The organism is Pseudomonas sp. Je.1.5.c, assembly GCF_051129895.1.
In the GTDB taxonomy this organism is placed as follows: domain Bacteria; phylum Pseudomonadota; class Gammaproteobacteria; order Pseudomonadales; family Pseudomonadaceae; genus Aquipseudomonas; species Aquipseudomonas urmiensis.
The window spans coordinates 1-55704 of sequence record NZ_JBCPSP010000032.1; the positions used below are offsets into that span (position 1 = coordinate 1).

Below are 55704 nucleotides of genomic sequence, written 5' to 3' on the forward strand. Positions count from 1 at the left end.
GGAGATTCTAGGGTTATGGGCAAGCCAAACTCATAGACCCGTCGATGCGCCTCAGCCTGTGAAATGCATCGCGGGGCAAGCCCGCTCCCACGCGTATACATGACCACGTGGGAGCGGGCTTGCCCCGCGATAGCGCCAGGCCGGCCGCCAATGGCTTTGGCTGACCAGCCCAGCGTTGTGCATCAGATGCCTTAGAACGAAGCGTTAGCCAGCCCGTCCAGGTAACGCTCGACATCCAGTGCCGCCATGCAGCCAGCGCCGGCCGAGGTAATTGCCTGGCGATAAACGTGGTCTGCCACGTCGCCCGCGGCGAACACACCTTCAACGTTGGTCGCGGTAGCGTTGCCTTCACGGCCGCCATTGACCACCAGGTAGCCGTCCTTGAGGGTCAGCTGGCCTTCGAACAGCGAGGTGTTCGGGGTGTGGCCGATGGCGATGAACACGCCGTCAACCTTGATCTCGTCGCTGCTGCCGTCGTTGTTCTTCAGACGCGCACCGGTAACGCCCATGTTGTCGCCGAGTACTTCGTCCAGGGTGGCGTTGAGCTTGAGCTCGATCTTGCCTTCGGCCACACGGGCGTTGAGCTTGTCGACCAGGATCTTCTCGGCGCGGAAGGTTTCGCGGCGGTGCACCAGGGTGACCTTGCTGGCGATGTTGGCCAGGTACAGGGCTTCTTCGACAGCGGTGTTACCACCACCCACCACAGCGACCGGCTTGTTGCGATAGAAGAAGCCATCGCAAGTAGCGCAGGCAGAAACGCCCTTGCCCATGAAGGTTTCTTCCGACGGCAGGCCCAGGTAGCGAGCGCTGGCACCGGTGGCGACGATCAGTGCGTCACAGGTGTAGGTGCCGCTGTCGCCTTGCAGGGTGAACGGCTTGTTGGCGAGGTCTACGGCGTTGATGTGATCGAACACGATCTCGGTCTCGAAACGCTCGGCGTGCTCCTGCATGCGCTGCATCAGGGCTGGGCCCGTCAGGCCATGGGGGTCGCCCGGCCAGTTGTCGACTTCAGTGGTGGTGGTCAGCTGACCGCCAGCCTGCATGCCAGTGATCAGCAGCGGCTTGAGGTTGGCGCGTGCGGCATACACCGCGGCGCTGTAACCGGCAGGGCCGGAACCGAGGATGATCACGCGCGAATGACGTACTTCAGACATGTCGAACTCCTGTCGAGCGGGCCGCACGGGGTCGGCATCGATGTACCGGCGGCGGCAGCTGGAATAAAAAGGACCCACGCAGCACTTGGGGAAGGCTACAACGCGCAGGTCCGAAAACCGAAAGTTGAGCGCACTGTAGCGAGGTCGCAGAGATTAAGGAAATATCCTCCGACAATCCACCTTATAGAGAGGCTCTATCCAAGCGAAAAACCGATAGAAACTATCCACCTGCTTTTGTTACAGCCCGTTTCTCGGCGTCTGCCCGCCTTTCGTCGGCGCGGCAAACTCGGTAAGGTCAGCGCGTTTTTCTCTTTTGCGGAGCGTCTCGATGCAAGCCCCCGTCCTTTCCGGCCCCCAGTACCTGCGCGAAGGCCTGAAACTGGTCCTGAGCCCTAACCTGCGGCTGTTCGTGCTGCTGCCGCTGGCAATCAACCTGTTGCTGTTCGGCGCCTTGGTGTACTTCGCCGGACACCAATTCAGCTTGTGGGTCGATACGCTGATGCCGACCTTGCCGGACTGGCTGAGCTTTCTCACCTACATCCTCTGGCCGCTGTTCGTCGCCTTGCTGGTGTTGATGATTTTCTTCACCTTCACCTTGGTGGCCAACATCATCGCCGCGCCGTTCAACGGTTTTCTCGCTGAGAAGGTCGAGGTGGTGGTGCGCGGTGAGGACACCTTCCCGGCCTTCAGCTGGGGTGAGCTGATGGCCATGGTGCCGCGTACCTTCGGTCGGGAAATGCGCAAACTGGGTTATTTCCTGCCCCGTGCGCTCGGTTTGTTCATCCTCTCGTTCATCCCGGTGGTGAACGTGATCGCCGCGCCGCTGTGGCTGATCTTCGGCGTATGGATGATGGCCATCCAGTACATCGACTACCCGGCCGACAACAACAAGATGAGCTGGCAGGACATGCTCGCCTGGCTGCGCCAAAAGCGCTGGCAGAGCATGGGCTTTGGTGGGATTACCTACCTGGCGTTGCTGATTCCTTTCGTCAACATCGTGATGATGCCCGCGGCGGTGGCCGGGGCCACCCTGTTCTGGGTGCGCGAGCGTAGCTGAAAAGCGTGGGGCTGCCTTGCGCAGCCCCTCGGCACCCGGATCAGTGGCTCAGTTGGCTGGAGAACTGGCCTACCACTTCCACCACCTTCTTCGCCCCATCCTGAATCTCGACGATCACATCCCCGGTCTCACCGGCCAAGCTCAGGCCTTGCTCGGCCTGGCGCTTGCTGGTGTCGATGATATCCACCGCGGCCTGGGCCAACTGCTCGTTCTGCTGCACCACCCGGGCGATCTCCTCGGTAGCGGTGCTGGTACGCGAGGCCAGTTGCCGTACTTCGTCGGCAACCACCGCAAACCCCCTGCCCTGCTCGCCGGCACGCGCAGCCTCGATGGCGGCGTTAAGCGCCAACAGGTTGGTCTGCCCAGCGATGTCGCTGATGGTCTTGATGATCGAGCCGATCACCCGTGACTGGGTGTCCAGCGCCTGGATGCCCTCGGCGGCCTCTTGCATCGAGGCTTCCAGCCCGCGCATCACGCTGACCGTCTGCGTGACCACATCGGTCGCCTTACGCGCACTGGCGTCGGTGCCCACGGAGGTGGTGTAGGCAATGTCTGCGGCCTGCGCTACCGCCAATTCCTGATTGACCTGATCGGTGATGACCGTGGCGAACTTGACCACCTTGTACAGCACATCGTGGGCATCGATGATCGGGTTATAGGACGCTTCGAGCCAAACCACCCGGCCATGGGCATCGATACGCTTGAACCGGTCAGCCACGAATTCGCCACGGCGCAGCTTGTCCCAGAACGCCTGGTAACCGGCCGAGTTGGCTTCTTCCGGCTCGCAGAACAGCCGGTGGTGTTTGCCGCGCACCTGCTCCAGGCGATAACCCATGGTCTGGAGAAAGCGGTCGTTGGCGGTCAGCACCTGGCCGTCGAGGCTGAACTCGATCACCGCTGTGGAGCGCATCAACGCCTTGATCAGGCTTTCGTGTTCGCGGGAGGTTTCGATGGTGCGGGTCAGGTCGCTGGAATGCAGGCTGAAATACTTGATCCGCCCGTCGCTACCTTTGACCGGCTGCAGAATCGAGCGCAACCAGGCCTCCTCGCCATTGCCGCGCAGCAGACGGAAGGCGCCATTGAGGTGCTCGCCACGGGTGATGGCGCTGTTCATGCGCTGATAGAAATCGAGCTTCTTCACATGCGCCGGCACGATCTCTTCGATGTTGCGTCCGATCAGTTGCTCGGCGCGATAGAGCATTTCTTGCTCAAAGTTGCTATTGACCGTTTCGATGCGCCCCTGGGGGTCGAGCTGAAGCACCAGCATCTCGCTGTCGAGGCTGCTTTTGACCTGCTCCATCGACAGCAGCTCTTCACGCAACTGCTGGATTTCTTGCTTGAGTTTGTTGTTGAACATTACCGCACTCCTGGAGCGCCAACGGCCATTCGAATGCATCTGCATCGGCTGGATCGGCAACCTTCTTGAGTGCGCTGCAAGGAAATATTCATACAAGCGAAACAGCCGGAAATCAGCCGTCATCTGCCCGTCACAACGCCGTCACTTAACCGCAACAGCGGGCGCGGAAACTTTTTGTCATGAATACACCGAGCCTGCGCATCACCCTGGTCAGCGAAACCTTTCCACCCGAGATCAACGGCGTGGCCAACACCCTTGGCCGGCTGAGCGACGGCTTGCGCCAACGCGGGCATCAGGTAGAGATCATCCGCCCGCGCCAGGCCGATGACTCCGCTGCACAGGAGGACGACAACCTGCTGCTGTGCAAGGGCTGGCCGCTGCCGGGTTATCCGGGCTTGCAGTGGGGCGGCGTCTCGGTGCACAAGCTGTGGCGGCGTTGGCGCCGACAGCGGCCGGACGTGCTGTACATCGCCACCGAAGGGCCGCTCGGGCTGAGTGCCCTGCGTGCCGCGCGGCGCCTGGGGATCGCTGTAGTCAGCGGCTTTCACACCAACTTTGCGCAATATGCCGGGCAATACGGGTTGGGTCTGCTGGCGCGGCTGCTGACCCACTACCTGCGCTGGTTCCACCGGCGCACGGCAACCACGCTGGTACCGAGCATCAGCCAGCGCCTGGAACTGGAGCGGCGGGGGTTCGTGGGCCTGGCGCTAATGGCGCGCGGCGTCGATGCCTGCCTGTTCAATCCAGCCCGGCGCAGTCAGGCGCTGCGCGAGCAGTGGGGCTTGGCGCCGGACGACCTCGCCGTGCTACATGTCGGGCGGCTGGCGGCAGAGAAAAACCTCTCCCTGTTGCGCCCGTGCATGGAGGCGCTACAGCGCACTTATCCACAAAGGCGCCTGCGCTTGATCATGGTTGGCGACGGCCCACAACGGGCCAGCCTGGAGCAGCAGTTGCCCGATGCGGTGTTTTGCGGGGCTCAACGGGGTGAGGTGCTGGCCGAGCACTATGCCAGCGGCGACTTGTTTCTGTTCCCGAGCCTCACTGAAACCTTCGGCAATGTGGTCCTCGAAGCGCTCGCCTCAGGCTTGGCCGTGGTCGCCTACGACGAAGCCGCTGCCGCCCAGCACATCCGCCACGGCCACAGCGGTGCGCTGGCCATGCCGGGTGACCAGGCAGCGTTCATCGATGCCGCCTGCTGGCTGCTGGAAGAAGGCGAGACCCTGCGCCGGGTCCGCCTCAATGCCCGCCAGCACGCTAGCCGCCAGGGCTGGCCGGCGATTGTCGAGCAGTTCGAGGGGTACCTGAGTAGCGCCTCTCGTCAGCCCGCTCACCCTGCCAACACCGGCACTGCCTCTGCCATGGCCATCAAACCAGGCTCGACAGCGCCTCGCGGCTGAACGGCAGCACCTCCTGCTCACGCCCCTCGCGGACTTTCTGCGCCCACTGCGGATCGACCAACAGCGCTCGCCCAACCGCGACCAGGTCGAACTCCTGATCATCCAAGCGGCGCAGCAGCCCTTCCAGGCTGGCGGGCTTGGCCACCTTGTCGGTGTCGACCATGAACTGCAGGAACTCGCCATCCAGGCCAACACTGCCAACGGTGATGGTGGGCTTACCGGTGAGCTTACGGGTCCAGCCGGCCAGGTTCAGCTCCGAGCCTGGGAACTCTGGTTCCCAGAAGCGGCGGGTCGAGCAATGGAAGATATCCACGCCGGCGTCGGCCAGGGGCTTGAGGAAGGCGGCCAGGGCCTCAGGCGTTTCTACCAGGCGGGCGCTGTAGTCCTGCTGTTTCCACTGCGAGAAACGCAGGATGATCGGGAAGTGCGGCCCTACCGCCGCGCGCACGGCCTGGATCAGTTCAATGGCAAAGCGCGAACGCGCGGCCAGATCACCGCCATATTCATCATCACGCTGATTGCTGGCCTGCCAGAAGAACTGGTCGATCAGGTAGCCATGGGCGCCATGGATCTCGACCCCATCCATGCCGATGGCCTGGGCATCCCGCGCAGCCTGGGCGAACGCAGCGATCACCTCCTGGATATCGGCGTGACTCATCTCATGCACCACGACCTTGTCGTCCTTGCGCTTGCCGCTGGGCCCATAGCCTGGCACCGCCGCATCTGGCTCAGTGCCGAGGCGGCGCACGCTGCCCACATGCCATAGCTGCGGCACGATGCGCCCGCCTTCAGCGTGGACGGCGTCGACCACCCGCTTCCAGCCGGCCAGGGCATCCTCACCATGAAAGCGCGGCACGTTGGGGTATCCGTTGGCCGCCTTGTGATCGACCGTGGTGCCTTCGGTGATGATCAGGCCAACCCCAGCTGCGGCGCGGCGACGGTAGTACTCGACCACGCCGTCATGCGGCACACCACCGGGGCTGAAGGTGCGGGTCATAGGAGCCATGACCACCCGGCTCGGCAGCTCGAGGGCGCCCAGGGTAAAGGGTTGGAACAGCGGGTTGGTGGACATCGGGCGCTCCCATAGGTGAGAAATTCACCTGAGCTTAGGGGGCGCCAGATGGCCGGCACAGCACTATTGATTGGAGTGATCGGGGGCTATCGAAGTGTCTGTGATGGCTGTTGTAGCCACTAGTCACTCTAATGGCGCCCCAGGGCAATTAGCCCAAGGCTTTTTCGATCGCCTGCACCACCGTCGGATCATCCGGTGCAGTGCGCGGGGCGAATCGGGCCAGCACGCGGCCGTCCTTGCCCACCAGGAATTTCTCGAAATTCCAGGTGATATCCCCCGGGTACTCAGCACCCTCGCCCGCCAGCAGGCGGTACAACGAATGGCGCTGCGGGCCATTGACCTCAAGCTTGCCACTCAGAGGAAAGCTCACGCCGTAGTTGAGGCTGCAGAAGTCCTGAATCTCTTTCTCGCTGCCAGGCTCCTGGCCGGCGAACTGGTTACAGGGCAGGCCCAAGACACTGAAGCCCTTGCCCTTGAACTGCTGGTGCAACGTCTCCAGCGAAGCGTACTGCGGCGTCAGACCACACTTGGAGGCGACATTGACCACCAGCACCACCTGGCCCTTGAACGGTGCAAGGGGCAGGTCCTTGCCGTCCAACGCCTTCAACGTCAGGTCGTGAAATGCACTCATGATGTAATCCCCTCTCGGTTCCCGGTTGTCGCTGGGGGCGAATTGCGCCCACTAAAAAGGCGCGCGGGCAAACCGTCAACCCTCCCATGGAGGGCAAGTACGGCTTGCCCGAGCGCCTGGCGACTCTCTGAGCTTAGCGCAGAAAATCAGTGGTGATGGCCACCTTCGCCGTGGATGTGGCGATGAGCGATTTCTTCTTCGCTGGCATCACGCACATCGACAACCTTGACCTTGAAGTTCAGGCGCTGGCCAGCCAGCGGGTGGTTGCCGTCGACAGTGACGTCATCGCCGTCCAGGTCGCGGATGGTGACGATCTGCATCTGGCCGTCCGGAGCGGAAGCGTGGAACTGCATGCCCACTTCCAGCTCGTCGACGCCTTCGAACATGCTGCGGTTCAGGGTGCTGACCAGCTCGGCCAGGTATTCGCCGTAAGCCTCTTCTGGCTCGACGGCAACTTCCAGTTCGTCACCGACGTTCTTGCCTTCCAGGGCTTTTTCCAGGCCTGGGATGATGTTGCCAGCACCGTGCAGGTAAACCAGCGGCGCGCCGCCGGCGGAGCTGTCAATGACCTCCCCGGCGTCGTTGGTCAGGGTATAGTCGATGGAGACAGCCTTGTTGGCGGCGATCGGCATGGGGGCGAGACCTTTTGCAAAAGAATGTAGAGCGGACAAGTGTAACCAAGGCATCGCCCGATTGCGAACGCACCGCCCACGATGGGCGACCCGTCAGTCGGGTCACAGGCTTTCATCAGGACGAAGAAGGCCATTGGGTAGTCGATCTGTCCTGCGGCCACACCCAGCACCTGCGCCACCAACCGCCGTGGCAGGCCCGGCCCTGGGTGCTCGATGCAGCGCTGCGCGAACAGCGCATCGGCCAGCTATTCGATTGTGGCTGGTGCGCTCAAGGGGCCGATAGCGATACCCTTGGCGATTGATCCCTTGCACCGCTTATCTCGAGAAGCACGCATGCAAACATTTTTCATTGCGCCGACCGACTTTGGCGTCGGCCTGACCTCCATCAGCCTAGGCCTGGTTCGCGCCCTGGAGCGCGGCGGGCTGAAGGTTGGTTTTTTCAAGCCGATCGCCCAGCCCCATCCCGGTGATACCGGCCCGGAACGCTCCACCGAACTGATCGCCCGCACCCATGGCCTGAGGCCGCCGACGCCGCTGAGCCTGGCGCATGTCGAGCGCATGCTCGGCGACGGCCAGCTGGACGAGCTGCTCGAAGAAATCATCCGCCTCTATCAACAGGCCTGCGTCGGTAACGATGTGGTGGTGGTGGAAGGCATGGTGCCGACTCGCCACGCCAGCTACGCGGCGCGGGTCAACTTGCACCTGGCCAAGAGCCTGGACGCCGAGGTCATTCTGGTCTCGGCGCCAGAAAACGAGGTGCTCAGCGAATTGTCTGGCCGGGTGGAATTGCAAGCCCAGCTGTTCGGCGGCCCCCGCGACCCGAAAGTGCTGGGGGTGATCCTCAACAAGGTGCGCACCGAGGAAAGCATGGCCGAGTTCGCCAGCCGCCTGCGCGAGCACTCGCCGCTGTTGCGCGGTAACGACTTCCGCCTGCTGGGCTGTATCCCCTACCAGCCTGAGCTCAATGCCCCACGCACCCGTGATCTGGCCGAGCTGCTCGGCGCACAAGTACTCAATGCCGGCGATTACGAACAACGGCGGATGAACACCATCATCATCTGCGCCCGCACCGTGGCCAACACTGTGCCGCTGCTCAAACCCGGCACTTTGGTGGTGACGCCTGGCGATCGCGACGACATCATCCTTGCCGTGAGCCTGGCAGCGATCAATGGCGTGCCCCTGGCTGGCCTGTTGCTGACCAGCGACAGCAAGCCAGACCCACGGATCCTCGGCTTGTGTCGCGGGGCGTTGCAGGCAGGCTTGCCGATCTTGTCGGTGAGCACCGGCTCCTATGACACTGCCAACCAGCTCAATTCGCTGAACCGCGAAATCCCGGTAGATGACCGCGAACGCGCCGAATTCATCACCGACTTCGTCGCCAGCCAGTTGGATGCGGCCTGGCTGCATCAGCGTTGCGGCACGCCGCGCGAACTGCGCCTGTCTCCGGCAGTATTCCGTTATCAGTTGATCGAGCGGGCCCAGCAAGCCAACAAACGCATCGTCCTGCCCGAGGGTGCCGAACCGCTGCTGGTACAGGCCGCGGCCATCTGCCAAACGCGAGGCATTGCCCGCTGCGTGCTGCTGGCTAAGCCTGAAGACGTCGAAGCAGTGGCCCGCGCCCAGGGCATCACTCTGCCGCCAGACCTGGAAGTGCTCGACCCCGACCTGATTCGTGGGCGTTATGTCGAACCGATGGTCGACCTGCGCAAGAGCAAGAACCTTAACGCGCCGATGGCCGAGCAGCAGCTCGAAGACCCGGTGGTGATCGGCACCATGATGCTGGCCCTGGATGAGGTCGATGGCCTGGTGTCGGGCCTGGTCCACTCCACGGCCAATACCATTCGCCCAGCCTTGCAGCTGATCAAGACCGCGCCAGGCAGCAGCCTGGTGTCGTCGGTGTTCTTCATGCTGTTCCCCGAGCAGGTGCTGGTGTACGGCGATTGCGTGATGAATCCGCACCCCAGTGCCGCGGAGCTGGCCGAGATCGCCCGGCAGAGCGCCGAGTCGGCCGAGGCCTTTGGCATTGCGCCACGGGTGGCGATGATCAGCTATTCCAGCGATTCGGCCAGTGACGAGGAAGTAGAGAAAGTGCGCGAGGCCACTCGCCTGGCGCAGCAGGCAGAGCATGACCTGCTGATCGACGGCCCGTTGCAGTACGACGCCGCTGCCAACCCCGAGATCGCCCGCCAACTGGCGCCACATAGCCCAGTGGCCGGGCGTGCCACGGTGTTCGTGTTCCCGGACTTGAACACCGGCAACACCACCCACAAAGCGGTGCAGCGCAGTACTGACGGGGTCAGCCTTGGACCGATGCTGCAAGGCCTGCGCAAGCCGGTCAATGACTTGCCGCGCGGGGCGCAGGTCGACGATATCGTACACACCATCGCGCTCACCGCCATTCAGGCGAGCAGAACGCCCTGAAAAGAAAAAGGGCAAGCCGACTGGCTTGCCCTTCTCTTCACCGCGTACAGCTTACGGGTACTGTTGTACCTGGCCTTGCTGCTCGTATTGCTGGCCAGGAATCGGCTTGAGGTTGACTTCAACCCGGCGATTCTGCGCACGGCCATTGGCATCGGCGTTGCTGGCGATTGGCTGGTCTGGACCCAGTCCACGCACCGAAACCCGCGATGGATCGACACCTTGGGACGTCAGGTAGGTGCTGACCGCCTGGGCGCGACGCTGGGACAGGTCCATGTTGTGCTGGCGGCTGCCGGTGCTGTCGGTGAAGCCGACAACTTCAATCGTGTTCTGGTTGAACTGCTTGAACGAGCCGGCCAGGTTGTTCAGCGGCGAGTAGAAGCTTGGCGAGATGTTCGCCGAGTCGGTGGCGAAGGTGATGTTGCCTGGCATGATCAGTTTGATCTGGTCACCCTGACGCTGCACTTCGACGCCGGTATTGGCCATGCTCGCGCGCAGCGCGGCTTCCTGCTTGTCGGCGTAGTAGCCGTAGCCCGCTGCGGCAGCGCCAACCGCAGCAGCGCCGATCAGTGCGCCCTTGCCACGGTTGTTGTGGTCGATGGCGGCGCCAGCCACGGCGCCGGCCAGTGCGCCCAGGCCGCCGTACTTGGCGGTCTTGCTCATGCCCGAGGAGCCCTGCGCCTGACCCTGGTTGTCGTAAGGGTTCTGGCTTACGCAGCCCGACATCAGGGCAGCGGCGGTAGCGACGATAATCAGACGACGCATGGTGAACATGGAAAGCTCCTACTGAAATTCAAGTGTGCAGTGATCTTGAATGGATCTATGCCAGCCTTGGATTACAGCGAAGCGGAAAAATTCCATGAAATTTCAAGCGCGCACGAACGGGTTCTCGCGCATCTCATCGCCGAGGCGGGTGTCAGGGCCATGCCCGGTCACCACCACAGCCTCTTCATCCAGGCGGTACAAGCGATCCTTGATCGAACGAACGATAGCCCGCTGATCGCCGCCCCACAAATCGGTGCGACCGATACCCCGACGGAACAGGGTGTCGCCGGCGATCAGCAGCTTGGCATCGGCAAACCAGAAACTCATCGAACCAGGCGTGTGCCCTGGGGTGTGCAGGGCGACGCCGCAGCCGCAGGCCAGCTCTTGGTCATCGGCCAACCAGTGATCGGGCGGCGGCACCGGGGTATAGGGCACGCCGAACATCTGGCACTGCATGGGCAGGTTGTCCCACAGTGGCTGGTCGTCCTTGTGCAGGTGCAGGGTCGCGCCGGTCAGCTCCTTGAGCTTACCGGACGCCAGGAAGTGATCGAAGTGGGCATGGGTGTGGATGATGCTCACCAAGGTCAGGCCGTGGGCTTGCAGGCGTGCCAGAATTTTATCCGGGTCACCGCCCGGGTCGACGACGATGGCCTTCTTGCTAACTGGATCGCCGATCAGGGTGCAGTTACATTGCAAGGGACCGACGGGGAAGGTTTCGCGGATGAGGGCGGTGGGGGCGTCATTCATCTAGGTCTACCAAATTGCCTTCATTCAAGAGTAATCGAACAGCGTTTGCACTCGCGCCAAGGCCTCTTCGATTATCGCCTCGGGCACGGTTTCTATCCGCTTTGCACTTCTGGCTTCAAGGTCCACGACACGCAGCTGGTTACATAGGACCACACCCTGTGTCTGTGTTCCTGCGCCACTGAGCGTGACGGCAAATCCAGCGTGTCGTGCGTATTGGCCGCCTTGAGTGATCGGAACAATCACCGCCAGGCCTGAAGTATTGAACGCCCCAGGCGTCAGGATCAGGGCCGGCCGGGCCGCGCCCTGCTGCTCACGGCCAACGGTAGGGTCGAGGTTGATCCGCACGATATCGCCTCTGGCGAACTTACCTCGCCTCACACTTCTTTCCCCACTGGCCGCATGGCATTCCATGCTGCCAACTCCTCGGTCTCGGGTGCCTCAAGGTCACATTGGGCCATCAACTCTTCAAGCTTGTACCTGGGTTTGGACCTGACAGGTTTGAGTACCATCGACTCGCCCGCGGTATCGAGGCTCATCTTGGAGCCGATACCCAAGCGCATCTGCTTTAGCACAGCCGCTGGCAAGCGGATGGCTGCACTGTTACCCCACTGTAGTATCTTGACTTCCATAAGTATCTCCAAAGGTAGATACATAGTAGAAACCCTCCGAATGATTGCAAGCTGTTTGTAGAAACACCGTATCTACATTGTCATTCGCAAGGCTTTCTTTGAAGCCCAAAAAGCTTGAACCAGACCGATCCTACAAAACGCTGAGAAGCGCTGTCAGATTCAAGGCAGGTACAAGCGGAACAACCCGCCGCCCAACGCCCCGCCATTGGCAATCTCGATCCGCCCACTGAGCCCATCGCGCTCATGCAACGCCGCGATCCGCGCAGCGAAGTACAAGCCCAAGCCGGTGCTGCCCGTGCTCGAATCAATCCCTTGTACGTAGTCCTGTTGGCGCTCGAGCATGCGCTCGGGATAACCCGGCCCGTCATCGTTGACACTGATGATCAACTGCTCGCCCTCTTCCTCGATGCTGATCAGCAAGGCGTGGCCGGCATAGCGGATGGCGTTGGTCAGCACATTGCCCACCACCGAGGCGACCAGCTCGCGGTCGAAGAAACCCAGCGGGTTGTCCGTTTCGATGCGCCAGGTGGCGAGGATGTCGCGCTGCTTGAGCACCTCTTGCTGAGCGGCGAGCTGGGCTTCGATGAAGTCTTCCAGCTCGTGGTAGTCCGGGCAGATCGGCAACTGGTTGACGCCCAGTTTGTACAGCCCAAGCATTTGCACCAGCATGCCGTTGAGGTGACGTAACTCATGTTCTATCACCCCCTGCTCACTGCCCTCGCGCTGCGCCTCGGGCAGACGCGCCAGCCATTGCGAGTGGGCCTGGATCAGGGCCGACAGCGAGTTCTTCATGTCATGCACGGTGGAGGCGATCACCGTGGAAAAATCCAGCCCCTGATTGTCCTGGTTCATGCGCCAAAGACCCGGATATGCAATTTGCGGTAACGATCATAACGGCTATCACTGGCGGGAATGCCAGCCACCCGCTGCAGGCAGTCGCGACATTCCTGCATCAGCGTTGGCGACGGGCTTTCACCGGCGATACGCAACAACGCCTGGGCGGTGTTGAGGGCAATGCTGATGTTCTTCGGCTGCAGCGACAGGGCTCGGCGGAACATCTCCAGCGCCTCGTTGAGCTGGCCGCCCTGGTAGCTGCGCACGCCCTGGCGGTTGAGGTCGACCGCCTCGGTGACCGCGCCGAGCACCGCGGGGTCGTCGGTGAGCTTGGCAACGCTCTGCATGACCTTGGGGTCGTCGCCGTAGGTTTCCACGCAGCCCTTGAGAATACCGCTGCCCGCCGACTCCTGGCCAAGCTGTTGCAGTTGTTTGGCCACCGTTAGCGCCGCTTCCACCGAGAAGAACTGATCCATCTTGTCCAGGCGTTGCATGGCCTGCTCGGTAAGTTTCGCCGCAGTTTCGGCATCACCGGCCTGTTGCAGACTGGCCGCCTTCATCAGCCGGGCCCGTACTTGCAGCCCTTGGTCGTCGCCATTTTCCTTGGCCACTTCGCTCAACACCGTGTTGATCTCGACCCGGGTGCGCGCATCCAGGCCAAAGCCTGCGTTCTTGCTCATCAAGGCCTGGGCCAGGCCAAGGTTGGTTTCGGCGTCTTTGTAGCGCGAGCTCTGCCCCTGGTTGACCGCATGCCGGTAGGCCTTGGAGGCACTTTCGAAATCTTCGTTATCCAGCGCCAGCTTGCCCAATGCGGCCTGTCGGCGCACGGCCAGGGGCGAGAGGCGCACGGCCTCTTCGAGCATGTGCTGGGCGCGCTTGGTTTCGCCCTGGGCCACCAGCACCTCGGCCATGCCATCGTAGAGGCTGGGCATGATCGGGAAGGCCTTGAGCGCCTGCTCGTACACCCCTTGCGCCTGGGCATGCTGGCCGCGCTTGTGCAGCACGCTGCCGAGCATCGAATAGACCCATGGCTGAGGTCGGCTGGCGAGGATCGACTTGAGGAATTTTTCCAGTTCGTCAAAACGCCCCAGATCGCGCAGGGCATCGGCCCGGTAGCGCAAGCACAGCGGTGCAAAGCGTGGATCTTGCTTGCACAGCGCGGCGCAAGCCGCCAATACCTCGGCCGGTCGGGCGCGGTCGAGCGCCTGCAGGATGGGCTTGAGCAAGGTCTTGCGCTGCACCAGCTTTTCCAAGCGCTGGGCCAGGCCGACGCGGTTGAATGGCTTGGTCAGGTAGGCATCGGGCTCATGCTCGAGGGCACTGAGGACGATGGCCTGGCTACTCTCGGCGGTGACCATGATGAACACGCATTCATGGCTGATCAGCTTGTCGAGGATCAGGTCCTCGAGCACCTGCTGGCCGTTCTTCTTGCCATCCCCCAGATGGAAATCCTGAAGCACGAAGTCGTAGCGCTTCTGCGCACACATGCGCAGCGCCTGCTCGCCGCTGTCGGCGGTGTCCACGTCACGCACGCCCAGCTCACGGAGCATGGAGCGGGTAGAGGTGCGAAAGTCGGTGAAGTCGTCGACGATCAGAAAGCTTTTTTGCCCGTACTGCAGCATCAACACGACCTGTCTTGGGAGTAGTTGGAAAATGGCGTGCGGCGATGCATGCCGCCGATTCGGTTATCGGCAGCAGGGCAAGAAAGATGAGCCCGGAAACAGCGGCGCCAGCAATAATGGCTTTGAGCCACTATTGTAGCCAGCAATCCCCCCCAGCAGCCACTACGCCAGCAGGCCTAGCGACTTGGCCTTGGCCACCGCCTGGGTGCGCCGCTCGACGCCGAGCTTGCTGTTGATATGGCTGGCGTGGGTCTTGACCGTGTGCAGCGAAATGAACAAGCGCTCGCTGATCTGCTGATTGGAGCAGCCTTGGGCGATCAGCTCCAGCACCGCCAGCTCACGCCCGCTTAGCGCTTCATTGCTGGAATTGCTGACTGGCAGCTGCGGCAAGCGCGCCAGCAAGGCGACTTGAGTGGCGCAGGCGGCGCGCACCGACAGGTGTTCGCGTAACCAGTGGGGGTGCGCTTCGATCAGCTTCTGGAAAGGCTGCAAGGCGCCCCCTTGAGCCGCCTCCAGGGCTTTGGGCAGCAGGCTGACGGCCTGCTGGTCGCGCCCTTGCGTCAGCAGTAACGCGATCCACTGGCACAAGGCACTGACCAGCAACATGTGCCCGCCGCTGGCCTGCCCCCGCTCAACCAAGCCGCGCAGGCGCGCGGCGGCGTCTTCGGGGCGCCCAAGCACCCGTTCAAGCAGGGCCTGCTGCAATTCGATGTGCAGCGGCAATAGCGGATGAAACTCTGGCGCAGCCGCTGGCTGCTCGCCGCCGTAGGTCTGGCCCAGGCGCAGCAACCAGGATTCGGCAAGGTCGGTACGGCCCTGGGCCAACCACAGCTCGCACTTCACCAGGGTGATCATGGCCAGGTAGAAAATCGGTGGCACATCCCAGATGTGCATCAAGCGCTCGGCCTCAGCCAGTTCCGCGAAGGCCTCGGCGAAGTGGCCCTCGCGACCTTCCAGCGAGGCGATCGCGCAGTGGCCGATCAGCACACTGATGTCGCGGCAGGCACGTGCTTCGCTAAGCCCTGCGCGCAGGCGGGCGCGACCTTGGGCCGGCTGTAGGTGGGTGGCCAGCAGGTAGCCTTCGTACAGGGTCAGCCGGGCACGCACGGCGTACAGTCGCTGCGCTGACAGCCCTTGCAAGCGCTGCAAGCCTTGACGCACCTCGTCCAGGGCTCGCTCTACTTCGCCACGGGCATGCAGCACGCGCGCCCGGTCGTAATGGGCCAAGGCTTCGAACAATGGGTTGCCGACCCGTTGCGCCAACTCCAGGGCCTCGCGATTCCAGCCGCGCGCACGCCAGAAGTCGGCGTCGGCAATGGCCAGGTTGGACAAGGTCGAAAGGCACACCAAGCGTTGTCCATAGCGCTTGTTCGGCAGGCTGTGCAGGGCTTCGCCGCAGTAGGCCAGGGTGCGCTCGCGATCGCCGCGACCGCGAGCGATCACCCCGCTCAAGGCCAGCCACTGGGCCAGCATGGACTTTTGCGCAGTCGCCGACGGCGCTGGCAGGAAGCGGCTCAAGTGCGCGGCCAGCTCCTCGGCGGCGTCCAGCTGACAAGCCAGGCCCAAGGCCCAGCTGTAGAGCACGATCAAGCGTGGCGTGCTGATCAGCAGGCTGTCGGGCAGGTCCATTTTCCAGCGCAGCAACATGCCGACATTCTGCTCGGCCAGCAGCTGCTCCTCAGACAGGCTCTGTACCAGGTCGGCGGCCACATTCAGATGGCCAGCACGCAAAGCCTGCTCTACCGCTTCATCGAGCAAGCCCTGGCGCTCGAACCAGCGACAGGCACGCAGGTGCAGATCCGCTAGGGGCTCGCGGGCCTCGCGGCTGCGCAGCAGGTCGGAAAACAGATGGTGGTAGCGATACCAGTGGCCGTGTTCGTCCAGTGGCACCAGAAACACCTGATGGGCTTGCAGATACCGCAGGATGTCCGCGCTGTCCTGGCGCTCGCGCAGGGCATCGCACAGTTCGGCGCAGAAGCGCTCCTGGCAGGCCGTCTCGTAGAGAAACGCCTGCACGTCGGCTGGCAGGATATCGATGACTTCTTCAAGCAGGTAATCGCGAATCAGCCCTTCGCCCCCGTGCAGGGCCTGGGGCAAGGCATGCTCGTCCCCCGACTCGCTGGCCGCCAGTTGCCAGAACCGCAAGCCTGCCACCCAGCCATCGCTGCGCTGGATCAGGTTGTCCAGCGCCTGGCCACGCAGGCCGGTGGGTTGTCGACCAATAACCGCCAGTGCTTCCTCGGGGGTCAGGCGCAGGTCCTGCTCGTTCAGCTCGGTCAGCTGGCGCGACAGGCGCAAACGCGCCAGGTGCCAGTCGGGGCGCTGGCGACTGGTGATCATCAGCACCAGGCCACCTGGCAGGTGGTTGAGGAGGAATTGCAGACAGCGGTCCAGAACCGGACCCTGGGCCAGGTGATAGTCGTCCAGTACCAGCAGCAATGGGCTATCGGCTTGCAGGTAGAGTGCAAGCTCATCGAGCAAACCATCGAGCCACTCTTCGAACGCGAACGGTTGATGGCGCTGACGCATCTTCAACAGCCCCATGGCCTGGCCACCGAGTGCCGGGCAGAACTGCTGCAGGCCTTCGAGCAAGCGCTCGAGGAAGCGGCCAGGATCGGCATCACGCTGGCTCAGCCCCAACCAGAGACTGCGCCAGTGCTCGGGCAGGCCCTGGCAGAATTCGATGGCCAGCGAGCTTTTGCCAAAACCTGCCGGGGCGTTGACCAGCAACAGGCGTCCGCCCAGCCCGGCTTGCAGGCGCTGACACAGGCGATCACGCGGGACGTGGCCGTCCGGCAACGGTGGCCGGAAGAAACGCCCGTCCAGCAGGCCTATGGCCTGACTGGCGAATCCATGCATACGGGACAAATCTGTCATGGCCGGCTCGTTCTAATTGGAAGACTTCGGCGGTACGGATTGTTGCGAGACTAGCGGGTATCGCAGCGTATTTGAAGATGATGGGGACGGATGTCGTGAAAAAGACTACGACAAAAAGAAACAGTACGGATTGGTTGGGATGACGTGCCTGGGGTATTTGGGCTGGTTCTGCCGGCCTCATCGCGGGGCAAGCCCGCTCCCACGCAGCCCAAGAAGACTCGTGGGAGCGGGCTTGCCCCGCGATGCGACCGGCACAGACACCGCAGGAAATCAAAACGCCCCGGCAAGCCGGGGCGTTCTGGGAGTCACACGGAGTTGCTCGCTTTCAGCTTAGCGCACACCGTCCTGGCGTAGCGCTGCGGGCTGGAAGTCGCTCTTGCTGGCAGTAAAGCCGAAGTCGTAAGCCCTCTTCTCTTCGTTCTTCATGCCCAGCGCCAGGTAGCGACCCGACTGCAGGTCATAGATCGCTTCCAGCGTGTACCACGGCACTTCGACGTTGTAGTAGTCCTGCGAGTGCGCCTCGGAGACGCGCCACAGCTGATTACGGCCGTCGTACTGGTCGATCACCGCAGCTTGCCAGGTGTCTTCGTCGATGTAGAAATCACGCTTGGCGTAGATGTGGCGCTGGCCCGGCTTGAGGGTTGCCACCACATGCCACACACGACGCAGCTCGTACCGGGTCAGGTCCTGGTTGATGTGACCGGCCTTGAGGATATCGGCGTACTTGAGCGTCGGCGAATCGAGCTTGTAGCTGTTGGAGGCAATGTACAGTTCCTTCTTGCCTTCCAGCTTCCAGTCGTAGCGGTCTGGCGCGCCGTTGTACATGTCGAGGTTATCGGAGGTGCGCAGACCATCGGCAGCGGTACCTGGACCGTCGTAGGAGACCTGCGGCGCCTGGCGTACCCGGCGTTGACCGGCGTTGTAGATCCACGCCTTGCGTGGCTCCTTGACCTGGTCAAGCGTCTCGTGGACCAGCAGCACAGTACCGGCCAGGCGCGCCGGCGCGGTTACCTTCTGCTTGAAGTAGAACAGGATGTTGCCTGGGTTGGCTGGGTCGAAATCCTTCATCCGATCACGGAAGACAAACTGATCCTGGAAGTACACCAAGCTGTAGGAACCGTTCTGCTGCGGGGTTGCCTGGGTCACCAGGCGTGTCACGCTACCGCCACGATAACGGGTGATGTGGTTCCAGATGACCTCGACACCGCTCTTGGGAATCGGGAAGGGTACCGCAGTCTGGAAATCGTTCAGGCCGTTGCCGCCTTCGACCAGGGTAGTCTTGGTGGCGTTCTGCTTGATGGCGGCGAACACCTCAGCAGGCACGGTAGAACCCCGATGGGTCGGGTAGACCGGAATCTTGTAGGTCTCGGGATAGCGCTTGAACATCGCCACCTGGCCAGGCGAGAGCTTGTCCTTGTATTGATCGACGTTCTGCGCGGTGATGGTGAACTTGGGTTGCTCACTGCCATATGGATCGGACAGGAAACCTTTGCTATCTACGCTACCGGCAGTTTTCGACAGCGGTTGCCAAGCGGTGATAGAGCCGTCGGCATTGCCGGCCTTTTCTGCGCCCATCGGCGTCAGGGTGGTGCCCAGCTTGGCCGCCTCGTCGGCGGAAACCGCAGCCATGACGCTGGTCGCCAGCAGGGACATGCCCAGCACACCGGCTTTCAGCAGACTTCTGGTCTTGTTCATTGTCGTGTCGTCCTGGATCAATGTTCTTAGAAGTTCACACCGAAGCTGAGCGCGATGAAGTCGCGGTCATCCACAGTGGTGTACTTGCCGTCGAAGAAGTTGGTGTACGACAGGTTCGCCGTGTAGGTGTTCTGGTACTCGGCTTCCAAGCCCAGACTGACCGCCTTGCGGCCTTCCTCGAAGTTGCCGCCAGGGCCTGGCGAGTAACCGTCGACGTCATGCGACCAGGCCACGCTTGGGCGCAGGTTGACCCCGGCGAAGACGTTGTTGTAGTCCCAGATTGCGCGGATGCGATAGCCCCACGAATCGCTGGTGGTGTAGCCGTCGTTTTCGCAGTAACGCGAAACGTTGTTGGCATCGGCAGTACCCAGGGTGCTGGTGTTCAGCGCCTGGCACTGGCCATTTGGCAGCGGGCCTGGGCCGTAGACCGGGTCTCGGCCATAACGCGCCTTGGAGGTGCTCTCCAGACCGCCGACGTGAGTCCAGCCGACCTCACCCACCATGGTCAAGCGTTCTGCACCCATGACCTGGTCGAAGAAGTGGGTGAAGGTGGTCTGCAGCTGGGTGATTTCCTTACGGCGATAGCCTGGCTGATCCTGACCTGGGGTGCCTGGGAGCACGGACACATCCGGGTTGAGTGGGGTCAGGCCCGAGAACAGGATATCGGTGGTGTTCAACTGCACGGGCGCGTTCGGCCGGTAGCTGATCTCACCACTCCACGCGGTGCCGGTTGGCAACGTGGTGGAGAAGCTCAGGCCGTACAGACGGATGTCCTCTGGATACTCCACGTAGTAGCTGGAGTTACCCGCGACCACCAGCGGCATCAGGCCCGGCAGCAGGCCCGGCAGCAGCCCAGGCGGTACACCAGCACCGATCAGTGCTCCGGCCAGCCTGTTCGGGTCATAGAACTGCGCATCGGCACCGCGGCCACTGAAGATCGGCGCACGGCTGTGGTAGTTCATGAAGTAGCCACCAAACTCGGTATTGAGCGGCTCGAACATGTAGCGCATGGCCACGCCGAACTGGCCGCTGTCACGTGCATCGCGGTCAGGGCCACGACGTACGATCACACCTTCGTCAGGCGAGCCATAGCTCACGCCCTGGGCGGCCAGGGTAGCGCCGATGGGGCCGGCCAGCGGGCCGAGGCGGCCAGCCAGCGAGTTCTGCGTAGCCAGTACGGCCAGGTTGTTGTCACAGCCGTCGGCGATCACGTCGGGTTGCGAGAAGAAGGTGCCGCAGTTGTCGACGACCGTCTGGTCCCATTCGATCTGGTAGAAGCCTTCCACCGACAGGTTGTCGGTGACGCTCTGCGACAGATAGAACATGTTGACCGGAATCAGGCCTTCCTTGATTTCGGCACCTGGACGGCGAAATGCCGAGACATCGATCGGGTTGATGCTGTTGATGCCACCACCGATGAAGGTGCTTTCACCCCAGCTGACCACCTGCTTGCCCAAACGCACGGTGCCCGGCAGGTCGGCAATGTTGTAGTTGTGGTAGATGAAGGCGTCGAGCAGTTCAGCGCCAGAGGACTGGGCGCCTTCCTTGCGGTTGGAGTCGCTGATGTCTTTGAACTGGCGGTGTTCGTCCTTGAGTTCGAAGTCATACCAGTACTTGCCACGCACGAATACACCAGTGTCGCCGTACTTCAGCTCAAGGTCATGGATACCCTTGAAGATCTTGGAGAAGGTCTCGCCTTTCTTGAAGTTCAGGTGGCCGTCGTCGGAAGTCTGCGACAAGCCTTTGCCGCCGTTGTTGGAACCAATGAGGTTCTTGTTGGGACTGGCCGTCGACCAACTGGCGCCGACAGAGAGCGACGAATCGAACTGACCTTCGATTTCCCCGATGTTGAAACTAACGGCAAACGCGGGACTTGCGAGCGTTGAAGCGAGGCTGACGGCCAGGGGCAGTTTTGCCCGGCGCCAGAACTGGTTTGCAGATTTCATCGACGCTACTCCATGTACTTTTTTGTTATGGCAGTGAGTCCTTTCAAGAACGGTCCGAGCGACCGGTGTGCAGGCTGTTGCCTGCGACGATGCGAGTTGCACGCATCGCCCTCCCCCATTCCTGAAAATCCCCTGGCCCCGACTATAGCCAGCAGGCACAGGCGCTTGATCCCTCTAAAGTGTGATTTGCGTTCCGTGCCTGCCGCTCGCTCCATGACTGTCCGGTGTGCGAGCTGACAGTGCTCAAGCATGGCGCAATTTCTTCATTTGACAAGCCGCCGCGCTCTCTGCAATGCGGGTCACGCCCATTGAGGGGTAACCCGCATGGCCAATCAGAGGGTCGACAGGAAGGCGCTGTTGCTCGCCTGCCACTCGACGATATCCACACGGATGCGCTTTTTGTCGAGCTTGCCGACGCTGGTCTTGGGAATTTCAGTAACAACGGCGATCTGGCTGGGAATCGCCCACTTGTTGATGTGACCCTGCTCGACAAAAGGCTTGAGGTGGTCCTTGAGCGTGCGGGCGTCGATGCTCTGCCCTTCTCGGATCACCAGCAAGGCGAACGGCCGCTCGCCCCACTGCGGGTCGGCTACCCCGACCACTGCCACTTCACGCACAGCGGGGTGACGGCTGATCAAGTCTTCAAGGTCGAGCGAGGAAATCCACTCGCCGCCCGTCTTGATCACATCCTTGATCCGGTCGCGAATGTCGATGTAACCCATGCCGTCGAGGGTGGCGACATCGCCGGTGTGCAGCCAGCCGCCGGCCCACAGCTCGGCGCTTTTTTCCGGTTCCTTGAAATACCCCATCGACAGCCAAGGTGCGCGCAACACCAGCTCGCCTTGGGTCTCGCCATCGGCGGGGAGGAAGTTACCCGCGCCATCGACGATTGCCGCCTCCACCAGTGGCACCGGCACTCCGGCCTTGATCCGATAGGTCACCCGCTCGTCCTCGCTGCCGGCCTGCAGCTCGTCATTGAGGTGCGCTGCGGAGATCAGCGGGCAGGTTTCCGACATGCCGTAGGCGGCAGTCAGCTGGATGCCGCGAGCCAGCGCAGCCTCGTACAGCGCACGGTTCAAGGCGCTGCCGCCGATGATGATCTTCCAGCCGCCGAAGTCCTGGCCTTGCGAGGAGGGGCAGTTGATCAGCATCTGCAAAATGGTCGGCACACAGTGGGAGAAGGTGACCTTCTCCTCGCGCCACAGCTTGACCAGCATGTCCGGCTCGTAGCGCCCAGGGTAGACCTGCTTCATGCCCAGCATGGTCGCCGCATAGGGAATGCCCCAGGCATGCACATGGAACATCGGCGTGATGGGCATGTAGACGTCATTGCTGCCCAGCAAGCGCACGCTGTCGATACTGCCGGTCACCGACGCCTCGGCCAGCGTGTGCAATACCAACTGGCGGTGGGTGAAGTAGACGCCCTTGGGGTTACCGGTAGTACCGGTGGTGTAGAAGGTGGTGGCCACCGAGTTCTCATCGAAGTCGGGGAAGTCGTACTGCGGGCTGGCAGCGGCCAGCAGTTGCTCATATTCGCCGACCAGGTTCGGCAGCTCGGCGCTCTTGTCCGGGCCGTCAGTCAACAGCAAGGTCTTGTCGACGGTGGTCAATTGCCCGGCAATGCCTTGGTAGAGAGCCACAAAGTCGCTATTGACCAGCACCAGGCGATCTTCAGCGTGGTTCATGGTGTAGAGAATCTGCTCAGGCGACAGGCGCACGTTGATGGTGTGCACCACCGCCCCGATCATCGGGATGGCGAACATGCATTCCAGGTAACGGTGGCTGTCCCAGTCCATCACCGCCACGGTGTCGCCCGCCTTGACCCCAGCCTGGGTCAGCACATTGGCCAGCCGCGCGATGCGCTCGACCAACTGGGGATAAGTCAGCCGCAGCTGGTCGCGATAGACGATTTCGCGGGTTTTCTCATAACGGCTGCCAGACATCAGCAGGCGTTTGATCAACAGTGGGTACTGGTAGGCACCTTCGGCGGGCTTGATGATGCGGGTCTGCAACATGGGTATCCCTTTTGTCGAATACGGGCGGGTCTGGGTATTTACGCTGTCGTTACTCTAGATCGGCGATGTGACAGCCAAATCAGCCGAAGGAATGATTTGCATGTGGCAGGTATGAGTGGCGTTGACGCGATACCTGCACGACCTTGACACTGGGGCACGCCTGGGGCTGTTGCGCAGCCCCCGATCACGCCCCAGCCACCGGAGCCTTTCATGCCCAGCCCGCGCCGCGCCGTCTTTCTTGATCACCAGTCACTGGACCTGGGTGACCTCGACCTGTCACCTCTGGCTAGCCAATTCGACCACCTGCAGCTGTACCCGTCGACCAGTGCCGAGCAGGTCGCCGAGCGCTTGCAGGGCGCAACCGCGGTAATCAGCAACAAGGTCCAGCTCGATGCCGCGACCCTGGCCGCCAACCCGCAGCTCAAGCTGATCCTGGTAGCGGCCACCGGCACCAACAACGTTGACCTGCAAGCGGCCCGCGCCCAAGGCATCACCGTGTGCAACTGCCAAGGCTACGGCACCCCCTCGGTCGCCCAGCACACCATCGCCCTGCTGCTGGCCCTGGCCACGCGCCTGTGCGACTACAACCAGGCGGTGCGCGACGGGCAATGGGCCAAGGCCAGCCAGTTCTGTCTGCTGGACTTCCCGATTGTCGAGCTGGAAGGCAAAACCCTCGGCCTGCTCGGCCATGGCGAGCTGGGCGGCGCCGTGGCGCGTCTGGCCGAAGCGTTCGGCATGCGCGTGCTGAGCGGGCAGATCCCGGGGCGCCCGGAGCGCCCCGAACGCTTGCCTCTGGATGAGCTGCTGCCGCAAGTCGATGCCCTCACCCTGCATTGCCCGCTCAATGACCACACCCGGCACATGATCAGCAGCGCACAACTGGCGTTGCTCAAGCCTGGCGCGTTGGTGGTCAACACTGCCCGCGGCGGCCTGATCGACGAACAGGCCCTGGCCGATGCCCTGCGCAGCGGCCACCTGGGCGGTGCGGCCACCGACGTGCTCAGTGTCGAGCCGCCGATCAATGGCAATCCACTGCTGGCCAGCGACATTCCACGGCTGATCATCACCCCGCACAGCGCCTGGGGTGCGGTGGAATCGCGCCAGCGCATCGTCGGGCAGCTGGGTGAGAACGCCCAGGCGTTCTTTGCTGGTCAGCCGCGCCGCGTGGTCAGCTGAGCCAAGGCGGCCTCTGCTACACTTCGCGACTTTTTTCAGGAGGCGTCGTCCATGGACCCGCGCAGTGAAGTGTTGCTCCGTCAGGCGGAGTTGTTCCAAGGCTCGGTGCTGCTCGCCGGCCTGCCCGCCGACGACCTGCTCGGCCAGTTGCCGCAGGCCCATGGCTGGACCTGGCACGCTGGCGATCAAGCGATGCTCGAGGCACGCTTCGCCGGGCGCAACCAGCATGGCGTCGATGTGCCGGACGTAGCGTTCGACGCCGCCGTGCTGTTTCTGCCCAAGTCACGCGAACTTGCCGCCTACCTGCTCAACGCCCTGGCCTCGCGCCTGGCCGGCCGCGAGTTGTATCTGGTTGGCGAGAAACGCGGTGGTATCGAAGGCGCGGCCAAGCAGCTGCAGGCCTTCGGCAAACCGCGCAAGCTCGACAGCGCCCGGCATTGCCAGCTGTGGCAGGTGACGGTGGAAAACGCCCCGCAAGCAAAACCCCTGGAAAGCCTGGCTGAGCGCTTTGAGCTGGAGCTGGCCGACGGCCCATTGAAGATCGTCAGCCTGCCCGGGGTGTTCAGCCATGGTCGCCTCGATCGCGGCACTGCGCTATTGCTCGAGCACTTGGACGGCTTGCCGGTCGGCCATGTGCTGGACTTTGGCTGCGGCGCCGGGGTGATCGGCTCGATCATCAAGCGACGCTACCCGGACAGCCAGGTCACCTTGCTCGATGTGGATGCTTTTGCCGTTGCCAGCAGCCGGCTGACCTTGGCCGCCAATGGTCTGCAGGGCGAGGTCATCAGCGGTGATGGCATCGATGCGGCGCCGCGCGATCTGCAGGTCATTTTGAGCAATCCTCCGTTTCATACCGGGGTACATACCAACTACCAGGCCTCGGAAAACCTGCTGAAAAAATCAGCAGAACATCTGCGATCCGGTGGCGAACTTCGCCTAGTGGCCAACACCTTCCTGCGCTACCAACCGTTCATCCAGGAGGCCTTGGGCAACTGCCGGACACTGACCGAAGCAGGCGGCTTTCGCATCTACCAGGCCAAGCGCGGTTGAAAAATAGCGCTTGCCCAAACGCATTGGCGTAGGCAGAATCCGCTCCGTCCTAGGGGAGTAGTCTCCCGCAAGCACCCTCGCTTGCCCGGTACGCGTCAACACACTTGGTCCACAGACCATGGCGCGTACGACCCACGGTCCGCGCAGACGGATCCAGGGTTTGACAAGACCTATGACACGCACACCTTACCCGGGGCGGGAAGGCTGTACGTGTCATAGCCGTGTCGACCCGCCCCCGTAGGAACCCTGATGCTGGAATCCCTGCTAGTCCCCACCGCAATCGTTGCGCTCGCTGAAATCGGCGACAAGACGCAATTGCTCGCGCTCATTCTCGCCGCTCGCTTTCGCAAGCCCTGGCCAATCATCGCCGGTATCGTCGCCGCCACCCTGGCCAACCATGCCGCTGCGGGCGCGGTCGGTGCGTGGGTCAGTGGTTTCTTCAGCGAGAGCGTGTTGCACTGGATCCTGGCTGCCAGCTTCACCGCCACCGCGTTGTGGACGTTGGTTCCGGACAAGATGGACGATGACGAAAGCAGCGCTGCGCGCCGGTTCGGGCCTTTCCTGACGACGCTGATCGCGTTCTTCCTGGCAGAGATCGGCGACAAGACGCAGGTCGCCACGGTGATGCTCGCTGCGCAGTATCCGCACCTGATCATGGTCATCATCGGCACCACCCTGGGCATGCTGATTGCCAACGTGCCGGTGGTACTGGCGGGTAATTTTGCTGCCGACAAACTGCCACTGACGCTGATTCGACGCTTGGCGGCTGCGGCATTCGTGGTGCTGGCGATCGTCGCGGTGTATTCGGCGATGAAGACCAGTGGCTGGATAGGCTAAGGGGCTGGATCATGAAATGACTGGGGCCGCACAGCAGCCCCGGTCGTTTCAAGTTACTTCTTGGCCGCTTGATACAACGGCATCACCTTGGGGATGGCCGCTTGCAGCGAAGCGATCCGGCTGCTGGACGCCGGGTGAGTGCTCATGAACTCAGGCGGGGCCCCTTCGGAGGCCTTGCTCATCTTGTTCCACAGGGTGATCGCAGCGTTCGGGTTGTAGCCGGCACGCGCCGACAGCTCCAAACCAATCAAGTCAGCCTCGTTCTCATTGGCGCGGCTGTTGGGCAAGGTCATGGCGTAGTTCACCACGGTGTCGGCCAGCGCCATGCTGTCCTGGCCCAACCCCAGCAGGGCACCGGCACCGGAGCGCGCCATCTGTACGCCATACGCCTTGGACATGGCTTCGCGGCCATGCTCACGCAGGGCGTGGGCGATTTCGTGGCCCATCACGGCGGCGATTTCGTCATCGGTCAATTTGAGCTGATCGATCAGGCCGGTGTAGACGATGATCTTGCCACCAGGCCCGCAGTTGGCGTTGAGCTCGTCGCTCTTGATCACGTTGACTTCCCATTTCCACTGCGCCGCATCCGGGCGGAACTGTGGCGCCTGGGCGATCAGCCGATCGGCGATAGCTTGCACGCGTTTGGCTTCGGCGCTGCTTTTGTCCAACACGCCTTTGCTCGATGCCTCGCTGAGGGTCTGCTGGTACGACTGGGCGTACATCTGGTTGACCTCATCGGTCGAGAGCATGCTGAACATGTACTGCTTGCGCTCCACGCCTACGGCGCCACCACTGGTGGTATTCACCGCCTGGCAGCCGCCGAGCAGGACACTGGCACTCAACATGCTGACAACAAATGACTTACGCATAAAACACTCCCTATTTACGTGCCGCGTATCCTAGGGCCAGACGCTTGAGGCCGCTAGAGCCGCAGGGAAGATTTATCGCGAGGACTTTCTGATAGTCCATCAAGCCGGGGTCAGGCACTCCGGCGCATCGAGCTTCGGATCATTGACGAAGTTGGCCAACGCCCGCTCACGCAAGGCTGCCGGTGGGCTCGCCAACAGCTCCTGCAAACGTGCCACCGGCGTATCCGGATCAAGCCACGCCGCCTGCCCTGCCTCGTCAAGGATCAACGGCCGGCGCTGATTCACCGCCGCCTGGGTGACCACCGCACAACTGAGCCACACCTGCTCCTGAACAGGATACGCCTCCCACACCGCCGCGAAAAACAGCGAAGCACCCTCGCCCGGCGTCAGCCAGTAAGGCCGCTTGCGCACGCTGCCGCGCCACTCATAAAAGCCGTTGGCGGGCATCAGGCAGCGCCGCTGGCGGAACGCCTCACGGAACATCGGCTGTTCGGCGAGGGTCTCGGCGCGGGCTTGGGCCGGAGTCCGGGACAAGTCGGTCAACCAGGGCGGGGTCAGGCCCCAGCGGGCCCTGGCCAGCTGCGGCTGGCCGTCGACCTGGCGCTGGATGATCACCGAGGCGCCAGGTGAGATGTTCCATTGCGCCTGTTGGTCGGCAGGGTATCCCGGCAACGCGGCAAATGCCGGGGACCAGCGAAACAGGGCATAACGTCCACACATGGCAATAAACAACCTAGCAAATCAGGGTTCCGGGAACACTTTCCGGCTCGTCGCCAGCAAGTGGCTGGGCAGCATTGTACGCATCGATCAGCTGACGTGCGTACTCGGCCTGTTCATCGTGCACTGCCAGCCCAAGCAGCCCTTGCATCGGCAGCTCACCTGCGGCGCCAACCAGGTCGCGCCCGACCAGGTGCCCATGGATGCCCTCACTGGCGAGCATGGCAAGCAGCAATTCGGCCTCCAGCAGGCCTTCGGGCTCATAGATTCGTTGCATCAGGCGTCATCCTCGCGCTTCACATCGAGCATCCATTCTTCACCATGCACCTGCAGGATGAACAGAATAGGACGACAGCAGACCTGGCAGTCCTCGATGTAGGTTTGATCACCGCCCGACAAGTCGAGGGTGGTCTCGACCTCTTCACCACAATATGGGCAGTCGTAGATGGCTGATTCCAGCATCGCGGCCTCCGCAGTGACTTGTGCGTATAATTGCCGGTCTATTTACAGGGCCTGCGTGTGTCCGAGCCGTTTTTCGGAACCGATCCCTACCTATTACCCTAGCCGTTTCCAACAAGAGAGCATGATGGGCGAATTCGATGCCATCCGACCGTACGACGACGCTGAGGTCCCTGCCGTTCTGGCACGCCTGCTCAGCGACCCGGCATTCCTCGATATCCTCACCCACTTCCGCTTCCCGCGCGCCGCGGGCGCCCTCGGCTGGCTGCTCAAGCCGCTGATCGCCCGCCGCCTGCGCAAAGAGTTCGCCGGGGTGACCTGCGTGTCGACCCTGCAGGACAAAGTCGAGTACTACGTCGACCAGACCATCGAGCGCGCCACCGATGGCGTGACGTATTCTGGTGTCGAGCAGCTCAAGTCGGGCACCGCGTATCTGTTCCTGGCCAACCACCGCGACATCGTCATGGACCCGGCCTTCGTCAACTACGCGGTGTATCACGCGGGCCTGCCGACCCCGCGCATCGCCATCGGTGACAACCTGCTGCAAAAGCCGTTCGTCAGCGACATGATGCGCCTGAACAAGAGTTTCATCGTCCATCGCTCGCTCAGCGGTCGGCGCGAGAAGCTCGCGGCCTACCAGTTGCTCTCGGCTTATATCAATCATTCGATCCGCAACGATGGCGCCTCGATCTGGATCGCCCAGGCCGAAGGCCGCGCCAAGGACGGTGACGACCGCACCGATTCGGCGATCCTCAAGATGTTCCACATGAGCCGCAAGGACGAGCCATTCGGCGCGGTGATCCAGGGCTTGAACCTGACCCCGGTATCGATCAGCTACGAATACGACCCATGCGATCAGGCCAAGGCCCGGGAGTTGTATATCCGCGCGACCACCGGCACCTACAAGAAGGCGCCTGGCGAGGATGACAACAGCATTGCCTTGGGGATTACCGGCTATAAAGGTCGGGTGCACATCAACTTTGCCCCGCCGGTGACCGAGTTCTTCGAGGACACCAAGCAACTGGCGCAGGAAATCGACCGGCAGATCCTCGGCGGCTACCGCTTGTTCCCGGTGCATTACCTGGCGTATGCCATGTGGAGCGAGGCCGATCCTGCGCTGCAGGTGCCGAGCGCGGACAAGCTGTTCCCTGCTGAAGAATTGGCGCGCGCCAAGCAAGAATGGCAGCGCCGCCTGGATGCCTGCCCGGTCGAGCAGCAACCCTATCTGGTGCTGCAATATGCAACGCCGGTGCGCAACCAATATCAGGTCAAGGCGCAAAGCCCGGTAGCCTGAATGCGCTGGGGCCGCTAGGCGGCCCCCCTGCTTAGATCCAGGTGCTGAACCAGGACAACAGCAGCGCCATCGCCAGGCACGAGAAGCCGAGGATGTAGTAGTAGCGCGGCACGCGACGGTCGAAGGTATCGACCAACCCTTCATCGACCGCCAGGCTCTCGCGGGTCATCACCGCGCGACGCCGGGCACTCTGCAGCAGTAGCCCGCCAGGGCAGGTAATCAACAGGGCAAGCAGGTTGATCAGCTTGCCTGGGTGGGAAGCCAACAGCCCCCAGAGCACTTGCAACGACATTGCACGACCTCGGAATTGCCACAACGAAAGCCCGGCATTCTACTCAAGCCCATCGCGCGCGCCGATTTTTTACGACCAACTGTCACTAAATTTCATCTGTCACATGCTCGTCATCAGAACAGGCCACCCTGTCGGCCTTTTCTTCTCACGGAGCTAGTCATGCTGCATGCCGAAAACCAGGATCGCCTCTACCTCGTTGCCCAGAGCGATGAACAACAGGCGCTGATCGATGGTTTCGCCATCAATGTGCAGGACCGCCAGTGGCTGGTGTATTGCGCCTTGGGTGGGCATGCGCATGAAGATCTACCAGAGGTGGATGGGCAGACCGGGTTGAGCTGGTTGGATTTTCATATTGAAGCAGCCTGAGGCCGAATAGTGGGCATTGTTATGTCTGAACAGGCCTCATCGCGGGGCAAGCCCGCTCCCACGGACCAACGCCCTTTGTAGGAGTGGGCCTGCCCCGCGATGAGGCCGGTCCAGACACAAAAAAGCCCGCTAAGACAGCGGGCTTTTGCATTACAGCGGGCGTATTACTCGGCCAGTACCTGACCAATGGTCGGATCCTTGAACAGACGCGTCAGCGCATCGCTCAGCACGTCACTGACCAGCTTGGTGTTGGTTTCCTGGTTCGGCGCCATGCCGAAGCGCTGGTCCAGGGAGGCGCCGTAACGGCCGCTGTAGCGGCGGTTGGCGTTCGACACGTCTGCACGGAAGGTGGCGCCGATAGTCGCCTCGGTCACGTACATCTTGTCCTTGGGCGACTGGTACTTGAGCTCGGCCAGGGTCACGGTCAACTGCGGCGCATTGGAGGCATTCGGAGTCGGGGTGAAGCCCAGCAGACGCACAGCCGCTTCAGCCTGGGCCTGCAGCTTGGGCACGACATCGTTGCCGTTGACGCTGATGGTGCTGGTCTCGGGGTACATGCCACCGCGGGTGCCGAGCGACTGCGAAGCACGCCCATCGACCACCTTGACCACCACCGGCTGGCCACGCCCGACCGGATTGAGCTGGGCCGTGAGTTTGGGCTGCGGGCTGAGTTGTTGCGGGCTGTGGGCACAACCGACCAGGCTCAGGCTGGCCACCGCGATCAAACCGAACAGCAGACGTTGCAACATGCGCGTTTCTCCAGAAAATGCGGCAAAGGCCCACAGTATACCCAGCCCCACAAGGGCCAGCCATCGGCTAAATCCGCTTGTCACAATGCTTTCATGGCTGAGCCCTTATCCTAGCGCCAGCCCCCTCGAATAGGACTCAACCGCCATGGCCTCGCTCTGGACCTTGCTCTTCCACCGCCCGCGCCACCTTACCTATGCTCGCCTGGACTGCGACGGAAAATGCCTGGCATTCAAGCACTGCGGCCAGCCTCCAGCGGGCAGTGGCTGGGTCCAGGTCAGCGAAGCCAAACTGGCTTGGCTGGGCCAACCACTGCCTTCCAGCGCCCGAGTTTGCGCCCGCGCAAGCCGTCACTGGCAGCAACGCAGCCTGCCAGCCTGACAAACGCTGCAATAAAAACCGCGATTAACGACCTTTCTGCCCGCGACATCGTTATAATCTCCCCCCGATTATAAGGACGTCTCCTGATCGGGCCCCGCACCTGCCGATTGACCCCGGCACCTTCACCGCCTCGCCCACAGAGAGCCTTCCACTTCAGGTCTTGCATCGGCTGTCGTGCCTGCTTTTTCTGGCCTTCTGCTTTGCATGAACCTGTGGGTTGCCATCGCGCAGTCCCTTTTTGAGGTTCACGTCTCCAAAAGAGCGTGGAAAAACGGGTTTTCACAACTTCACAAGAGTGTGGCGAGCAAAATGAACAGTCTGGCATGTGCAAAAGCGGCAGATGTGTCCCGAACGGCCCCTAATGGCCGGCAACTTCGCTCATCCTCGATGAGTAACTGAGGCCGGTCCATAACGCACGTCGGATGCCTTGACCATAAGTCGAATTGCCGCACCCGCGGCAACAGCGTTCAATAGATGAACCCTGAGACTGATTGGCGGTGTCCGCGGAAGTTGCAAGAACTGCGAAGAGTCGGACATGGCGAACCTGGCAACCCCAGGGATCCTATGCTGTCAATTAGGTGCTGTAGATTGTGGAGACGCGTTAAATGGCGCAGAACGAATCGGTTGATGTAGTACTGGTAGGCGCGGGCATCATGAGTGCCACCCTGGCCGTACTGCTCAAAGAGCTCGACCCGGCCCTCAAACTGGAGGTCGTCGAAGCGATGGACTCCGGGGCTGCGGAAAGCTCCAACCCTTGGAACAACGCCGGGACCGGTCACGCCGGCCTGTGTGAGCTGAACTATACGCCGCAGGCCGCCGATGGCAGCATCGACATCAAGAAGGCCGTGCACATCAATACCCAGTTCGAGGTTTCGCGCCAGTTCTGGGCTTATTTGAGCAAGAAAGGCAGCTTCGGCTCGCCGCGTGCGTTCATCAACCCCGTGCCACACCTGAGCTACGTCGAAGGTGACAAGGGCGTGTCCTTCCTCAAGAAGCGTTTCGAGCTGCTCAAGCAGCACCACGCCTTCGCTGAGATGGAATACACCGAAGACAAGGCGGTAATGAACGACTGGATGCCGTTGATGATGCCCGGCCGTCCGGCTGACCAGCACATCGCCGCCACCCGCGTATTGAAAGGCACCGACGTCAACTTCGGCGCCCTGACCAACAAGCTGCTCAAGCTGCTGGGCAACAGCCCGGACACCCAGGTCAAGTACAGCAAGAAGGTCATCGGCCTGCGCCGTAACGGCAGCGGCTGGACGGTCAGCATCAAGGACGTCAACAGCGGCAGCACCCGTGAAGTCGACGCCCGCTTTGTCTTCCTCGGCGCCGGCGGCGCGGCACTGCCGCTGCTGCAAGCCTCGGGCATCCCAGAGAGCAAAGGCTTCGGCGGCTTCCCGGTCAGCGGCCAGTGGCTGCGTTGCGACAACCCGGAAATCGTCAAGCAGCACCAGGCCAAGGTCTACAGCCAGGCTGCGGTCGGCGCCCCGCCGATGTCCGTGCCGCACTTGGACACTCGCGTGGTCGATGGCAAGAAATCGCTGCTGTTCGGACCTTACGCCGGTTTCACTACCAAGTTCCTCAAGCACGGTTCGTTCTTCGACCTGCCGCTGTCGGTACGCATGGGCAACATCGGCCCGATGCTGGCGGTAGCGCGCGACAACATGGACCTGACCAAGTACCTGGTCAGCGAAGTGATGCAGTCGATGGAGCAACGCCTCGAGTCGCTGCGCCGCTTCTACCCCGAGGCCAAGGCCGAGGACTGGCGCCTGGAAGTGGCGGGCCAGCGCGTGCAGATCATCAAGAAAGACCCGAAGAAAGGCGGCGTACTGCAGTTTGGTACCGAGCTGGTCTCGGCCCAGGACGGCAGCCTGGCGGCACTGCTGGGCGCCTCCCCAGGTGCTTCGGTGACCGTCTCGATCATGCTTGAGCTGATCGAGCGCTGCTTCCCCGAGCAGGCCAAGGGTGCCTGGGCGGCCAAGCTCAAGGAAATCTTCCCGGCTCGCGAGAAGGTCCTGGCTACCGACGCCGCGCTGTACCGCAAGATCAGCGCCTACAACGACGAAGCGTTGGAAATGGTGGAAAGCAGCCCGGCTCAGCATTACGCCTGAGCTGGCTGAAACGAAAAAACGCCCCTTGGGGTAATGCCAGTCAGTTAGCGTTTCATCGCCTCTAAATGGGGCCGCTTGGCGGCCCTTCGCGGGCAAGCCCGCTCCCACAGGAACAGCGCAAGCTTGAGAATCTGCGCAATCCTGTGGGAGCGGGCTTGCCCGCGAAGGGCTGCAAAGCAGCCCCAATTCGCTTAACTGACTGGCATTACCCCTTGGGGCGTTTTTTTGTGCCTGCGATTTTTCATGGTGGGCTGCTTTGCAGCCCCTGGCTCAGCAGGCCGCCGCGCGATCAGAATCAACCACGGGCGTTGTTGATGATCTCGATGTACTCAGGCGCATTGCGCTGATCGGCAATCTGCTCGACGAAGGTCTGGCCATGCTCGTCTTTACCGTCCAGGTCCAAACCGGCCTCGACGAAGAAACCGACAAAACGCTCGAAGTCGTCAATGCGCAGGCCACGGTAAGCCTTGACCAGCTTGTGCACAGACGGCGAGGTCACGCCATCGGCCGGCTCGAACTGAAGGAACGACTTGATGTAGTCGTCGCTGATCTCGTCACCAATCACCTGCTTCTTGTCTTTACGCATTGCCGACTCCAACTGGACCATCACGGAATTTCGAAGGCCGGCAGTTTACCCCTCGCAGCGCGCAAGCCTCAACGCGTACGTACGGTACCGGTGTGCAGATCGGCCCAGATATGGCCATTGGCGTAGGTCAGAAACTGCACATAAAGCGTCTCGTTGCGCAGCAGATCCATGATCACCCGGTAGTCAGCGAGCGGATAGTTCAAGGTCAGGGTGCGGGTCTTGTCGTCGTACACCGGCTTCTTCAGGCTCTTGCCACCCTCGCCATCGAAGCTGAGCAGCACTTGGCTGATGGTCGCGCCCTTGCTCAGGGGCTTGCCCTTGAGGCGCATCTGCAATGAAGCGGTAATCGGGATTGGCTGCTGGTCGGACTGACGCTGGGCGCCCACCACCACCGAGTAGTCGGTGACCTGCAGCAATTGCTGGCCGGTCGGCGCTTCCTGGCGCAGGGACTGGTCATCGGGCGGGAGGAACTGGCTGTGCAATGGCGCCGCGGACAACGGCAAGCTCACCGCCAGCAGAAGGGGGATAAACGCACGCATGTGAGGCTCCTTGGCATGAAGGGGCACTCTAGCATGAGCGGTTTGCCTGTACTGGCCCTATCGCGGGGCAAGCCGGCTTTGACAGCGGCAGCGCGATAGGGCCAACAGAGCCTTACAGGCCTTTTACGGCAAAGATGCCATTGGCGTTGCGCCAGTAGCCTTTGTAGTCCATGCCGTAACCGAAGATGTAGCGATCGACGCACGGCAGGCCGACGTAGTTGGCCTTCAGGTCAGGGCTGGCCTTGCGGTCGTGGTCCTTGTCGATCAACACGGCGGTGTACACCGAGCGCGCACCTGCGTGCTTGCAGAAGTCGATGATGGCGCTGAGGGTGTGACCTTCGTCGAGGATGTCATCGACGATCAGCACGTCACGGTCGATGAACGACACTTCTGGCTTGGCCTTCCAGAACAGCTCGCCGCCGCTGGTCTTGTTGCGATAGCGGGTGGCGTGCAGGTACGAGGCTTCCAGCGGGAACTGCAAGTGAGTCAGCAGCTTGCCCGCAAAGATCAGGCCGCCGTTCATCACACAGAACACTACCGGGTTCTTGTCGTGCAGCTCTTGGCAGATCTGCTCGCCGACCTTGGCGATAGCGGCCTCTACTTCGGCTTCGTTGTACAGGCAGTCTGCCTCGCGCATGACTTGACGGATGTGCTCGAGATCGGCGGACATGGCGCTCTCCAAGGGGGTCGGAATTGGAAAAGCGGGCAAAGGTACGCATCCGCTCGTCCCAGATCAAGCGTTTATGGACTAACGTGCTGAATGACCAGACGACAGCTCAGGCTGAATAGATTAATCTAGCGCGGTTTTTTTGCCCGCCTCCCGGAGCCCTCCCCTATGCCTACTCGTGAGATCCGCCATCCGCTGATCCGCCACAAGCTCGGCCTGATGCGCCGTGCCGACATCAGCACCAAGAATTTTCGCGAACTCGCCCAGGAAGTCGGCGCGCTCCTGACCTACGAAGCCACTCAAGACCTGCCGCTGGAATCCTACGAAATCGACGGCTGGAGCGGTAAAGTCCAGGTCGAGAAAATCGCCGGCAAGAAGATCACTGTAGTGCCAATCCTGCGCGCCGGCATCGGCATGCTCGACGGCGTCCTCAGCCTGATCCCAGGTGCCAAGGTCAGCGCCGTGGGCGTTGCGCGCAACGAGGAAACCCTCGAAGCACACACCTACCTGGAAAAGCTCGCCCCCGATATCAACCAGCGCCTGGCGCTGATCATCGACCCAATGCTGGCGACCGGCGCCTCGATGGTCGCCACCATCGACCTGCTGAAAAAAGCCGGTTGCAAGGAAATCCGCGCGATGGTCCTGGTGGCCGCCCCCGAAGGGATCGCCACGGTCGAACAGGCTCACCCGGATGTGAGCATCTACACCGCGTCGATCGACCAGTGCCTGAACGAACATGGCTACATCATCCCTGGCCTGGGCGACGCTGGAGACAAGATCTTCGGCACCAAGCAGAAGGACGCCTGACCATGCAGGACGGCTTCAACGACCCGCTCTGGCGCCAGGTCGTCTCGGGCGCGCAGATGCTCTTCGTGGCATTCGGCGCGCTGGTGCTGATGCCGCTGATCACCGGCCTCGATCCTAACGTGGCGCTGTTCACCGCCGGTATCGGCACCTTGCTGTTCCAGCTGGTGACTGGCCGTCAGGTACCGGTGTTCCTCGCCTCCAGCTTCGCCTTCATCACTCCGATCATTCTCGCCAAGGGTCAGTTCGGCCTGGCCGAGACCATGGGCGGGGTGATGGCGGCTGGCTTCGTCTACACCTTCATGGGCTTGATGGTGAAGATCAAGGGCACTGGTTTCATCGACCGCATGCTGCCGCCAGTAGTGATCGGCCCAGTGATCATTTCCATTGGCCTGGCCATGGCACCGATTGCCGCCAACATGGCCATGGGCAAGGGCGGTGACGGCGTGGCGTTGATGCCGTACAAGACCGCGATGCTGATTTCGATGCCGGCGCTGCTCACCACTTTGATCGTGGCAGTGTTCGGCAAGGGTATCTTCCGCCTGGTGCCGATCATCTCGGGCGTACTGGTGGGCTTTGCCCTGTCGTTCGCCTTTGGCGTGGTCGACACTGCCAAGATCGCTGCCGCGCCGTGGCTTGAGCTGCCTAACTTCACCGCTCCGGCTTTCAACTGGCAGGCCATTCTGTTCATTGTGCCGGTTGCTCTGGCGCCAGCGATCGAACACATCGGCGGGGTGATTGCCGTGGGTAGCGTGACCGGTCGCGACTACCTGAAAAAGCCCGGCCTGCACCGCACCCTGCTCGGCGATGGCTTGGCCACGACCGCTGCCGGCCTGTTCGGCGGCCCACCCAACACCACCTACGCCGAAGTGACTGGCGCGGTGATGCTGACCAAGAACTACAATCCGAAGATCATGACCTGGGCGGCGATTTTCGCCATCACCCTGGCCTTCATCGGCAAGTTCGGAGCACTGCTGCAGAGCATTCCGGTGCCCGTGATGGGCGGCATTCTGTGCCTGCTATTCGGTTCGATTGCTGCGGTGGGCATGAACACCATGATCCGCCACAAGATCGACCTGGGCGAGGCTCGCAACCTGGTGATCGTTTCGGTGACCCTGGTGTTCGGTATCGGCGGCGTGCTGATCGGCAGCGGCGACGGCCCTGACGATTGGGGCCTGAAGGGCATCGCCCTGTGCGCCGTGGTGGCCATTGCCCTGAACCTGTTGCTGCCGGGCAATGATGGTTGGAAGAACAAGAAGATGGATGATCAGTTGCCCTGATTGATCACTGACTTCGCACAACGTGGGAGCGGGCTTGTCCCGCGATAGCGTACTTGCGGGCAATCAAGCTGCCTGGAGTCATGCTATCGCGGGGCAAGCCCGCTCCCGCGTTGCGCTTAATATCCGAATCAGCGTTCAGGCCTTTTCGCACATCCCCGCCAACACCTTCACCCACTCCGGGTGATCATTCAGGCAAGGCACCAGGACCAACTCCTCGCCACCTGCCTCAATAAACTGCTCACGCCCGCGATCACCGATCTCCTCCAGCGTCTCGATGCAGTCCGCGACAAACGCCGGGCACATCACCAGCAGCTTCTTCACGCCCGCCTTGGCCAATTCATCCAGGCGCGTCTCGGTATACGGCTCGATCCACTTGGCTCGGCCCAACCGTGACTGGAACGACACCGACCACTTGCCATCGGCAATGCCCATCTTTTGCGCAAAAGCCTTGGCCGTCGCCAGGCACTGGCCGCGGTAACACACGGCGCGCATCTCGGCGCTGGCATCCTTGCAGCAATCAGCCGCCTGGAAATCATGCCTGCCGGTTGGGTCAAGCTTCTTCAGGTGGCGCTCGGGCAAGCCGTGGAAGCTCAGCAGCAGGTGATCGTAGGGCTGCTCAAGGTGCGGTTTGGCACTGGCGACCAAGGCATCGATGTAGCTTGGCTGGTCATAGAATGGCTGCAGCACGCGCATTTCAAGCGGCAACTGGCGCTCGGCAATGGTCTGCTTGGCCTGTTCGACAACCGTGGTCACCGTGCTGTCGGCGAACTGTGGATACAGGGGCGCCAAGGTCACCTTGCGCACGCCTTGCGCGGCCAATCGAGCGAGCACATCGGGCAGTGCCGGCTGGCCATAGCGCATGGCCATTTCCACCGGACCATGCGGCCAATGGTCGACCATCGCCGCTTGCAGGCGGCGGGTCAGCACCACCAGCGGAGAACCCTCATCCCACCAGATCGAGGCGTAGGCATGGGCCGACTGTTCCGGGCGCTTGACCAGGATCAGCGACACCAGCAAGCGCCGCACTGGCCACGGCAGGTCTATCACGTAGGGGTCCATCAGGAACTGATTGAGGTAGCGGCGCACGTCGGCCACCGAGGTTGAAGCCGGCGAACCCAGGTTGACCAGCAGCAGAGCGTGATCGGTCATGCAGCGTCCTATGTCAGAGGCGGCTGGACAGGTTGTCCAGCGCCGATTGCAGATCGTTGAAGCGGAACGTGAAACCCGCCGCCAGCAAGCGCACCGGGCGCGCACGCTGACCGCCAAGCAGCAAGGTCGACAGCTCGCCCAGCCCGGCCTTGAGCAGCAGCGCCGGCACCGGCAAGCGAGCCGGGCGGTGCAGGGCCTTGCCCAGGCGCTTGGCGAACTCGCGGTTGCGTACTGGCTCTGGCGCGCAGGCATTATAAGGACCGCTGGCGTCGTTGTGCCGCAAGAGAAAATCAATCAGGGCGACCTGGTCGTCTATATGAACCCACGGCATCCATTGCCGACCATCGCCCAGAGGCCCGCCCAGGCCGAGTTTGAACGGCACGCGCAGACGCGACAAAAAGCCGCCATCACTGGCCAGCACCAACCCCGTGCGCACCAGCACCACGCGAATGCCCAGGGCCTGCGCACGCTGCGCGGTTTCCTCCCAGGCGATGCACAGCTGGCTGGCGAAATCTTCCTTGACCGGCGGCGACGCCTCGGTCAGCTCACGCTCGCCACCATCACCATACCAGCCGACAGCGGAGCCAGAAATCAACACCTGTGGGCGCTGCTGACGCTGCTCCAGCCAGCCCAGCAACTGCTCGGTGAGGGTAATCCGGCTGGCCCACAGCAGGTGGCGCCGGGCAGCGGTCCATGGCCGATCGGCAATCGGCGCGCCGGCCAGATTGACCACCACATCGACCACATCATCTGCGGCCAGGTCATCTAGACGGGCGATCCCGCGCACGCCCGAACCACACAATCTAGGCACCTGTTCCGGGCGGCGGCTCCAGACAGTCAGGCGATGGCCCTGGTTTATCCAGAACTGGCAAAGGTGCTGGCCGATCAAGCCAGTACCGCCGGTCAGCAATATATGCATGGCTGTGTCCTCGCAGAGGGCGGCCGTGGTCTATTTTTAAGATCAAGGCACTTTTTTGACCGAACGCTCTCGGATAAACATAGGCCAACCTAGCCTATCGAGCGGAATAACCTTATACAAACATTGTGCATTGTACAGGTTTGCCTGACCGCGTAATCTGCTTATAGCAAGGTTCGAAGAGGCCATCATGACAGTACCTATTGCCATCATCGGTGCCGGGATCGCCGGCCTTTCCGCAGCCCAGGCCTTGCAAAAGGCCGGGCAGACCGTCCACCTGTTCGACAAAGGCCATGGCAGCGGTGGGCGCATGGCCAGCAAGCGCAGCGAAGCTGGCGCGCTGGACCTGGGCGCCCAATACTTCACCGCCCGCGACCGACGCTTCGTCGAGCAGGTACAGCAGTGGGTGGCTGCCGGCTGGGCCGAGCAGTGGAAGCCGCAGCTGTACAACTACCGCGACGGCGAGCTAACCCCCTCCCCCGACGAACAGACCCGTTGGGTTGGCGTGCCACGCATGAGCGCGATCACCCGCGGCCTGCTCAAGGATGTCACGGTCAACTTCGGCTGCCGCATCGCCGAGGTATTTCGCGGCAAGCAGTACTGGCATCTGCAGGACACCGAAGGCTGTAGCCATGGCCCGTTCAGCCGCGTGGTGATCGCTGTGCCCGCGCCTCAGGCTACGCCTTTGCTGGCCGCCACGCCAAAACTGGCCGCGGTTGCCGCTGGCGTGCAAATGGAGCCGACCTGGGCGATTGCCCTGGCCTTCGAAACGCCACTCGATACGCCGATGCAAGGCTGCTTCGTACAGGACAATCCGCTCGACTGGCTAGCCCGCAACCGTAGCAAGCCAGGCCGCGACGAGCAGTTGGATACCTGGGTACTGCATGCCACTTCAGACTGGAGCAAGCAGCATATCGACCTGAGCAAGGAGGCCGTGATCGAGCAGTTGTGGGGTGAGTTCGCCGAACTGGTTGGCTGCGTGGTCCCCGCGCCCTCGTTCGCCCTGGCCCACCGCTGGCTCTACGCACGACCCGCGGGCAACCATGAATGGGGCGCGTTGGCCGATGCCGACCTGGGCTTGTATGCCTGTGGCGACTGGTGCCTGTCGGGGCGGGTCGAGGGCGCTTGGCTGAGCGGGCAAGAGGCGGCCAGACGACTGCTGGAGCACCTGGACTAAGCAACCGGGCAACCTATACAGAAATAATTGTTTGCATAAGTTTATGGCTGTGCTGGAATAGACTTGTACATAAGATACGCCAGTGTACAAGTTTTCCGGAGACAGCGAATGAACGCCTCGTCGAAACCCCGCATCGGTATCAGTGCCTGCCTGCTCGGTCATAGCGTGCGCTACAACGCAGGCCACAAGGCTTCCGAGCTGTGCCTCAAAGCTTTCGAGGCGCATTTCGATTGGGTGCCACTGTGCCCGGAAGTGGCCATCGGCCTGGGCGTGCCGCGCGATCCTATCCGCCTGGTGGGCGATCCGCAGCGACCTGAAGTGGTCGCTACCCGCAACCCCGGGATGGACCTGTCCGGCCCGCTGCGCGCTTACGGCGAACAGATGGCCACTGAGCTCGATGATATCTGCGGCTACATCTTCATGCAGAAGTCGCCCTCCTGCGGCCTGGAGCGGGTCAAGGTGTACCAGGACAACGGCCATCCTTCGACCAAAGGCGGACGTGGCGCCTACGCCGATGAGTTCTGCGCGCGCCGCCCCGATCTACCTGTGGAGGAAGAAGGCCGCCTGCATGATCCGGTGCTTCGGGAAAACTTCATCAGCCGCGTCTATGCCTATGCCGACTGGCAGCAACAACTTGCCGAAGGGCTCACTCGCGGGGCCTTGATCCGTTTCCATTCACGCTACAAATACCTGCTGATGGCCAACAACCCGCTGGCCTATCGTCAGCTCGGGCGGTTGCTGGGCAATCTGCGCCGTGATGACGACCCGCAGACCGTCGGTGCCGATTACTTCAGCCAGTTGATGCAGGCCTTGCGCCGCTGCGCCAGCCGTGGCACCCACGGCAATGTGCTGCAGCACTTGAGTGGTTACCTGCGCGGCGCACTAGGCAGTGACGACCGCGCCGAACTGCAGCAAGTGATCGGCCAGTACCAGCAAGGCATCGTGCCGCTTGTAGTGCCGCTCACCTTGCTCAAACACCACCTGCGCAATCATCCGGATCCGTACTTGAACCAGCAAACCTATCTACAGCCACATCCCGAAAGCCTGGGATTGCGCAATGCCGTCTGAAACCCTGCTGGCCATTGGCGAGCTGGCGCGCCGCACTGGCGTCAACCCGGTCACCCTGCGCGCCTGGGAGCGACGTTACGGGCTGCTCAAGCCGCAGCGCACCGCCAAGGGGCACCGGTTGTATCCTGAGGAGCAAGTCGAGCGCGTGCAGACCATCCTCAGTTGGCTGGAACGCGGCGCTTCGGTGGGGCAGGTCCGCGAGCTGCTCGAGCGCGCGCCAAGCATCGCCCCCGTAGGCGATTGGCAGAGCCGTGAACAGGCGCTGATCGAGGCGATTGGCATGCTCGCCCATCGCCCCCTTGACCACCAGCTCAACCAGGCCATGGCGCTGTACCCGGCGATCACCCTCTGCGAGCAGCTGCTGATGCCGCTGCTGCACAGCCTCGCACGGCGTTGGCAAACCCACTTCAACGCACGGTTGGAGCAAGCGTTCTTCCACACCTGGCTGCGCAGCAAGCTGGGGGCGCGGGTCTACCACGACAATCAGCAACTGCAAGGCAGCCCAATCCTGCTGGCCGTCGACAGCGAGCGTCCCTTCGATGCCCAGTTGTGGCTGTGCGCCTGGTTGCTGAGCAGCAGCGGCTATCCGGTCGAAGTGCTAGAGCAGCCGGTCAGTGGCGCGCAACTGCTACGCGCGATCAATCAGTGGCAACCACGTGCCCTGCTGCTGCACCTGGGCCCGCGTATCGATCTGGTGGCGCTGGAGCGCACCTTGCAGGGCATCGACGGGGTAAAACTCCTGGGCGGCGAGACAGTCTCCCTCCATGAGGCCCAGTTGCATGCCTTGGCACTGCCGCAGCTGTTGTTGTTCGACACTCCGCAGGCGGCCTTGCGCCTCCTGCAGCAATCACAGAGATGACTCACTCATGCAACTGATCTGGCTGCGCAGCGACCTGCGAATAGATGACAACAGCGCCCTGAGTGCCGCCTGTGCGCGTGGGCCGACCGTTGCCCTGTGGATCGCCAGCCCCGGCCAATGGCTGGAACATGACGACGCGCCGTGCAAGGTCGATTTCTGGCTGCGCAACCTGCGCGAGCTGCGCCACTCGCTGGAACAACTGAACATCCCCTTGCTGATCCGCAAGACCGCGACCTGGCAGCAGGTGCCGCACGTGCTGCTTGAGGTCTGCCGTGAGCACCAGGTAGAGGCCGTGCACTGGAACGAGGAGTACGGCATCAATGAACAGCGACGCGACGAGGCCGCGCAAGCCCTGCTGGATCAGTCCGCAGTATCCACATCGACCTACCTTGATCAACTGCTGCTGCGCCCTGGCACAGTCCTGACCCGCAGCGGGCACTACTTCCAAGTGTTCGGCCAATTCAAGCGCGCCTGCCTGGAGCGATTGCATCATGGCCTGCCAGCGCTGGCGCACAAGGTCAACGCCCAGGCGCCCTTAGCCATCGCCAATGACCCCATCCCACACCAGATCGAGGGTTTCGAGGCGCCCCCGCTCACCCTGCGCGAGCATTGGCCCGCCGGCGAAGCCGAGGCGCAGCGCCGCTTGGCGGCCTTTATCGAGGACGTGGTCGAGGATTACCCGCAGCTGCGTGACCTGCCTGCCGAACCTGGCACCAGCCAGCTCTCACCGTATCTGGCCGCCGGGGTGATTTCGCCACGCCAATGCCTGCACGCCGCCCTGTCCGCCAACCACGGCGAGCTCGACAGTGGCAGCAGCGGGGTTCAGACCTGGATCAACGAGCTGCTCTGGCGCGAATTCTACAAGCACATCCTGGTGGGTTATCCACAGGTGTCGCGCCATCGCCCCTTCCGTGCGCATACCGAAGCGCTGCCGTGGCGTGATGCCCCTGAAGACTTGAAGGCCTGGCAGGAAGGACGTACCGGTTTCCCACTGATCGACGCCGCCATGCGCCAACTGCTGGAAACCGGCTGGATGCACAATCGCTTACGGATGATCGTCGCCATGTTCCTGAGCAAGAATTTATTGATCGACTGGCGCCAGGGCGAGCGCTACTTCATGCGTCACTTGATCGACGGCGACCTGGCAGCCAACAACGGCGGCTGGCAATGGAGCGCATCGACTGGAACCGACTCCGTGCCGTATTTCCGCATCTTCAATCCGGTCACCCAATCGCAACGCTTCGACCCCAAGGGGCGCTTCATTCGCCATTGGCTCCCTCAATTGAAGGGCCTAAATGAAAAAACTATTCATTTGCCCGTGAAGTCTGCCGATCTATTTGCTACAAACTCTTACCAGAGTCCGATTGTCGATCTCGCTAGTAGTCGCCAGCGCGCATTGGAAGCCTTCAAAGGCTTGGCCGGCTGGCAGGATCAGGGGGCAGTATCTTGAATAACTCACGCAGTTTCTGGGTGACCGGTGCGACCAATGGACTCGGTATAGCTCTGGTGAGCGGATTGCTCGAGCAGGGGCATCGGGTCGCCGCCAGTGGCATACAAAGCCAGGAGCTCACAGGCTTGGCCAGCCACTACGGCGAACGCCTGCTGCTTTTACCTGGGCAGTTGCATGACAGTTCGCAGGCGCAGGCCGCCGTTACACAGCTGCAGGCGGCGTGGGGATCGCTGGATGGTTTGCTCATCAATGCCGGCACCTGCGACTACCTGGCGGATGATCTGCCGGATACCGACCTGTTCCAAAGCATCGTAACCAGTAACCTGCAAGCCAGTGCCAATTGCCTGGCCGCTGCCCTGCCCTTGCTGACCAAGGGCGATGCTGCACAGGTCATGGCTATCCTCAGTCGTTACTCGGCGATGCAACTGTATGAACCCAATCAGCCACTGAGCGGTTTCAACAGCCCCCCGCACTGGTTCCGCGAGCAGCGCCAGGTATTGCAGGATCTGGGTATCGATCTGACGCTAGTAGCGCCGCAGTCGTTGAAAGCGCCGGTGACGCTGGCCCAGGCGGTGCCTGAACAGTGGACGGCGCAGACTGCTGCGCAAGTATTGCTGGCCAGCCTGCCCAAGCGTGAACCTGAATTGGTGCTAGAGGCTCTGAGCCTCAACAGCCTTTGGCCGTTGCCACGGTAGGCAACAAGGGCCGCAAAGCGGCCCCAGCAAACCTAAAGTGCCATGCGGTAGTGCAGGCTATAGCTCTCAACCCCATCGTTGGGTTGCTTGATACCGGCGTTGGAATAATGAATGGCGCGCACGCCAATCTCATGCCCGCCGGCAAAGCGCAAACCAAAGCCGATGCGGTCCTCGAACTGGAAGGACGAACCCAGCTCATTGCTTTCAAGTTCGGTGCTGGAGAACGCCGCCACGCCGATTCCCGCTTCGATGTACGGCTTGACCGAGTCCCCGGCAAACTCGTAGACGAATACCGGCGCGAACGACAGGCTATGGTTGCTCGCGGTCTGATCGCCATCCCAGTAGGTGTACGCCCCATCCCAATAGCCAGTCAGGCGACCGACACTGGTCTGCCACCAGCTTGCATCCCAGTTCGATTGCAGACCCAACCGGTAGACCATGGTCGAATCGCCAGTCTGCCCCACCGAGAAAGAAACATCAGCGGCCTGCGCCGCGCCCAAGTGCCCCACAGTCAAGGCGGCAGCCGCCACCAAACCAAGCAGTTTCTTCATGAGAAACGTCCTTTTTCCTGATGCTGTTGTTAGTGTTTCGCCCTCACAGGCACAACAATAGAAATCGGCAGTTGTACGATAGTTCAGCTTTCTTCGTGGCTTTTCACACTTTTTTTACATCGAAAAGCTTTGCACACTGTCGGACTTCTTCCACAGCAACGGCAGGATTTTTCTCAGATTTTCCGGATCAGCACTGCTCCAGAACACCGTATCGCGGGCCGGGCCGTCGGCCAGCAACTGGCGCTCGGCCAGTAGCCGTTGCAGCTGCCGCGCCACCGCAGCGCCGGTGTCGATGATCGCCACATCAGCCGGCACCATTTCGGCCAGCAGTGGACGCAAGAAGGGGTAGTGGGTGCAACCGAGAATCAAGGTATCGCAGCCGGCACTGAGCAGCGGCTGCACGTAGCCAGCCAGCAGCTGGCGCAATTGGGGGCTGAACAAGTCGCCCGCCTCGATGCACTCGACCAGGCCCGGACATGGCTGGGTGATTACCCGTACATCACTGGCAAAGCGATCGAGCAAGGCGGCGAACTTGGCACTCTGCAGGGTGCCGGTGGTGGCCAGCACCCCGACCACGCCCGAGCGGGTCGCCGCAGCAGCGGGCTTGACCGCAGGCTCCATGCCCACCAGCGGCCAGCTGGGATACAGCTCGCGCAGGTCGGCCACTGCGGCCACGGTAGCCGTGTTGCAGGCCAGAACCATGGCCTTGGCGCCTTGCTGCTGGAAGAACCCGGCGATATGGCGCAAGCGCTGGCGGATGTAATCGGGAGACTTTTCGCCATACGGCACATGCCCGCTGTCAGCCACATACAACAGCGACTCGTTGGGCAGCAGGCGCTGGATCTCGGCGAGTACCGACAGACCGCCGACCCCCGAATCCATCACGCCCACTGGCGCCGAACGATCAGCCATGGCGAGTGCCGCACACTGCACACGCAGGGTCGCGCTTGACCCGGAGCTCGCGCATGCGCGTGCTCAGCGCGTCGATCAGCAGCAGCCGGCCGACCAATGGCTCGCCAAAGCCGGCGAGCAGCTTCAATGCCTCTAGCGCTTGCAGGCTGCCCACCAGCCCCACCAAGGGGCCGATCACGCCGGCTTCACTGCAAGTCAGTTCGGCTTCGCTACCATGGCCATACAGGCAGTGGTAGCACGGGCTGTTTTCCCGGCGCGGATCGAATACCGAAAGCTGCCCCTCCAGACGAATCGCCGCCCCACTGACCAGTGGCTTGCCAGCCGCCACGCAAGCGGCGTTGACCGCCTCACGGGTGGTGAAATTGTCGGAACAGTCCAGCACCAGGTCGACCGCTGCCACCGCAGCGGACAGCGAATCTTCATCCAGCGCCTGGCGATGAGCGACCAGCGTGATTTCAGGATTGATCGCCTGCAAGCGCTTGATCGCCGAATCCACCTTGCCCAGGCCAACGCTGTCGGTGTCGTGGATGATCTGGCGCTGCAGGTTGGTCAGGTCGACCGTATCGAAGTCAGCCAGGTGCAGTTCGCCGACACCCGCTGCCGCGAGATAGAGCGCGACCGGCGAGCCGAGCCCGCCCACGCCGACCACCAGCGCCTTGCTTTGCTTGAGCCGCAACTGGCCGTCGATGTCGACCTGGGCCAGCAGGATCTGCCGGCTGTAACGCAGCAGCTCCTGGTCACTCAGCATGGCAGGCGCCCCAAGGAGATGCGCTCATGGCCGCCCAGGTCAATCCGGCTGCAAACGTCACCGAAACCCTGCTGGCTGAGCAACTCACGCACGTCTGCGGCCTGATCGTAGCCGTGTTCGAGCAGCAGCCAGCCGCCCGGCAGCAAGTGTCCTGGGGCCTGGGCAATGATGACGCGCAGATCATCCAGCCCGTCCTGGCCCGCCACCAAGGCACTGGTCGGTTCGAAGCGGACATCGCCAGCCACCAGGTGCGGATCTTCGGCACGGATGTAGGGCGGGTTACTGATGATCAGGTCAAAACGTTCGCCGTCCAGGGCGTCGTACCAGTGGCTGGTGCGCACGTGGACATTGTTCAGCTGCAGACGCTGGCGGTTGCGCTCGGCCAGGGCCACCGCCTCATCGATACGGTCCACTGCCATCACCTGCCAAGCCGGTCGCTCGCTAGCCAGGGCCAGGGCGATGGCGCCCGTGCCGGTGCCCAAATCGAGCATTCGTGCGGGGGTCGCAGGCAGCAATTCAAGGGCAGTTTCCACCAGCAGCTCGGTGTCTGGACGGGGAATCAGGGTATGCGGCGCCACTTCCAGGTCGAGCTTCCAGAAGCCCTGCTGACCGAGGATGTACGCCACCGGCTCACCGGCGCGACGGCGGCTGAGGAAATCGGCGAACACTTGCGCCGCCTCGCTGCTGACGATTCGCTCGGGCCAGGTGTGCAGGTAGCTGCGCGACTTGCCCAGGGCGGCAGCCAGCAGCAGCTCGGCATCCAGCCGTTCGGTCGGGGAGTCGGGCAGCTGCGCGTTGCGCAGCAGGCTGGCGATGATGGTCATTATTCCCCCAGGGCGGCCAATTGATCGGCCTGGTACTCGGCCAGCAACGGTTCGATCACGGCTTCGACGCCACCGGCGAGGATGTCGTCGAGCGAGTACAGGGTCAGGTTGATGCGGTGATCGGTGACTCGGCCCTGTGGATAGTTGTAGGTGCGGATCCGCTCGGAGCGGTCACCGGAGCCGACCAGCAGCTTGCGCTCGCTGGCAATCGCGTTCTGCGCGGCGCTGGTCTGAATGTCGTTGAGCTTGGCCGACAACCAGGACATGGCGCGAGCACGGTTCTTGTGCTGCGAGCGCTCTTCCTGGCACTCGACCACGATCCCGGTGGGCAAGTGGGTAATGCGGATTGCCGAGTCGGTCTTGTTGATGTGCTGACCACCGGCGCCAGAGGCACGGTAGGTGTCGACACGCAGGTCGGCCGGGTTGATCTCGATCGCCACCTGCTCATCCGGCTCGGGCAGTACCGCCACGGTACACGCCGAGGTGTGGATACGCCCCTGCGACTCGGTCTCTGGCACGCGCTGCACGCGATGCGCGCCCGACTCGAACTTGAGCTTGGCGTAGACATTGTCGCCTTCGACCCGGGCGATGATTTCCTTGTAGCCGCCGTGCTCGCCCTCGTTCTCGGAGAGAATCTCCAGGCGCCAGCCGCGTTTTTCGGCGTAGCGCGAGTACATGCGGAACAGATCGCCGGAGAAAATCGCCGCCTCGTCACCGCCGGTGCCAGCGCGGATTTCCAGGAACACGTTGCGCCCGTCGTTAGGGTCCTTGGGCAGCAGCATGCGCTGCAGCTGAACCTCCAACGCAGCCAGCTGCTCCTTGGCCTCGCGCACTTCTTCCACGGCCATTTCGCGCAGGTCCGGGTCGCTGTCCTTGAGCAGCGCTTGCGCGCCTTCGAGGTCGTCCTGAACCTTGCGCCACTCCTTAAAAGCAGTGATCACCGGCTCGACTTCGGCGTACTCGCGCGAATAGGCACGAAAACGGGTCTGGTCGGAAATGACCTCGGCATCGCCCAGCAGGGCGGTGAGTTCCTCGAAGCGATCCTGGAGAATGTCCAGTTTGTTCAGCAGCGACGCTTTCATTGCGGGGGTTTGTCCGTGGAGCCCTCATTGAGGGCAAAGAGTTCCTGGGCCATGGCCAGCGCATCGACGCGGCCCTCGGCCGAGAGCTTTTTCAGTTGCACGCTGGGCGCGTGCAGAAGTTTGTTAGTCAGACCGCGAGCCAGCTGGGCCAGCACATCTTCCGGGTTGCCACCGTTGGCCAGCAGGCGCTGGGCCTTTTGCAGTTCTTCATCGCGCAGCCGTTCGCTCTGCTGGCGGTAGGCCTTGAGCACATCCACCGCGGCCAGCTCGCGCAGGCGCACCATGAAATCCTCGGCGCCCACCGAGACCAGCTCTTCGGCGGCCTGGGCCGCGCCCTGGCGGCTCTTGAGGTTTTCCGCGACCACATCGTGCAGGTCGTCGACGGTATACAGGTAGACGTCGTCCAATTCGCCAACTTCTGGCTCGATATCGCGCGGCACGGCAATGTCGACCATGAAGATCGGTTTGTGCCGGCGCTGTTTCAAGGCGCTTTCCACCGCCCCTTTGCCAAGGATCGGCAACTGACTGGCGGTCGAACTGATAACGATGTCACTGTTGGCCAATTCCTGGGGGATGTCGGCCAGCAGCACGGCATGCGCGCCAAACTGTTCGGCAAGAATACTGGCGCGCTCCAGTGTCCGGTTGGCCACCACGATGCGCCGCACACCTTGCTCATGCAGATGGCGGGCGACCAGGGTGATGGTCTCGCCAGCACCGATCAGCAGCGCTTGACTGCGGCCCAGGTCGCTGAAGATCTGCCGGGCCAGGCTAACTGCGGCAAATGCCACCGACACCGGGTTCTCGCCGATCGCGGTGTCGGTGCGCACCTGCTTGGCGGCGCTGAAGGTGGCCTGGAACAACCGGCCAAGCAGCGGACCAATGGTGCCAGCCTCGCGAGCGACGGCGTAGGCCGACTTCATCTGGCCAAGAATCTGCGGCTCGCCAAGCACCAGCGAGTCGAGCCCGGAGGCGACCCGCATCATATGCCGCACGGCGTCGTGCTCTTCGTGCACGTAGGCACTGGCGCGCAGCTCGTCGAGGCTAAGCTTATGGTACTCGGCCAGCCATTGCAGCACGGCATCGGCTGCCAGGTGGTCCTGCTCTATATAGAGCTCACTGCGGTTGCAGGTCGAAAGAATCGCCGCCTCACGGCTGGCGGTCAGTCGGCAAAGCTGCTGCAGGGCATCGACCAGCTGCTCTGGCGTAAACGCCACGCGCTCGCGTACGTCTACCGAGGCAGTCTTATGGTTGATACCAAGTGCAAGAAAGGCCATGCAAGGTCGCTGGTTGTGACGTGAAGCCGATAATTGTCCTACTTCGCAGGATTCAGAACAACCACCGTTCGCTATTGTCCTAATAGATTGCGGCCATACCCAGCCGCAAACACAGTCATCCTGAAATGAACAGCATGCCTTCGCAGGTGGGTTTGCCACTGCGCTTGTGTCATCATGCTCCGACCGCCGGTTAGCACTTCTAAGCCTCATCTATGAATAGATCCTACGCACTGCTGCTTACCCTCGCCCTGCTCCAGGGCTGCCAGAGCCTGGCCCCGAAAGACAGCGAGGCGCAGTCGCCTGTGGCCGCCAAGGCCGAGCAGGAAAAGCCCGTGGCGTACGGATCGTTCAAGCAGGAAACCGTCTACAGCCTGCTGGTAGCGGAGCTGGCCGGCCAGCGCAACCGCTTCGACATCGCCCTGGCCAACTACGTCGATCAGGCCGAGAAAACCCAAGACCCCGCCGTTTCCGAACGCGCCTACCGCATCGCCGAGTACCTCGGGGCTGACGAACCGGCCCTGGATACCGCGTTGATCTGGGCGCGCAATGACGCGCAGAACCTCGATGCGCAGCGCGCCGCCGCGATCCAGCTGGCACGCTCCGGACGTTATGACGAATCCATGACCTACATGGAAAAAGTCCTGCAAGGCCAAGGCGATACTCACTTCGACTTCCTCGCCCTGTCTGCCGCCGAAACCGACCAAAGCACCCGTGACGGCCTGATGCAAAGCTTCGAACGGCTGCTGGTCAAATACCCCAATAACGGTCAGCTGGTGTTCGGCAAGGCGCTGCTGCTCAATCAAGACGGCAAGGCTGAAGAAGCGCTGTCGCTGCTCGAGGCGCACCCGCCGCAAAACGGCGAAATCGCCCCGATCCTGCTTCGCGCTCGCCTGCTACAAGCCTTGGACCGTGGTTCGGAGGCCTTGCCGCTGCTGCGCGGGGCCATTCGCGACAACCCCGACGACAAACGCCTGCGCCTGACCTACGCCCGCACCTTGGTAGAACAGGATCGCATCGGCGACGCCAAGGCCGAATTCGAAAGCATGCTCCAGCAGTACCCGGAGGATGACGAGCTGCGTTACTCGCTGGCGTTGGTGTGCCTGGAAAACAAAGACTGGGACGAAGCCGAGGGCTACCTGCAAGAGCTGGTCGAGCGCGACAGTAACGTCGATGCCGCGCACCTGAACCTGGGACGCATCCGCGAGGAGCGCAACGACCCTGAAGCGGCGCTGCGCGAGTACGCCCTGGTCGGCACCGGCCCAGACTATCTGCCGGCGCAACTGCGCCAGGCCGACATCCTGATTGCCAATGGCCGCGGCAGCGAAGCCTCGCGCCTGCTCGCCGAAGCCCGCGAAGCGCAACCGGACTACGCCATCCAGCTGTACCTGATCGAAGCCGAGAGCTACGGCAACAACGGCAAGGACGCGCAAGCCGACCAGGTACTGCAGCAAGCGATCAAGCGTTACCCGGACGACCTCAACCTGCTCTACACCCGCGCCATGCTGGCGGAGAAGCGCGGCGATCTTGCCGAGATGGAAAAAGACCTGCGCGCGATCATCGCTCGCGAGCCGGAAAACGCCATGGCCATCAACGCCCTGGGCTACACCCTGGCCGACCGCACCACCCGCTATGCCGAGGCCAAGCAGCTGATCGAAAAAGCCCATCAGCTGACTCCGGATGACCCCGCCGTACTCGACAGCCTGGGCTGGGTCAACTACCGCCTGGGCAACCTCGACGAGGCCGAACGCCTGCTGCGCCAGGCTTTGGAGCGCTTCCCCGACCATGAAGTGGCCGCCCACCTGGGCGAAGTGCTGTGGGCCAACGGCAAGCGTCGTGAAGCTCGCCAGGTCTGGGCCAAAGCCTTCCAAGCCCAGCCCGACAGCACCATCCTGCGCAAGACCGTCTTGCGCCTGACCGGATCAGAGACCCTCTAAGCCATGTTTCTGCGTCATTGCATCACCTTTACCCTGATCGCCCTGCTGGCCGGTTGCGCCGGCTTCGGTTCTCGCGAAGCCTTGCACGGCCAGGGCGACCCAAAGCTGTGGCGTGAGCACAAAGCTCAGCTGAGCACCCTCGACGGCTGGCAGATCAACGGCAAGGTCGGTATCCGTGCGCCGAAAGACTCCGGCAGCGGCACCCTGTTCTGGCTGCAACGCCAGGATTACTACGACATTCGCCTGGCCGGCCCGCTCGGCCGTGGCGCGGCGCGGCTGACTGGTCGCCCCGGCGGCGTGGTGCTGGAAGTGGCCAACCAGGGTCGCTATGAAGCACCCAGCCCTGAGGCTCTGCTCGAACAACAACTGGGCTGGCAGTTGCCGGTATCCCACCTGGTCTGGTGGGTGCGCGGCCTGCCCGCTCCTGACAGCAAGAGCCAGCTGACCCTGGGCGATGACAGCCGCCTGGCCAGCCTCAGCCAAGACGGCTGGCAAGTGCAGTACCTGAGCTACACCGAGCAAAACGGCTACTGGCTGCCCGAGCGCCTCAAGTTGCACGGCAAAGATATCGACGTGACCCTGGTGGTCAAAGACTGGCAACCACGCCAGCTGGGGCATTGATCTGTGGATAAGCTCACCCTGCCTGCCCCGGCCAAGCTCAATCTCTGGCTGCACATCATCGGTCGCCGCGCCGATGGTTATCACGAGCTGGAAACCGTTTTCCAATTCCTCGACTACGCCGACCACCTGACCTTCGCCGTGCGCGACGACGGCCAGGTGCGTTTGCAAACCGCAATTAACGGGGTCGACCACGACAGTAACCTGATCGTGCGCGCCGCCCGCCAACTGCAAGCGCAATCGGGCTGTACGCTGGGCGTCGACATCTGGCTGGACAAGATCCTGCCCATGGGCGGCGGCATCGGCGGCGGCAGTTCCGATGCCGCCACCACCTTGCTGGGCCTGAACCATCTGTGGCAACTGGGCTGGGATGCCGATCGCCTGGCCCAGCTGGGCCTGAGCCTGGGCGCCGACGTGCCAGTGTTCGTCCACGGTCACGCAGCGTTCGCCCAAGGCGTCGGTGAACAGCTGACCCCGGTCGATCCAGAACAGCCGTGGTATGTCGTGCTGGTGCCGCAAGTGTCTGTCAGCACAGCGGAAATTTTTTCACATCCGCAGTTGACACGTGATTCCCTCCCCCTTAAGATGCGCCCCGTTCCCGAGGGAAACAGTCGAAATGACTGCCAACCGGTGGTAGAGCAAAGTTATCCAGAAGTTCGCAATGCGTTGAATCTACTGGGTAAATACACTGAAGCTCGACTGACCGGCACTGGAAGTTGTGTGTTTGGGGCCTTCCCAAGCAAAGCCGAAGCTGATAAAGTTCTGGCCCTTCTTTCAGAGACCCAAACAGGGTTTGTGGCGAAAGGAAGCAATATTTCGATGTTGCATCAACAGCTACAAAGTCTGCTCTAGAAGTCGAGTGCCAAGCACTCGCAGCAACAGATACAGGGGCGTCGCCAAGCGGTAAGGCAGCAGGTTTTGATCCTGCCATGCGTTGGTTCGAATCCAGCCGCCCCTGCCATTTTCCTTATACTCATCCAGGTATACCCTCAGCCTTCAGGTACTGCGCGTGTCCAAGATGATGGTCTTTACGGGGAACGCTAACCCCGATCTGGCTCGGCGTGTCGTACGTCAGCTGCATATCCCTCTCGGTGACGTCTCTGTCGGTAAATTCTCCGACGGCGAGATCAGCACTGAGATCAATGAAAATGTCCGCGGTAAAGACGTCTTCATTATTCAGCCGACCTGCGCTCCGACCAACGATAATCTGATGGAACTGGTAGTGATGGCCGACGCCTTCCGCCGCTCCTCAGCTTCCCGAATCACTGCCGTGATTCCTTACTTCGGATACGCCCGCCAGGACCGCCGTCCGCGTTCGGCACGTGTAGCCATCAGCGCCAAAGTTGTCGCTGACATGCTCACTGTCGTGGGTATCGACCGTGTTCTCACCGTCGACCTGCACGCTGACCAGATCCAGGGTTTCTTCGATATTCCTGTCGACAACATCTACGGCTCGCCCGTATTGGTCGACGATATCGAAGACCAGCGTTTCGAGAACCTGATGATCGTCTCCCCAGACATCGGCGGCGTCGTGCGTGCACGTGCTGTTGCCAAGTCGCTGGGTGTCGATCTGGGTATCATCGACAAACGCCGTGAAAAGGCCAATCACTCCGAAGTGATGCATATCATCGGCGACGTCGAAGGACGCACTTGCATCCTGGTAGACGACATGGTCGACACCGCCGGCACCCTGTGCCACGCGGCCAAGGCCCTGAAAGAACACGGCGCTGCCAAGGTTTACGCCTACTGCACGCACCCTGTTCTGTCTGGCCGAGCGATCGAGAACATCGAGAAGTCGGTACTGGACGAGCTGGTGGTGACCAACACCATCCCGCTGTCCGCCGCTGCTCAAGCCTGTGACCGTATCCGCCAGTTGGATATCGCACCGGTTGTCGCTGAAGCGGTCCGCCGTATCAGCAACGAAGAATCGATCAGCGCGATGTTCCGCTAAGCGGAACACACGTTGACGAAAAGCGCCCCGCCCCAACACTCGCTGTTGGGGCGGGGCTTTTTTGCCCACCCCGTTTGGCGCTGGTCGCAAACGCCTGCGGGAGATGGCTATTTTGGAGAAACAAAATGACTGATTTCATCCTGAACGCCCAAGCGCGTACTGACCTGGGGAAAGGTGCGAGCCGCCGCCTGCGTCACTCCGCCAGCATCCCTGCCGTTGTCTACGGTGGCGGTAAAGAAGCGCAATCCCTGACCATCGTGGCCAAGGAAATCGCCAAACTGTTCGAAAACGAAGCTGCCTACAGCCACGTGATCGAGCTGAACGTTGACGGCGCCAAGCAAAACGTCATCGTTAAAGCCATGCAGCGTCACCCAGCCAAGCAATTCATCATGCACGCTGACTTCATTCGCGTCGTTGCTGGCCAGAAGCTGACTGCTGTTGTTCCAGTGCACTTCATCAACGAAGAAGCACCGGTCAAGAAAGGCGGCGAGATCTCGCACGTTGAGTCGCAGATCGAAGTGTCCTGCGAAGCCAAGGACCTGCCAGAGTTCATCGAAGTCGACCTGGCTAACGCTGAAATCGGCACCATCATCCACCTGTCGGACCTGAAAGCTCCGAAAGGCGTAGAGTTCGTAGCTCTGGCCCACGGTGATGACAAAGCTGTTGCCAACGTTCACGCTCCGCGTGTTGCGCCGGAAGCTGCAGAAGGCGCTGCTGAGTAATCTACTCGGCACGTCGGTGTTGACCGGGTTACAGTGCTCAGCGCTGTAACCCACCAACTCCAAGGAAGAGCCCCTACGTGACCGCCATCCAGTTGATCGTTGGCCTGGGTAACCCCGGCCCCGAATACGAACAGACCCGGCATAACGCAGGGGCTCTTTTCGTTGAACGCATTGCTAGCGCCCAGCGTGTCTCCTTGACTGCTGACCGCAAATATTTCGGCCTGACGGCTAAATTCAGCCATCAGGGCAACGACGTTCGTCTGTTGATCCCCACCACCTACATGAACCGTAGCGGCCAGTCCGTAGCGGCTTTGGCCAATTTCTTCCGGATCAAGCCGGAAGCGATTCTGGTGGCTCACGACGAACTCGACCTGCCTCCCGGCGTCGCCAAGCTCAAGAAGGGCGGCGGCCACGGCGGGCATAACGGCCTGCGCGACATCATCGCGCAGCTCGGCAACCAGAACGACTTCCATCGCCTGCGGCTCGGCATCGGCCACCCAGGTGACGCCAAGCTGGTCTCCAACTTCGTCCTCGGCCGCGCACCGCGCGCTGAACAGGACAAGCTCGACGCCAGCATCGACTTTGCCCTCGGCGTGCTGCCGGACGTGCTCGCCGGCGACTTCGCCAAGGCCATGCGCGAGCTGCACGGCCAGAAGGCCTGATATCACCTAGAGGGGAATTTCCATGGGTTTCAATTGCGGCATCGTCGGCCTGCCCAACGTCGGCAAGTCCACCCTGTTCAACGCGCTGA

At 62.1% G+C, this 55704-nt stretch carries 57 protein-coding genes, 1 tRNA gene, 1 pseudogene and 1 riboswitch (1 of these 60 only partly in view); of the genes and pseudogenes, 26 read left to right on the top strand and 33 right to left on the bottom strand.

All coding sequences use genetic code 11. The features are described 5' to 3' along the window. Positions 1-191: 191 nt before the first annotated feature. A complete protein-coding gene (gene trxB, locus AAZU54_RS20040) occupies positions 192-1154 on the bottom strand; it encodes a thioredoxin-disulfide reductase (protein ID WP_033701267.1) in 963 nt (320 codons plus the stop codon). 328 nt (positions 1155-1482) lie between these two features. Here trxB and cysZ point away from each other — a divergent pair, with 328 nt between their 5' ends. Then, positions 1483-2211 carry a sulfate transporter CysZ gene (cysZ, locus tag AAZU54_RS20045; RefSeq protein WP_186554149.1) on the top strand — a complete coding sequence of 243 codons (729 nt, stop codon included), beginning with the start codon at positions 1483-1485 and terminating at the stop codon, positions 2209-2211. Positions 2212-2251: 40 nt separating this feature from the next. Here the strand turns inward: cysZ and AAZU54_RS20050 are convergent, their stop codons facing one another. Beyond that, positions 2252-2683: a methyl-accepting chemotaxis protein gene (locus tag AAZU54_RS20050; protein ID WP_409456860.1), complete on the bottom strand. Its 432-nt coding sequence runs from the start codon at positions 2681-2683 to the stop codon at positions 2252-2254. A gap of 162 nt (positions 2684-2845) precedes the next feature. Next, positions 2846-3691 (bottom strand): annotated as a pseudogene (locus AAZU54_RS20055) (PAS domain-containing protein); the annotation flags it as partial. A gap of 56 nt (positions 3692-3747) precedes the next feature. On the opposite strand from AAZU54_RS20055, the gene AAZU54_RS20060 reads away from it, so the two are divergent. Next, positions 3748-4965: a glycosyltransferase family 4 protein gene (locus tag AAZU54_RS20060; RefSeq protein WP_405129975.1), complete on the top strand. Its 1218-nt coding sequence runs from the start codon at positions 3748-3750 to the stop codon at positions 4963-4965. Here the strand turns inward: AAZU54_RS20060 and AAZU54_RS20065 are convergent. The 3 genes from AAZU54_RS20065 to AAZU54_RS20075 form a co-directional block, all read right to left on the bottom strand. After that, positions 4934-6037: an NADH:flavin oxidoreductase gene (locus tag AAZU54_RS20065; RefSeq protein ID WP_186554152.1), complete on the bottom strand. Its 1104-nt coding sequence runs from the start codon at positions 6035-6037 to the stop codon at positions 4934-4936. The two genes, AAZU54_RS20060 and AAZU54_RS20065, sit on opposite strands and share 32 nt — an antisense overlap. 148 nt (positions 6038-6185) lie before the next feature. Beyond that, positions 6186-6668, bottom strand: a complete 483-nt coding sequence (locus tag AAZU54_RS20070; RefSeq protein WP_186554153.1) for a glutathione peroxidase — start codon at positions 6666-6668, stop codon at positions 6186-6188. A 146-nt stretch (positions 6669-6814) separates the two neighbouring features. Continuing rightward, entirely contained in the window at positions 6815-7300 is a 486-nt protein-coding gene (locus AAZU54_RS20075; protein ID WP_186554154.1) for an FKBP-type peptidyl-prolyl cis-trans isomerase, read from the bottom strand. A 14-nt stretch (positions 7301-7314) separates the two neighbouring features. Between AAZU54_RS20075 and AAZU54_RS20080 the strand changes: the two genes are divergently transcribed. Then, positions 7315-7602, top strand: coding sequence for a DUF3565 domain-containing protein (locus AAZU54_RS20080; RefSeq protein WP_186554155.1), 288 nt, complete (start codon positions 7315-7317; stop codon positions 7600-7602). A 31-nt stretch (positions 7603-7633) separates the two neighbouring features. Beyond that, positions 7634-9721: a phosphate acetyltransferase gene (gene pta / locus AAZU54_RS20085; protein ID WP_434727568.1), complete on the top strand. Its 2088-nt coding sequence runs from the start codon at positions 7634-7636 to the stop codon at positions 9719-9721. Positions 9722-9772: 51 nt separating this feature from the next. Here pta and AAZU54_RS20090 read toward each other — a convergent pair whose 3' ends face one another. From AAZU54_RS20090 to AAZU54_RS20135, 10 genes are all read right to left on the bottom strand, one after another. After that, positions 9773-10492: an OmpA family protein gene (locus tag AAZU54_RS20090; protein ID WP_186554157.1), complete on the bottom strand. Its 720-nt coding sequence runs from the start codon at positions 10490-10492 to the stop codon at positions 9773-9775. Positions 10493-10585: 93 nt separating this feature from the next. Continuing rightward, positions 10586-11230 (bottom strand): MBL fold metallo-hydrolase, encoded by a 645-nt coding sequence (locus AAZU54_RS20095; RefSeq protein ID WP_186554158.1) that lies wholly within the window; start codon positions 11228-11230, stop codon positions 10586-10588. A 24-nt stretch (positions 11231-11254) separates the two neighbouring features. Next, positions 11255-11608: a type II toxin-antitoxin system ChpB family toxin gene (locus AAZU54_RS20100; protein ID WP_367616057.1), complete on the bottom strand. Its 354-nt coding sequence runs from the start codon at positions 11606-11608 to the stop codon at positions 11255-11257. Continuing rightward, a complete protein-coding gene (locus AAZU54_RS20105; RefSeq protein ID WP_186554160.1) occupies positions 11605-11883 on the bottom strand; it encodes an AbrB/MazE/SpoVT family DNA-binding domain-containing protein in 279 nt (92 codons plus the stop codon). Before AAZU54_RS20105 ends, AAZU54_RS20100 begins: the two co-directional genes overlap by 4 nt. 135 nt (positions 11884-12018) lie before the next feature. Beyond that, positions 12019-12711 (bottom strand): sensor histidine kinase, encoded by a 693-nt coding sequence (locus AAZU54_RS20110; RefSeq protein WP_186554161.1) that lies wholly within the window; start codon positions 12709-12711, stop codon positions 12019-12021. Then, positions 12708-14315 carry a response regulator gene (locus tag AAZU54_RS20115; protein ID WP_434727579.1) on the bottom strand — a complete coding sequence of 536 codons (1608 nt, stop codon included), beginning with the start codon at positions 14313-14315 and terminating at the stop codon, positions 12708-12710. Before AAZU54_RS20115 ends, AAZU54_RS20110 begins: the two co-directional genes overlap by 4 nt. Before the next feature lie 162 nt (positions 14316-14477). After that, on the bottom strand, positions 14478-17192 hold the full coding sequence (locus tag AAZU54_RS20120) for a LuxR C-terminal-related transcriptional regulator (protein ID WP_186554162.1): 2715 nt from the start codon (positions 17190-17192) through the stop codon (positions 14478-14480). A 330-nt stretch (positions 17193-17522) separates the two neighbouring features. After that, a complete protein-coding gene (locus AAZU54_RS20125; protein WP_186554163.1) occupies positions 17523-18887 on the bottom strand; it encodes a DUF1329 domain-containing protein in 1365 nt (454 codons plus the stop codon). Positions 18888-18913: 26 nt separating this feature from the next. Further along, entirely contained in the window at positions 18914-20833 is a 1920-nt protein-coding gene (locus AAZU54_RS20130; RefSeq protein ID WP_405129970.1) for a DUF1302 domain-containing protein, read from the bottom strand. A gap of 332 nt (positions 20834-21165) precedes the next feature. Next, positions 21166-22848, bottom strand: a complete 1683-nt coding sequence (locus AAZU54_RS20135; RefSeq protein WP_186554165.1) for a fatty acid--CoA ligase — start codon at positions 22846-22848, stop codon at positions 21166-21168. A 210-nt stretch (positions 22849-23058) separates the two neighbouring features. On the opposite strand from AAZU54_RS20135, the gene AAZU54_RS20140 reads away from it, so the two are divergent. The 3 genes from AAZU54_RS20140 to AAZU54_RS20150 all read left to right on the top strand — a co-directional run bounded on the left by AAZU54_RS20140 (position 23059) and on the right by AAZU54_RS20150 (position 25911). Beyond that, the gene (locus AAZU54_RS20140; protein WP_405129969.1) at positions 23059-24024 is read left to right on the top strand and encodes a 2-hydroxyacid dehydrogenase; all 966 of its coding nucleotides are present in this window, start codon (positions 23059-23061) and stop codon (positions 24022-24024) included. A 51-nt stretch (positions 24025-24075) separates the two neighbouring features. Continuing rightward, positions 24076-25074 (top strand): class I SAM-dependent methyltransferase, encoded by a 999-nt coding sequence (locus tag AAZU54_RS20145; protein WP_186554167.1) that lies wholly within the window; start codon positions 24076-24078, stop codon positions 25072-25074. Positions 25075-25113: 39 nt separating this feature from the next. Further along, a riboswitch (yybP-ykoY riboswitch) is annotated at positions 25114-25236 on the top strand. A 90-nt stretch (positions 25237-25326) separates the two neighbouring features. Next, positions 25327-25911 (top strand): TMEM165/GDT1 family protein, encoded by a 585-nt coding sequence (locus AAZU54_RS20150; RefSeq protein WP_186554301.1) that lies wholly within the window; start codon positions 25327-25329, stop codon positions 25909-25911. A gap of 53 nt (positions 25912-25964) precedes the next feature. On the opposite strand, the gene AAZU54_RS20155 is transcribed toward AAZU54_RS20150, so the two are convergent. The 4 genes from AAZU54_RS20155 to AAZU54_RS20170 form a co-directional block, all read right to left on the bottom strand. Then, positions 25965-26780, bottom strand: coding sequence for a M48 family metallopeptidase (locus AAZU54_RS20155; protein WP_186554168.1), 816 nt, complete (start codon positions 26778-26780; stop codon positions 25965-25967). 99 nt (positions 26781-26879) lie between these two features. After that, entirely contained in the window at positions 26880-27500 is a 621-nt protein-coding gene (locus AAZU54_RS20160; RefSeq protein ID WP_264234747.1) for an SOS response-associated peptidase, read from the bottom strand. Between the two features lie 13 nt (positions 27501-27513). Beyond that, on the bottom strand, positions 27514-27774 hold the full coding sequence (locus AAZU54_RS20165; RefSeq protein ID WP_186554170.1) for a putative signal transducing protein: 261 nt from the start codon (positions 27772-27774) through the stop codon (positions 27514-27516). Further along, positions 27774-27959, bottom strand: coding sequence for a CPXCG motif-containing cysteine-rich protein (locus tag AAZU54_RS20170; RefSeq protein ID WP_186554171.1), 186 nt, complete (start codon positions 27957-27959; stop codon positions 27774-27776). Before AAZU54_RS20170 ends, AAZU54_RS20165 begins: the two co-directional genes overlap by 1 nt. Before the next feature lie 121 nt (positions 27960-28080). Between AAZU54_RS20170 and AAZU54_RS20175 the strand changes: the two genes are divergently transcribed. Beyond that, entirely contained in the window at positions 28081-29250 is a 1170-nt protein-coding gene (locus AAZU54_RS20175; protein ID WP_434727569.1) for a 1-acyl-sn-glycerol-3-phosphate acyltransferase, read from the top strand. A gap of 31 nt (positions 29251-29281) precedes the next feature. Here AAZU54_RS20175 and AAZU54_RS20180 read toward each other — a convergent pair whose 3' ends face one another. Beyond that, positions 29282-29542 (bottom strand): hypothetical protein, encoded by a 261-nt coding sequence (locus tag AAZU54_RS20180; RefSeq protein ID WP_186554173.1) that lies wholly within the window; start codon positions 29540-29542, stop codon positions 29282-29284. Positions 29543-29701: 159 nt separating this feature from the next. Between AAZU54_RS20180 and AAZU54_RS20185 the strand changes: the two genes are divergently transcribed. Further along, entirely contained in the window at positions 29702-29908 is a 207-nt protein-coding gene (locus tag AAZU54_RS20185) for a hypothetical protein (RefSeq protein ID WP_186554174.1), read from the top strand. A 164-nt stretch (positions 29909-30072) separates the two neighbouring features. Here AAZU54_RS20185 and AAZU54_RS20190 read toward each other — a convergent pair whose 3' ends face one another. After that, complete coding sequence (locus AAZU54_RS20190) at positions 30073-30657, bottom strand: YajG family lipoprotein (RefSeq protein ID WP_186554175.1); 585 nt, start codon at positions 30655-30657, stop codon at positions 30073-30075. Positions 30658-30802: 145 nt separating this feature from the next. Between AAZU54_RS20190 and AAZU54_RS20195 the strand changes: the two genes are divergently transcribed. Both AAZU54_RS20195 and mqo read left to right on the top strand, forming a co-directional pair. Further along, positions 30803-31036: a hypothetical protein gene (locus AAZU54_RS20195; protein WP_186554176.1), complete on the top strand. Its 234-nt coding sequence runs from the start codon at positions 30803-30805 to the stop codon at positions 31034-31036. Positions 31037-31641: 605 nt separating this feature from the next. Then, on the top strand, positions 31642-33147 hold the full coding sequence (gene mqo / locus AAZU54_RS20200; RefSeq protein WP_186554177.1) for a malate dehydrogenase (quinone): 1506 nt from the start codon (positions 31642-31644) through the stop codon (positions 33145-33147). Between the two features lie 295 nt (positions 33148-33442). Here the strand turns inward: mqo and AAZU54_RS20205 are convergent, their stop codons facing one another. The 3 genes from AAZU54_RS20205 to AAZU54_RS20215 form a co-directional block, all read right to left on the bottom strand. Beyond that, positions 33443-33733, bottom strand: coding sequence for a PA4642 family protein (locus AAZU54_RS20205; RefSeq protein WP_186554178.1), 291 nt, complete (start codon positions 33731-33733; stop codon positions 33443-33445). A gap of 68 nt (positions 33734-33801) precedes the next feature. After that, positions 33802-34272, bottom strand: a complete 471-nt coding sequence (locus AAZU54_RS20210) for a hypothetical protein (RefSeq protein WP_186554179.1) — start codon at positions 34270-34272, stop codon at positions 33802-33804. A gap of 112 nt (positions 34273-34384) precedes the next feature. Continuing rightward, on the bottom strand, positions 34385-34942 hold the full coding sequence (locus tag AAZU54_RS20215) for a hypoxanthine-guanine phosphoribosyltransferase (RefSeq protein ID WP_186554180.1): 558 nt from the start codon (positions 34940-34942) through the stop codon (positions 34385-34387). Positions 34943-35107: 165 nt separating this feature from the next. Between AAZU54_RS20215 and upp the strand changes: the two genes are divergently transcribed. Together upp and AAZU54_RS20225 are read left to right on the top strand one after the other, a co-directional pair. Then, the gene (gene upp, locus AAZU54_RS20220) at positions 35108-35746 is read left to right on the top strand and encodes a uracil phosphoribosyltransferase (RefSeq protein ID WP_186554181.1); all 639 of its coding nucleotides are present in this window, start codon (positions 35108-35110) and stop codon (positions 35744-35746) included. Positions 35747-35748: 2 nt separating this feature from the next. Further along, the gene (locus tag AAZU54_RS20225; protein ID WP_186554182.1) at positions 35749-37023 is read left to right on the top strand and encodes a uracil-xanthine permease family protein; all 1275 of its coding nucleotides are present in this window, start codon (positions 35749-35751) and stop codon (positions 37021-37023) included. 135 nt (positions 37024-37158) lie between these two features. Here the strand turns inward: AAZU54_RS20225 and hemH are convergent, their stop codons facing one another. Beyond that, positions 37159-38172 carry a ferrochelatase gene (gene hemH / locus AAZU54_RS20230; RefSeq protein WP_186554183.1) on the bottom strand — a complete coding sequence of 338 codons (1014 nt, stop codon included), beginning with the start codon at positions 38170-38172 and terminating at the stop codon, positions 37159-37161. A 13-nt stretch (positions 38173-38185) separates the two neighbouring features. Continuing rightward, positions 38186-39091 (bottom strand): TIGR01777 family oxidoreductase, encoded by a 906-nt coding sequence (locus tag AAZU54_RS20235; RefSeq protein WP_434727570.1) that lies wholly within the window; start codon positions 39089-39091, stop codon positions 38186-38188. A gap of 187 nt (positions 39092-39278) precedes the next feature. On the opposite strand from AAZU54_RS20235, the gene AAZU54_RS20240 reads away from it, so the two are divergent. From AAZU54_RS20240 to AAZU54_RS20260, 5 genes are all read left to right on the top strand, one after another. Beyond that, on the top strand, positions 39279-40265 hold the full coding sequence (locus AAZU54_RS20240; protein WP_186554185.1) for an NAD(P)/FAD-dependent oxidoreductase: 987 nt from the start codon (positions 39279-39281) through the stop codon (positions 40263-40265). 108 nt (positions 40266-40373) lie between these two features. Further along, positions 40374-41333, top strand: coding sequence for a DUF523 and DUF1722 domain-containing protein (locus AAZU54_RS20245; RefSeq protein ID WP_405129964.1), 960 nt, complete (start codon positions 40374-40376; stop codon positions 41331-41333). After that, a complete protein-coding gene (locus AAZU54_RS20250; RefSeq protein WP_405129963.1) occupies positions 41323-42192 on the top strand; it encodes a MerR family transcriptional regulator in 870 nt (289 codons plus the stop codon). Before AAZU54_RS20245 ends, AAZU54_RS20250 begins: the two co-directional genes overlap by 11 nt. A 7-nt stretch (positions 42193-42199) precedes the next feature. Next, entirely contained in the window at positions 42200-43642 is a 1443-nt protein-coding gene (phrB, locus tag AAZU54_RS20255; protein WP_434727571.1) for a deoxyribodipyrimidine photo-lyase, read from the top strand. Then, positions 43639-44337, top strand: a complete 699-nt coding sequence (locus tag AAZU54_RS20260) for an SDR family oxidoreductase (protein ID WP_434727572.1) — start codon at positions 43639-43641, stop codon at positions 44335-44337. Before phrB ends, AAZU54_RS20260 begins: the two co-directional genes overlap by 4 nt. A 32-nt stretch (positions 44338-44369) precedes the next feature. Here AAZU54_RS20260 and AAZU54_RS20265 read toward each other — a convergent pair whose 3' ends face one another. The 6 genes from AAZU54_RS20265 to hemA all read right to left on the bottom strand — a co-directional run bounded on the left by AAZU54_RS20265 (position 44370) and on the right by hemA (position 49728). Then, positions 44370-44888, bottom strand: a complete 519-nt coding sequence (locus AAZU54_RS20265; RefSeq protein ID WP_264234733.1) for an acyloxyacyl hydrolase — start codon at positions 44886-44888, stop codon at positions 44370-44372. A 114-nt stretch (positions 44889-45002) separates the two neighbouring features. Next, complete coding sequence (gene murI, locus AAZU54_RS20270; protein WP_434727573.1) at positions 45003-45800, bottom strand: glutamate racemase; 798 nt, start codon at positions 45798-45800, stop codon at positions 45003-45005. Continuing rightward, positions 45793-46548, bottom strand: coding sequence for a molybdopterin-synthase adenylyltransferase MoeB (locus AAZU54_RS20275; protein WP_186554192.1), 756 nt, complete (start codon positions 46546-46548; stop codon positions 45793-45795). Before AAZU54_RS20275 ends, murI begins: the two co-directional genes overlap by 8 nt. After that, positions 46542-47372, bottom strand: coding sequence for a peptide chain release factor N(5)-glutamine methyltransferase (gene prmC, locus AAZU54_RS20280; RefSeq protein WP_434727574.1), 831 nt, complete (start codon positions 47370-47372; stop codon positions 46542-46544). The genes AAZU54_RS20275 and prmC overlap by 7 nt, the downstream gene beginning before the upstream one ends. Next, positions 47372-48454, bottom strand: a complete 1083-nt coding sequence (gene prfA / locus AAZU54_RS20285) for a peptide chain release factor 1 (RefSeq protein WP_186554194.1) — start codon at positions 48452-48454, stop codon at positions 47372-47374. The genes prmC and prfA overlap by 1 nt, the downstream gene beginning before the upstream one ends. Further along, complete coding sequence (hemA, locus tag AAZU54_RS20290; protein ID WP_186554195.1) at positions 48451-49728, bottom strand: glutamyl-tRNA reductase; 1278 nt, start codon at positions 49726-49728, stop codon at positions 48451-48453. The genes prfA and hemA overlap by 4 nt, the downstream gene beginning before the upstream one ends. Before the next feature lie 212 nt (positions 49729-49940). On the opposite strand from hemA, the gene AAZU54_RS20295 reads away from it, so the two are divergent. From AAZU54_RS20295 to ychF, 8 genes are all read left to right on the top strand, one after another. Further along, positions 49941-51662 (top strand): tetratricopeptide repeat protein, encoded by a 1722-nt coding sequence (locus AAZU54_RS20295; protein ID WP_186554196.1) that lies wholly within the window; start codon positions 49941-49943, stop codon positions 51660-51662. A gap of 3 nt (positions 51663-51665) precedes the next feature. Then, positions 51666-52283 (top strand): lipoprotein insertase outer membrane protein LolB, encoded by a 618-nt coding sequence (gene lolB, locus AAZU54_RS20300; protein ID WP_186554197.1) that lies wholly within the window; start codon positions 51666-51668, stop codon positions 52281-52283. Between the two features lie 3 nt (positions 52284-52286). Next, positions 52287-53132, top strand: a complete 846-nt coding sequence (gene ispE / locus AAZU54_RS20305; RefSeq protein WP_186554198.1) for a 4-(cytidine 5'-diphospho)-2-C-methyl-D-erythritol kinase — start codon at positions 52287-52289, stop codon at positions 53130-53132. A 34-nt stretch (positions 53133-53166) separates the two neighbouring features. Then, a tRNA-Gln gene (locus tag AAZU54_RS20310) sits at positions 53167-53241 on the top strand. Between the two features lie 48 nt (positions 53242-53289). Continuing rightward, a complete protein-coding gene (locus AAZU54_RS20315; protein ID WP_099773531.1) occupies positions 53290-54231 on the top strand; it encodes a ribose-phosphate pyrophosphokinase in 942 nt (313 codons plus the stop codon). Between the two features lie 125 nt (positions 54232-54356). Then, positions 54357-54953, top strand: a complete 597-nt coding sequence (locus tag AAZU54_RS20320; RefSeq protein WP_186554199.1) for a 50S ribosomal protein L25/general stress protein Ctc — start codon at positions 54357-54359, stop codon at positions 54951-54953. A 77-nt stretch (positions 54954-55030) separates the two neighbouring features. Further along, a complete protein-coding gene (gene pth, locus AAZU54_RS20325; RefSeq protein ID WP_264234724.1) occupies positions 55031-55615 on the top strand; it encodes an aminoacyl-tRNA hydrolase in 585 nt (194 codons plus the stop codon). Positions 55616-55637: 22 nt separating this feature from the next. After that, positions 55638-55704: the beginning of a redox-regulated ATPase YchF gene (ychF, locus tag AAZU54_RS20330; RefSeq protein ID WP_186554201.1), read on the top strand. Its footprint extends 1034 nt past the window's final position; only the first 67 of its 1101 coding nucleotides appear in the window; its start codon is at positions 55638-55640; its stop codon lies off the right edge, out of view.

Coding starts and splice junctions, on each gene's coding strand:
- AAZU54_RS20105 (WP_186554160.1), bottom strand. CDS start 11,883: ATGTATCTACCTTTGGAGATACTTATGGAAGTCAAGATACTACAGTGG.
- AAZU54_RS20180 (WP_186554173.1), bottom strand. CDS start 29,542: ATGTCGTTGCAAGTGCTCTGGGGGCTGTTGGCTTCCCACCCAGGCAAG.
- AAZU54_RS20090 (WP_186554157.1), bottom strand. CDS start 10,492: ATGTTCACCATGCGTCGTCTGATTATCGTCGCTACCGCCGCTGCCCTG.
- AAZU54_RS20160 (WP_264234747.1), bottom strand. CDS start 27,500: ATGTGTGGACGTTATGCCCTGTTTCGCTGGTCCCCGGCATTTGCCGCG.
- AAZU54_RS20215 (WP_186554180.1), bottom strand. CDS start 34,942: ATGTCCGCCGATCTCGAGCACATCCGTCAAGTCATGCGCGAGGCAGAC.
- upp (WP_186554181.1), top strand. CDS start 35,108: ATGCCTACTCGTGAGATCCGCCATCCGCTGATCCGCCACAAGCTCGGC.
- AAZU54_RS20135 (WP_186554165.1), bottom strand. CDS start 22,848: ATGTTGCAGACCCGCATCATCAAGCCCGCCGAAGGTGCCTACCAGTAC.
- cysZ (WP_186554149.1), top strand. CDS start 1,483: ATGCAAGCCCCCGTCCTTTCCGGCCCCCAGTACCTGCGCGAAGGCCTG.
- trxB (WP_033701267.1), bottom strand. CDS start 1,154: ATGTCTGAAGTACGTCATTCGCGCGTGATCATCCTCGGTTCCGGCCCT.
- AAZU54_RS20120 (WP_186554162.1), bottom strand. CDS start 17,192: ATGACAGATTTGTCCCGTATGCATGGATTCGCCAGTCAGGCCATAGGC.
- lolB (WP_186554197.1), top strand. CDS start 51,666: ATGTTTCTGCGTCATTGCATCACCTTTACCCTGATCGCCCTGCTGGCC.
- AAZU54_RS20275 (WP_186554192.1), bottom strand. CDS start 46,548: ATGCTGAGTGACCAGGAGCTGCTGCGTTACAGCCGGCAGATCCTGCTG.
- murI (WP_434727573.1), bottom strand. CDS start 45,800: ATGGCTGATCGTTCGGCGCCAGTGGGCGTGATGGATTCGGGGGTCGGC.
- AAZU54_RS20320 (WP_186554199.1), top strand. CDS start 54,357: ATGACTGATTTCATCCTGAACGCCCAAGCGCGTACTGACCTGGGGAAA.
- AAZU54_RS20295 (WP_186554196.1), top strand. CDS start 49,941: ATGAATAGATCCTACGCACTGCTGCTTACCCTCGCCCTGCTCCAGGGC.
- prfA (WP_186554194.1), bottom strand. CDS start 48,454: ATGAAAGCGTCGCTGCTGAACAAACTGGACATTCTCCAGGATCGCTTC.
- hemH (WP_186554183.1), bottom strand. CDS start 38,172: ATGACCGATCACGCTCTGCTGCTGGTCAACCTGGGTTCGCCGGCTTCA.
- AAZU54_RS20060 (WP_405129975.1), top strand. CDS start 3,748: ATGAATACACCGAGCCTGCGCATCACCCTGGTCAGCGAAACCTTTCCA.
- AAZU54_RS20065 (WP_186554152.1), bottom strand. CDS start 6,037: ATGTCCACCAACCCGCTGTTCCAACCCTTTACCCTGGGCGCCCTCGAG.
- AAZU54_RS20095 (WP_186554158.1), bottom strand. CDS start 11,230: ATGAATGACGCCCCCACCGCCCTCATCCGCGAAACCTTCCCCGTCGGT.
- AAZU54_RS20140 (WP_405129969.1), top strand. CDS start 23,059: ATGCCCAGCCCGCGCCGCGCCGTCTTTCTTGATCACCAGTCACTGGAC.
- mqo (WP_186554177.1), top strand. CDS start 31,642: ATGGCGCAGAACGAATCGGTTGATGTAGTACTGGTAGGCGCGGGCATC.
- AAZU54_RS20185 (WP_186554174.1), top strand. CDS start 29,702: ATGCTGCATGCCGAAAACCAGGATCGCCTCTACCTCGTTGCCCAGAGC.
- hemA (WP_186554195.1), bottom strand. CDS start 49,728: ATGGCCTTTCTTGCACTTGGTATCAACCATAAGACTGCCTCGGTAGAC.
- AAZU54_RS20190 (WP_186554175.1), bottom strand. CDS start 30,657: ATGTTGCAACGTCTGCTGTTCGGTTTGATCGCGGTGGCCAGCCTGAGC.
- AAZU54_RS20265 (WP_264234733.1), bottom strand. CDS start 44,888: ATGAAGAAACTGCTTGGTTTGGTGGCGGCTGCCGCCTTGACTGTGGGG.
- AAZU54_RS20070 (WP_186554153.1), bottom strand. CDS start 6,668: ATGAGTGCATTTCACGACCTGACGTTGAAGGCGTTGGACGGCAAGGAC.
- AAZU54_RS20195 (WP_186554176.1), top strand. CDS start 30,803: ATGGCCTCGCTCTGGACCTTGCTCTTCCACCGCCCGCGCCACCTTACC.
- AAZU54_RS20125 (WP_186554163.1), bottom strand. CDS start 18,887: ATGAACAAGACCAGAAGTCTGCTGAAAGCCGGTGTGCTGGGCATGTCC.
- prmC (WP_434727574.1), bottom strand. CDS start 47,372: ATGACCATCATCGCCAGCCTGCTGCGCAACGCGCAGCTGCCCGACTCC.
- pta (WP_434727568.1), top strand. CDS start 7,634: ATGCAAACATTTTTCATTGCGCCGACCGACTTTGGCGTCGGCCTGACC.
- AAZU54_RS20115 (WP_434727579.1), bottom strand. CDS start 14,315: ATGCTGCAGTACGGGCAAAAAAGCTTTCTGATCGTCGACGACTTCACC.
- AAZU54_RS20240 (WP_186554185.1), top strand. CDS start 39,279: ATGACAGTACCTATTGCCATCATCGGTGCCGGGATCGCCGGCCTTTCC.
- AAZU54_RS20165 (WP_186554170.1), bottom strand. CDS start 27,774: ATGCAACGAATCTATGAGCCCGAAGGCCTGCTGGAGGCCGAATTGCTG.
- AAZU54_RS20250 (WP_405129963.1), top strand. CDS start 41,323: ATGCCGTCTGAAACCCTGCTGGCCATTGGCGAGCTGGCGCGCCGCACT.
- AAZU54_RS20205 (WP_186554178.1), bottom strand. CDS start 33,733: ATGCGTAAAGACAAGAAGCAGGTGATTGGTGACGAGATCAGCGACGAC.
- AAZU54_RS20245 (WP_405129964.1), top strand. CDS start 40,374: ATGAACGCCTCGTCGAAACCCCGCATCGGTATCAGTGCCTGCCTGCTC.
- AAZU54_RS20130 (WP_405129970.1), bottom strand. CDS start 20,833: ATGAAATCTGCAAACCAGTTCTGGCGCCGGGCAAAACTGCCCCTGGCC.
- AAZU54_RS20110 (WP_186554161.1), bottom strand. CDS start 12,711: ATGAACCAGGACAATCAGGGGCTGGATTTTTCCACGGTGATCGCCTCC.
- phrB (WP_434727571.1), top strand. CDS start 42,200: ATGCAACTGATCTGGCTGCGCAGCGACCTGCGAATAGATGACAACAGC.
- AAZU54_RS20050 (WP_409456860.1), bottom strand. CDS start 2,683: ATGCGCGGGCTGGAAGCCTCGATGCAAGAGGCCGCCGAGGGCATCCAG.
- AAZU54_RS20210 (WP_186554179.1), bottom strand. CDS start 34,272: ATGCGTGCGTTTATCCCCCTTCTGCTGGCGGTGAGCTTGCCGTTGTCC.
- AAZU54_RS20235 (WP_434727570.1), bottom strand. CDS start 39,091: ATGCATATATTGCTGACCGGCGGTACTGGCTTGATCGGCCAGCACCTT.
- AAZU54_RS20170 (WP_186554171.1), bottom strand. CDS start 27,959: ATGCTGGAATCAGCCATCTACGACTGCCCATATTGTGGTGAAGAGGTC.
- AAZU54_RS20225 (WP_186554182.1), top strand. CDS start 35,749: ATGCAGGACGGCTTCAACGACCCGCTCTGGCGCCAGGTCGTCTCGGGC.
- AAZU54_RS20155 (WP_186554168.1), bottom strand. CDS start 26,780: ATGCGTAAGTCATTTGTTGTCAGCATGTTGAGTGCCAGTGTCCTGCTC.
- AAZU54_RS20145 (WP_186554167.1), top strand. CDS start 24,076: ATGGACCCGCGCAGTGAAGTGTTGCTCCGTCAGGCGGAGTTGTTCCAA.
- AAZU54_RS20175 (WP_434727569.1), top strand. CDS start 28,081: ATGATGGGCGAATTCGATGCCATCCGACCGTACGACGACGCTGAGGTC.
- AAZU54_RS20075 (WP_186554154.1), bottom strand. CDS start 7,300: ATGCCGATCGCCGCCAACAAGGCTGTCTCCATCGACTATACCCTGACC.